Raw genomic sequence first — 57,671 nt, 5'->3', positions numbered from 1 at the left:
CATCCATTCTGGCTTGTTGTTCGACTCTTTGAACGCTTCCATCAACTTCAAACGCTTGGACGCTTTTTTCAGCTTAGTTTCTGAAGTTGTTTGCGGAATTTCTTCACGTAAACGAGCAATTTCAGCTTCAAGATCGATATCTTTTAACAAGTCTTGAACTGCTTCAGCACCCATTTTCGCAGTGAATTCATCACCATGCTCTTCTAGCGCATTGAAGTATTCTTCGTCATTGAGAAGTTGATATTTCTCAAATGGCGTCATACCTGGGTCAGTCACCACATAAGATTCGAAATACAATACGCGCTCGATATCACGTAAAGTCATATCAAGTAATAAACCAATACGGCTTGGTAATGATTTCAAGAACCAAATGTGTGCAACTGGAGAAGCAAGTTCGATGTGACCCATCCGCTCACGACGAACTTTTGCAGTCGTTACTTCAACGCCACATTTTTCACAAATGACGCCTTTGTATTTCATACGCTTGTATTTACCACACAAGCATTCGTAATCTTTTACTGGACCAAAAATTTTGGCACAGAATAAACCATCACGTTCAGGCTTAAACGTACGATAGTTAATGGTTTCTGGCTTTTTAACTTCACCGTGAGACCATGACTTAATCATTTCTGGTGACGCAAGACCAATACGGATGCGGTCAAACTCTACTGGAGCATGACCGTCAGAATCCGTCTTTTTGCGCATGATATCGAGCAAGTCTTTCAATTTTTTTCTCCGTGTGCTGGGAGGCTGTTTTCACATCCCAACTGGGTCACAAATATTGTTTTTTAACTGAGTTTTAATCCCCCTTAATCCCCCTTTTTCAAAGGGGGAAAAGTCCCTCTTTTATAAAGAGGGATTTAGGGAGATTTAATGGAGATGCTTAGTCACCATTTTTCAGTTCAATGTTGATACCTAAAGAACGGATCTCTTTGGTCAATACGTTAAACGATTCAGGCATACCTGGGTCCATATAATGGTTACCATCTACAATGTTCTTATAGATACGGGTACGACCTTCAACGTCATCCGACTTCACAGTGAGCATTTCTTGAAGCGTATATGCAGCACCGTATGCTTCAAGTGCCCAGACTTCCATCTCACCGAAACGCTGACCACCGAATTGTGCCTTACCACCCAACGGCTGTTGCGTTACAAGTGAGTAAGAACCTGTAGAACGTGCGTGCATCTTGTCATCCACCAAGTGATTGAGTTTGAGCATGTACATATAACCCACAGTCACTGGGCGGTCGAATTTCTCGCCTGTACGACCATCGTACAACACGGTTTGACCAGAACGTGGTAATTCAGCCAGTTCAAGTAATTCTTTAATTTGACCTTCTTCTGCACCATCAAATACAGGAGTTGCCAATGGAACACCTGCACGTAAGTTACCAGCCAATACCAAGATTTCATCATCAGTTAAGCTGTCAAGATCTTCTTGCTCGCCACCAACTTTGTTATAAATCTTGTCTAGGAACTCACGTAATTCAGCAATTTCACGTTGTTGTTTGAGCATTTTATCAATTTGCTCACCCAAACCTTTGGCTGCCATACCCAAGTGTGTTTCAAGAATCTGACCCACGTTCATACGCGATGGTACGCCTAGTGGGTTCAATACGATATCCACTGGTACACCATTAGCATCGTGCGGCATGTCTTCTACAGGTAAGATGTTTGATACTACACCTTTGTTACCATGACGACCCGCCATCTTGTCACCCGGTTGGATGCGACGTTTAACAGCAAGATAAACTTTAACAACTTTCAAGACGCCCGTAGTGAGTTCATCGCCTGTAGAAAGCTTACGTTTCTTCTCTGCGAATTTCTCATCAATTTCAGAGCTCTTCTCTTTCAAGAAAGTTTGAATTTGAGTTAAACGCTCAGCAATTGCTTCATCACTTGGTTGGATTTCAAGTAAATCAACTAACTCTAAACCAGACAACACATCTTCAGAAAGTTTGTCGCCACGCTTAGTTGTACCGCCACCGTTAGATTCTTGACCTTTCAATAAGCGGATAATACGTTCACGCGCTGCTTCTTCAAAGATTTTGTATTCTTCTTTCAAGTCTTTGCGATATGCATCGAGCTGTGCTTTTTCAATCGCTTGCGCACGTTCGTCTTTTTCTAAACCATCACGGGTAAAGACTTGAACGTCAATCACAGTACCTTTAGTGCCTGATGGAACACGCAATGATGAATCTTTCACATCTGCTGCTTTTTCACCGAAAATTGCGCGAAGCAATTTTTCTTCAGGGGTTAACTGCGTTTCACCCTTCGGCGTAACTTTACCTACCAGGATGTCACCTGCAGTCACTTCAGCACCGATATAAACGATACCAGACTCGTCGAGTTTAGACAGCGCAGCTTCGCCCACGTTTGGAATATCCGCCGTGATTTCTTCCGCACCCAATTTGGTATCACGTGCAACACATGACAACTCTTGAATGTGAATCGAAGTTAAACGGTCTTCTTGAAGTACACGCTCAGAAAGTAAGATCGAGTCTTCGTAGTTATAACCATTCCAAGTCATGAACGCGACGCGCATGTTCTGGCCGAGTGCAAGCTCACCGCCATCTGTAGATGGACCATCAGCCAATACGTCACCACGACCCACCTTATCACCCATCTTCACCAAAACTTTTTGGTTAATACAAGTGTTTTGGTTTGAACGTGTGTATTTGATCAGGTTGTAGATATCTACACCTGCTTCACCCGCAATCATTTCTTCTTCGTTCACACGAATGACCACACGCGAAGCATCGACATATTCAATACGACCACCACGATTTGCGATCACACATACACCTGAGTCATGTGCCACATTCGCTTCCATTCCTGTACCCACAAGTGGTTTATCAGCGATAAGCGTCGGAACAGCCTGACGTTGCATGTTCGAACCCATCAATGCACGGTTGGCGTCATCGTGTTCAAGGAACGGAATCAGTGATGCTGCTACAGATACAACCTGTTGTGCAGATACGTCCATATGCGTCACTTTTTCAGGAGGCATACGAACGAATTCACCTTGGTGACGTACAGAAACGAACTCTTCAGAGAGGTTGCCGTCTTTATCTACTGCAGAGTCGGCCTGTGCAATCACAGTACCTACTTCTTCAATTGCAGATAAATACTCAACGTCATCAGTTACACGACCATCAACCACTTTACGGTATGGCGTTTCCAAGAAGCCAAAATTGTTACATTTAGCATAAACAGACAGCGAGTTGATCAAACCAATGTTTGGACCCTCAGGCGTCTCAATTGGACACACACGACCATAATGAGTTTGATGTACGTCACGTACTTCAAAGCCCGCACGCTCACGAGTCAAACCACCTGGACCAAGCGCAGAGACACGACGCTTGTGGGTAATTTCAGACAACGGGTTGTTTTGGTCCATGAACTGAGACAACTGACTTGAACCAAAAAATTCTTTGATTGCAGCAGCCACTGGTTTCGCATTGATTAAATCTTGCGGAGACAGGTTATCAGTTTCAGCCTGAGACAAACGCTCTTTTACAGCACGTTCAACACGTACCAAACCAACACGGAATTGGTTTTCAGTCATCTCGCCCACTGAACGTACGCGACGGTTACCCAAGTGGTCGATATCGTCGACTTCACCTTTACCGTTACGAATTTCGATCAATGTTTTAAGTACATCGGTAATGTCTTCGTTGGACAAAATACCTTCGACTTCACGTGACTTCTGGTCTGTACCCACTTCGTAAGGACGACCCAAACGACGGTTAAACTTCATACGACCAACTGGCGATAAATCATAACGCTCAGAAGAGAAGAACAGGTTATTAAACAGATTTTCAGCTGCTTCTTTCGTTGGTGGCTCACCTGGACGCATTACTTTATAGATTTCGACCAAGGCATCTTCACGACCAACAGTCGTATCTGCACGCAAGGTGTCAGCAACGAATGAACCACGATCAATGTCGTTTGTGAACAGAATGTTGAACTGCTTTACACCACCTTCTGCAAGTTTCACCATGATTTCATGGCTTAACAAGGTGTTTGCAGCAATCACATCGCCATCACGTAAAGTAATGTCTTCAGCAGTGATACGTTCATATAAGTACTCATCTGGTACAGAAAGCTTCGTTAAGCCTGCTGCTTCCATTTGACGTACATGACGCGCATTAATACGTTTACCTTGCTCAACAATCACTTTGCCATCAGCATCAGTAATGTCAAATTGCGCCATTTCGCCACGCAAGCGTTCTGGTACAAGGTCAATTTGGTAGCTACCCATGTCTAAATAGACAGGTACTTTCTCAAAGAACAAGTCTAGGATTTGTTCATTGCTATAGCCCAATGCACGCAATACTACAGTCGCAAGCAATTTACGACGACGGTCAATACGCACATAAACAAGATCTTTGGCATCGAATTCAAAGTCTAACCATGAACCACGGTAAGGAATAATGCGTGCTGAATACAACACTTTACCGCTCGAGTGGGTTTTACCTTTATCGTGGTCAAAGAACACGCCTGGTGAACGGTGCAATTGAGAAACAATTACACGCTCAGTACCGTTAATCACAAAGGTACCGTTATCCGTCATCAATGGCATTTCGCCCATGTAGACTTCTTGCTCACGCACATCTTTGATTGATTTCGTTTCACGATCTTTGATGATCAAACGAATTTTTACGCGCATTGGTGCCGCATAAGTTGAGCCGCGAAGAATACACTCACGTACATCAAACTCAGGCTTACCAAGACTATACTCAACAAATTCTAAAGCAGCATTGCCAGAATAACTTTCTATAGGAAAAACTGAACGAAATGCGGCTTGGAGACCGATATCTTCGCGGCTTTTTGGAGTTTTGCCATCTTGTAGAAATGTACGGTACGAGTCGACTTGAATCGAAAGCAAGTACGGTGCATCCATCACTTGGGGCAATTTACCAAAATTCTTACGGATCCGTTTCTTTTCGGTATATGAGTATGCCATCTGGAGTCCTCGGAAAGTAAACTAAACCCGCCTGCAGAACGAGTTTAGAAGGAATTACGCAGGCCGATATGGCCACCACTCTTTACAAATGCTGCAATTTTTAGTGGTATTAAAACGCTTAACAATATTTTTAAATGTGGAAAAATATTGGTAAGCGTTTGATTTTTTTGATTTATATTGTTTTTGATGGTTTTTCCATCATTCAAACAAAAATCGAGCCGATAATTGTAACGCAAAAAGGCTGATGACCCAAGAGCCATCAGCCAATTTTTGGAGCCGATTATAAAAAATCGACTCCCTTAAGAAATTACTTAAGAGTAACTGTAGCACCAGCTTCTTCAAGTTTCTTCTTAAGCTCTTCACCTTCTTCTTTAGAAACAGCTTCTTTGATCACTGAAGGAGCGCCTTCAACGATGTCTTTAGCTTCTTTAAGACCAAGGCCAGTAGCTTCACGAACTGCTTTAATTACAGCAACTTTGTTCGCACCGAAAGAAGTCAACTCAACGTTGAATTCAGATTGCTCTTCTGCAGCAGCAGCGCCAGCGCCTGGAGCAGCAGCAACAGCAACAGCAGCAGCTGATACATTGAATTTCTCTTCAAAAGCAGAGATAAGTTCAACAAGTTCAAGAACAGTTTTTTCAGCAACTGCGTTTAAGATTTCTTCGTTAGTTAAAGCCATGAGAATAACTCCAAATGGAAATTGAATGGTGTGGAAATAAATTTAAGCTTATGCAGCTTCTGACTCGTTTTTCTCTTTGAGCGCAGTAATAAGGCGACCCAATTTCGAAATAGGAGCTTGAAGAACGTTTGCAAGCATAGTAAGCGCTTTTTCTTGGTTCGGAAGATTCGCAATTACGCTAACTTCAGCACCTTGATAAAGTTTGCCGTCAAATGCAGCAGCTTTAAGCTCAAATGCTTTGTTTGTTTTAGCGAATTCTTCGAACAAGCGTGCAGCTGCACCCATGTCGTCTTCAGAAGTTGAGAAAGCTAAAATTGTTGGGCCAACAAGGTTGTCGTTCAAGATCGTGAATTGCGTATCTTGAAGAGCACGTTTTGCCAAAGTATTACGTACAACACGTGTAGTAACACCTAATTTACGCGCTTCAACACGTAGAGCCGTTAATTGCTCAACGCTTAAACCCTGATAGTCAGCAACAACAGCTGAGAACGCTTTAGAAGCAACTTCGTTTACTTCTGCTACGATCTGTTTTTTGTCTTCGATAAGAAGAGCCATTGTAAAACCTCCTAACGGTGATTTATGTACTTACACGAAGTACACTCCCAATTCGTAAATTCAAAACTGAATTTACACGCGGAGGATGAATAAATCACACCACCGCGTCTACCCAGGCTGGGATATTAAGAAAGCAGCATAAAACCACTTTCGCCTGAGGTCTTTGACGCTGATAAATTCTCATTTACCAATTCAAAGTCCGCCTGAGAACCCCTTCCCCCTATGGGAGAAGGTTGGGATGAAGATATTTCACCTCTCCCTAGTCCTCTCCTAATAAAAGAGGGTGATTTTCAGGACTTTAAAATTCTTTCTAAGTCAGACTTAGTTAGAAACGTTTTGTACATCAATAACAAGACCAGGACCCATAGTAGAGCTCAAAGTGATCTTTTTGATGTATACACCTTTAGAAGTTGCAGGTTTTAACTTTTTCAAGTCAGCAACTAAGGTTTCAACGTTTGAACGAACTGCTTCAGCAGTAAAGCCAACTTGACCAATCGCAGCGTGGATAATACCCGCTTTGTCTACACGGTAACGCGCTTGACCTGCTTTTGCATTTTTAACTGCAGTCGCAACGTCAGGAGTTACAGTACCCACTTTAGGGTTTGGCATTAAGCCACGTGGACCAAGAATCGTACCCAACTTACCTACAACGCGCATTGCATCCGGAGCTGCAATCACAACGTCAAAGTCAAGGTTACCCGCTTGAATGCTTTCAGCTAAGTCGTCGAAACCAACTACGTCTGCGCCTTCAGCTTTAGCAGCTTCTGCAGCAGCACCTTGAGCGAAAACAGCTACACGTACAGTTTTACCGGTACCTGCAGGAAGTGTAGTCGCACCACGAACAACCTGATCAGATTTACGTGGGTCAACACCCAGGTTTACCGCAACATCCAAAGATTCTTTGAATTTAGCAGCAGGAAGGTTGTTTAGAACTTCAACTGCTTCTTCCAAAGAGTAAACTTTGTTTGCTTCTACAGCAGCAGCAATGGCTTTTTGACGTTTAGTTAACTTTGCCATGTCTTATAGCTCCACATCCAAGCCCATAGAACGTGCAGAACCAGCAATGGTACGCACACGTGCTTCTAAATCAGCACCAGTTAAATCTGGTTCTTTAGTAGTCGCAATCTCTTCTAATTGAGCACGAGTCAACTTACCAACTTTGTTTTTGTTAGGCACAGCTGAACCCTTTTGAATGCCTGCAGCTTTCTTAAGAAGAATTGCAGCAGGAGGAGTTTTCATGATGAATGTGAACGACTTGTCGTTGTACACAGTGATCACTACAGGAATTGGCAAACCTGGTTCAACTTTTTGTGTTGCAGCATTGAATTCTTTACAGAATGCCATGATGTTAACACCACGTTGACCTAATGCAGGACCAATCGGTGGAGATGGATTCGCTTTACCAGCTGGAACTTGCAGCTTGATATAGCCGTCAATCTTCTTAGCCATTTCAAATTACCTCTGGGTACAAACGCCGCTAGGCTCCCCAATATTTTAAGTAACGATACCGTTACAACAACAATGCCCGATTCATCATAAATCGGGCGTTTTCCAACCACTCAAACTTAAACTGATTTTTCGACTTGACGAAATTCCAGCTCAACCTGAGTAGGTCGATTAAATACATTAATTGTCAACGTTAAACGTGACTTCTCGTATTGAACTTCTTCCACCACGCCTTTAAAGTCGGTGAATGGACCATCAATCACAAGTAATTCTTCGCCTGGCTCAAACATCGTCTTCGGACGAGGTGCTTCACCAGTATTGCGTACACGTGCAAGAATCGCATCAGCTTCTTTTTGCGTAATTGGGGCAGGCTTTTCTGCTGTACCACCAATAAAACCTAAAACTTTTGGACATTCTTTAACAATGTGCCAAGTTTCATCGTTCATTTCCATTTCAACCAATACATAGCCTGGAAAGAACTTACGCTCTGACTTACGTTTCTTACCATCCTTCATCTCTACCACTTCTTCGGTAGGAACAAGGACTTCACCAAAGCTATCGGCAACAGCGCTACGCTGGATTCGATCATTAAGCGAACGCATCACTTGTTTTTCATAACCTGAGTAGGCATGAATAATGTACCAACGTTTCATAGCTCTTTTACCCGATAATTAACTTGATTGCCCAGCCTAACAAATAGTCAAAACACCACAATACAATTGAAGTGACTACAACAACAATCAATACATGCCATGACGTTGTTACAGTTTCCTGTTTAGTAGGCCAAGTGACTCGACGCAATTCAATACGTGAATCTTTAAGCAAACGAACAAAGCCTTTGCCTTGATGGGTGGCGTATAATAAACCTAAAGCCACAACGATACAAGCCAAAATTACCCCAACACGCACCCAAATATCATTGGCTGGTGTCCAATATGCAGGAAGATGCTGATTCACCATCATCGAAGCGATGAATAAAATCAAAGCGATACCCCATAACACATAGTCTAATGGAGAACTCGATTGAACAACTTCAGCAGAATTATTTCTTTGAGGGATTGGCGCGTCGCTTAATGCGTCACGCGATTTATCATTCGACATTTTTGTACTCGTCGTAGAATTCGCGACTTATTATATGACTAGATTAGCCGACATCAAGCTTTTTTAAAAAAAGTGGCAGGCCAGGAGGGACTCGAACCCCCAACATTCGGTTTTGGAGACCGACGCTCTACCAATTGAACTACTGACCTACAAAACAGAACGAGAGCCAAAGCTCTCGACCTGTTCAACACATTCTATAATTATGCTGTTACTTTAGCAACAACACCTGCACCTACAGTACGACCACCTTCACGGATCGCGAAGCGTAAACCAGCGTCCATTGCGATTGGGTGGATTAATTCTACTGACATTTCAACGTTGTCACCTGGCATTACCATTTCAACGCCTTCTTTCAACTGGATTGCACCAGTTACGTCAGTTGTACGGAAATAGAATTGTGGACGGTAACCGTTAAGGAATGGAGTGTGACGACCACCTTCTTCTTTAGAAAGTACGTATACTTCCGCATCGAATTTAGTGTGTGGCTTGATTGTACCTGGTTTAGCAAGTACTTGACCACGTTGTACGTCTTCACGCTTAGTACCACGTAAAAGAACACCACAGTTCTCGCCCGCACGACCTTCGTCTAGAAGTTTACGGAACATTTCTACGCCAGTTACAGTTGTTTTAACTGTGTCTTTGATACCTACGATTTCAACTTCTTCGCCTACTTTCACGATACCAGTTTCTACACGGCCAGTTACTACTGTACCACGACCAGAAATAGAGAATACGTCTTCGATTGGCATTAAGAATGCTTGGTCAATTGCACGTACTGGCTCTGGGATGTAAGTGTCAAGCGCTTCAACAAGAGCTTCAACTGCAGCTTCACCATATTGACCAGCGTCACCGTTAAGCGCAAGAAGAGCTGAACCACGGATAACTGGAGTGTCATCACCTGGGAAGTCGTAAGTAGAAAGAAGTTCACGAACTTCCATTTCAACTAGTTCAAGAAGTTCTTCGTCGTCTACAAGGTCGCATTTGTTTAAGAATACGATGATGTAAGGTACACCTACCTGACGAGAAAGAAGGATGTGTTCACGAGTTTGTGGCATTGGACCGTCAGTCGCAGCACATACAAGGATCGCGCCGTCCATCTGAGCAGCACCAGTAATCATGTTTTTAACATAATCGGCGTGGCCCGGGCAGTCTACGTGCGCGTAGTGACGAGTTGGAGAGTCGTATTCTACGTGAGAAGTATTAATTGTAATACCACGTGCTTTTTCTTCTGGTGCAGAGTCAATTGCAGCGTAGTCTTTCGCTTCACCACCGAATTTTTTTGCACATACAGTTGCAATCGCAGCTGTTAAAGTTGTTTTACCATGGTCAACGTGACCGATTGTGCCCACGTTAACGTGTGGCTTATTACGTTCAAACTTAGCCTTAGCCATGTTCATCTTCCTCGTTTACGTCGAACACAATGCTGAGTAAAACTCTGCCCCGACATATCGCCTAAAAAACTAGACACCTAATACTTGAAAAGCAGACTAATAAGCCTGCTTTTTGGAAAAATTTGTGCGAATAATCGCTAAACTGTATCTGGAGCTCTTATCGAGATTTGAACTCGAGACCTCTCCCTTACCAAGGGAGTGCTCTACCACTGAGCTATAAGAGCGATAAATCCTTCGATGGAGCGGGAGACGAGGATCGAACTCGCGACATGCAGCTTGGAAGGCTGCCGCTCTACCAACTGAGCTACTCCCGCATCTATGTTGGTAATTACCACTTCTATCGAAGTTAATGGTGGTGGGAGAAGGATTCGAACCTTCGAAGCTTACGCGGCAGAGTTACAGTCTGCTCCCTTTGACCGCTCGGGAATCCCACCATTTTCACACTTACTCAGTGTTCGTTCTTTACTCAACAACACAAACTCTCTAAGATGGTGCCGGCACACGGATTCGAACTGTGGACCTACTGATTACAAGTCAGTTGCTCTACCAACTGAGCTATGCCGGCGTTTCTTAGTGTTTCGTACGTTTCGCATCGGAACGGTGTGCAGTTTAGCAAAACTTGAAATCCGTGCAAGTGTTTTTTTTAAAAAAAACGCTAAAAACTCATAAAATCAACCCATTTGATGATAATTCAACCGCTTTGATCACTGCGCGAGCTTTTATTAGGGTTTCATTCCATTCAGACTCAGGGTTTGAGTCCGCAACTAGACCTGCACCTGCCTGAACATAGACCTTATTGTGACGTATAACACAGGTACGAATCGCAATCGACATATCCATTTCACCATGCCAACCTAAATAGCCGACAGCGCCACCAAAAACACCACGTTTTACAGGCTCAACTTCATCAATAATTTCCATGGCACGAATTTTTGGTGCACCCGAAAGCGTCCCCGCAGGAAAGGTTGCCTGAAAAACATCCAAAGCGTCAACATCGTCACGCACCTCACCTTGCACGTTTGAAACAATATGCATGACATGCGAATAACGCTCGATCACCATTTGATCAGTTACTTGTACTTTACCAATCTTGGCGATACGTCCGACATCATTACGCCCTAAGTCAATCAGCATTAAGTGTTCAGCAATTTCTTTCTCATCCGATAATAAATCTTGCTCAAGTGTCAAATCTTCTTCTTTAGTTTTACCGCGCGGGCGTGTACCCGCTAAAGGACGCACAGTGGCAATACCGTTTTCCAAACGCGATAAAATTTCAGGTGATGAACCAACAATATGAAACGGTTGGTCATCACCCAAAGTTTTGCCTTGCACCAAGAATAAGTACGGCGATGGGTTGAGATGACGTAAAGCACGATAAACCTGCAACGGCTCACCATCGAAATCTGACACCATACGATGTCCAGGCACCACTTGCATGACATCGCCCGCACGAATGTATTCCTTGACGACATCAATGGTCGCCAAGAACTTTTCTTTGCCTGTGAGCGAGTCAAAATGTGGTGGCGTATGTTTTTCTGCTTTTAGACTAATCGGGGTTGCTAAAATTTCTTCTAGTACATCGAGTTGCTGCTGCGCCTGAGCATAAGCATCTGCCTGCATTGCATCGGCATGTACAATTAAGAACAAAGTATCTTTTAAGTTATCAAACACGATAACCGTTTTAGACAACATCATCCAAATATCAGGCAAGCCGACGGGGTCTGCTGTTGGCACATTTTTCAAACGTGGCTCAATATAACGTACTGCATCGTAACCCAAATAGCCCACCAAACCGCCTGTAAAACTTGGCAATTCAGGCAAGTCGGCTTGCGTAGGCACTTTAAACTGGGTCTGAAAATCGCGGATATACTGAAACGGCTGCGCACAAGTTTGTTTTTCGATTGAACCATCGGCATGTTGGATGGTGAGCTCACCCGCATTGCAAGAGAAAACTGTAGATTCACCCAAACCAATAATTGAATAACGCGCCCAGTTTTCACCCCCTTGTACAGACTCAAACAAATAAGCTTGTTGATGCTGCTTCAAACGCGCAAATACCGACAATGGAGTTTCGGTATCAGCCAAACGCTGGCGATATACAGGAATGAGGTTGTAGCCTGCTGCTTTAAGTTGTTCAAATTGAGTCTGAGTGGTCATGTGGAGCTCTCTATATTTCGATGTAGCAATGTTTTCGATAAGACGAAGTGAAGGACGGTTGTAGATTGACTAGCGTCGCCATCGAAATACGGGCATTACAGCCTGACTCATATTGATATCCTTTATAGCAATTAGCATGAAGTTTTAAGCACTTAAATATTTAACAATTCAGTTAAATTATCTACAATTTGTTGCGGCTGACAATTGGCAATCGGTTCACCATGATTATAGCCGTAGCTGACTACAATACAATCAACCCCCGCTCGACGCGCAGCTTCAACATCATTAGAAGAATCACCAATCATCAAGACTTGAGACTTTTCCACTTGATAATGTTCCACACAATGTAGCAATTGACGTGGATGTGGTTTACGCTCCTCAAAGCGATCTCCACCAATCACATCAGCAAAATAGTGTTGCATCTCTAATGCTTCCACAATGGCACGAGCTGGTTGTTCAGGCTTATTGGTCACACAAACTAAGGTTTTTTGTTGTGCTTTTGCCCAATCCAAAAATTCAATAATGCCCGGGAAGGGTTGTGTGTCGATACACGGATCGGCATTATAAATTTCTAAGAAGGTGTTTAGTAGCTGTTGTTGCTGTTCAGGATGAACTTCGCCCATTAAGTGCGATAAAACACTATTACAAAATACCGCAGTTCCCTTACCCACCCACGTTCGGACTTGTTCCAGTGTTACCAAAGGCAGTTGCAGCGCATTTAAACTCATATTCATGGCGCGGTATAAATCTGTCGCAGAATCGACCAAGGTGCCATCTAAATCAAATAAAATGACTTGACGCGTATCTAGCTGAGCAATAGACATTCTTCCCCCCTAAATGAACAAAGGCATGCGATCGCATGCCTTGATTGTAAAGCAAAGGCTACTTATTTAAACAATAGCCAAGCCAAAACTGCCAAAATCACCAAGACAACTAGTGAAATCAAGCCAACAGAGGCATTTTTCTGCTGTTCTTTCTCTAGTTCCACACGAGAAACAGGCTGCTCGACAGGCACAGGTGTTGGCTCTGCTTGAGCTGCATGAATATCTACACCTTCTGGAATAGGCGCTGGTTTCGGCACTGCCACACCTTGCGGCATACCATCTCGGTTTAATTGCATAGAACTGTCACGTTGATTCAACTCAGGCATTCCCTGCTCATTCATTTGCTGTGCAGGTGTTTTTTCTGTTTGCGCTGTGACTTTATCTGCAGTTTCAGCAACATCAGCTGCATGCTCCAATTCAACCGCAGGCGCAAGTACTGAAAATTTTAAGCTAGCAAATTGAACGATATCACCTTCTTTAAGTAAAGTTTCATCGGCAATACGCAAATCATTAACAAAAGAGCCGTTCGAAGAATTTAAATCTTGCACATACAGCGCTTGTTCTTTAAGTAAAAAAGCTGCATGTTTACGTGAAATTTCTGCCGATTGCAGCACCAAATCTGCACTTTGATGGCGCCCCACCAACATATCACGGTCGATACTAATTTCTTGGCCAGTAAATTCACCGCTAATTGCTTGTATTTTCCAAGTCATAAATAACTTCTCTCGTGTGATTTGGCGACATCATAACATGCCCTTAACCACAATCTGCGCAGGATCCGATTAAGGTGTAGCGCGAATTGTGGTCGTGGTGACTGTATTTTTGGTTTTGCTGACTTCCTGCTGTGGCAAAACTACGTTTTGGCGCTGCACCGCAGGCTCAATCGCAACAGGAGTGCTCACCACCGTTTCTGTACGGTTTGCAGGCACTGCTGACGGCAGGGTTTGATAAGTTCCTGCTTGCGGTGCAACTCGAGAGACAGGCAAACGCTGCTGATAGACATCACTAACATTTTCAGGCAGTTTAGCAAAGCTACCATCGGTATCCATCGCCAATTGAAGGCTATACAATTGACTATAACGCTGCTGCGAAATACGGCGAATGTCCTGACTATCTCCCACAATCGTTGGGTGAATAAAAATTAATAAATTACGTTTTTGATTAGATTGACCATCGGAACGGAATAAACGCCCTAAGCCTGGAATAGCCCCCAAACCTGGCACAGCTTGACGACTATAAATCGAGTTATCAGAAATCAAGCCACCCAAGACAATGGTTTGCCCATGTTTAGCCAAAATCGAAGTTTTAATGGCGCGTTTGCTGGTGACTAAATCCTGCGCCTGACCTTTATTGGCTTTGACATCCGACACTTCTTGTTCAACTTCCAAGCGTAGTGTTCCACCCTCACCAATATGTGGCACCACTTTTAAAGTCACCCCGACATCTTTACGTTCAATGGTGGTATAAGGATTTGCCACACCACCATTGGTGGATAATGACCCTGTCACAAAAGGAACGTTCTCACCCACCACAATATAGGCTTCTTCATTATCCATAGTCACGATAGAAGGGGTAGACAATAAATTGGATTTGGTTTTTTCTTTCAAAGCCTGAATCATCGCACCATAGAGTTTACGGGAACCATCGCTTCCTTCACGATAATCCCCCAAAACCAAAGATGTACCTGCACCAATCGCACTGCCTGCACCCGCTGCACCACCAGTCAAATAGCCTGCTGCAACATTTTTTAAACTTGCACCAATATTGTCAAAGTTAATCAGGCCAATGCCGCTGCTTAAATCACCCAATGCCCACTGAACACCCAATTGGTCGGCATCGGTGCCCTCTACTTCTATAATTGCAGCTTCAATCAACACCTGTTGACGACGGGTGTCTAGCTGCTGAATCGCCGATTCAATTTCACGCATTAACTGCGGATCGGCTTTGACCACCAAAGCATTTTGCGAACCATCGGCAATAATACTGACACCATTGCTATTAAAACTCGTGATGTTGTTCTGATTATTACTATTCGAGCTGCCCCCTAAATTAATACTTGGGGTAGAAATGGTCGATGAATTACCTGTGGTGTTATTGTTGCTGCTTAAATTACTAGAACTGCTGTTGCTACTGTTGCTATTAGCATTAGCGCTGCTGCTCACCGCCTGCCCTGAAACCAGACCTTGCAATATTTCTGCTAAATTCTGTGCACTGGCATACTTCAAGCGAAAAACCTTTAAACCACCCAAACGATCTGCAGCAGGCACATCCATCATTTCAATCATTTGGCGAATACGTTTACGTGTTGCGGTATCGCCTTTGATGATAATACGATTGGTACGATTGTCTGCCACAATGCGTACACGCGAACCTTTAATATCTTTCGCAGCCCCTGTCGAACTCATCGACTCGAGCAAGCCAATCACTTCTTCGGCTTGACTGGATTGCAGACTAATCGCCTCAATATCATTTTGCCCCGTACCATCTAGGTTACGGATAATGCTTTCTAACTGATAAATGTTACTGGCACGATCTGACACGATTAAGGCATTGGTGCCCCCTACCGCTGATAAGTGTGCAAATTGTGGCATGAGCGGACGTAAAGCAGGAATCAGGTCATTGGCATTGGTATTTTCCAGCCATATCACCCGCGTTACAACTTGATCACCACGCGCATTTTGACGACTGTCATAAGGAATGCCTGAGCTTTTAACATTGCTGTCAGGTACAAGGCGAATGGTATTTCCTGATGGAATAGCCACCACACCATTCACATTCAACACCCCTAGAAATAAGTCATAGACTTCATTTTTATTCAGGGCTTTGTTGGAAATCACCGTGACATTGCCACGCACACGCGGATCGACTGCAAAGTTCTTGCCGGTAATATCGGCCACTTCATTAATAAATGCAGTTAAGTCCGCATCACGTAAATTAATTTTCCAGGTTTGCGCATGACTTGCAGTACTCACCATTGCAACAAGCGGTGCAGCAGCCAGTAATGCCCAAAATGGACGCTCATGATTCAATAAAGCCATAATCTACTGTGTTTCCTAACCCTAAATATGCCTCTGCATTATTCAACATGCCGATTCATTTAAAAATTTTGTTGTATGGTCATCACCTGATCACCACGTTTTATTTCTAATTTCACCTGACCTTCACGACGCGCTTGTTCTAATAACTGCGCATCGTTTTGCCCTTGCCCGACGTTTTGTCCATTTAAAGACAAAATACGGTCACCTGGCTGTAAACCCAGTTTATTTCTTAAAGCGGCTGGCGTACGTGTGGTCACTTCATAACCATTGCCCGTATTTGCCTCAACACCCATCTCTTTTAAATATTGTTCGCGATCTTCCTGTATACGCTGCACTGCCTGTCCAATGGCGTTATTCGGTTGTACGGACTGGGGGGGTGCCATTGCAGGCTCTTGGTTACCATTTGAAATTAAAGGTGCGATAGGTTGATTTAAACCATTTTCAATACCCTTAAACAATACTTCACGCGTCGCGCCACTGCTATGACGTAAAACCACCCGATCCCAATAAACTTCTGCCAATTGGTACTGACTCGAATCAATCACATCTCCAACACGGTATCGCTCTGCCACGTCATTCACTTTAATAACCGCAGAAGAAAACTGACTCGGTTGCCCAACCACCACACCTTGCAAGGTCATATTTAATTGATCATCGGCAGTGTTGCTACGCCCAAGTTCTTGAAACAATGCAAAGGATGAAGTATTCGGGATTTGTGGTTGCTGTGAACCTAACTCCACCCGATCAATTTGCATGACTTGGGGCGGCGCAACAACCCACCAAAATAAACTCGCCAGCTTCCAACACAGGTACAAAATCAAAAAAGTTAAAAGTACAGGCGCAGCACGATCAAACTGCTTCCAGTGCAAATTTTCCAATCGTTCAGAGAGTGTACGCATTAGAAACCTCCTTTAAATAGAGGTTGGCGAGTACTGATTACATAGGTATCTAAGCCCGCTTTACCCTCATAAGAGGCGATATTCATTAATAAGCGTTGCGTAAGTTGTACATCTAACATCAAGCTTTGATCAAGCGCAATATTCAGCATTTTTTGTTCACGCTGATCGCGAATATCAAATAACAGTTTGCCATTTTCATCAGACAAGCTGCCTTTTAACGCAGGAATATTCATACGGTCTTGGCGCTGAGCAAAACGATACAGCAATTCGCCACCCGCCCACTGCAACTGTCCTTTGCTTTTGGTAAAACCTTGTTGTTTTTTAAAATTCAAATGAATATCTTTGAGTTGAATCGCATTACTTGGCCACTGCCAGTCCACAATACTTTTTAAGGTTTCTGGCGCAACTTGCCCATCTAAAGATTGCACCAAGACGCTACCAAAACGATAGCCAATAATGCCTTCGAGTTTAGTATTGCCACTGTGCACTTCAACATCGGCAGCGACACGTAATAAAACTAAATCTAAAGGACGTGTATTCCAACTTAAAGAGCCACGTAACTGTCCTTTATGCCAATCAGCTTGTCCTTTCCAAATATTACCACTCACATTGTGTAAGGTCTGATTATTTTTATAAAATTTTGAAATCAACCACGCTGCGGGAATTTGTAACAACACAAAAAACAAAAATGCAATGAGGGCGAAAATCCACCACGTGATGTATTTGGGTTTCTTTATCATGCCACCACGACCAACCTTACTAATTTTTCTATGAATGACTTTTTATAACACTCACACATTATGCACACTTTTTCGGCGTCGCCAATTCATACCGATAAAAAAACCAAGCTGTATTGCTTGGTTTTTGAACTCTAAGTCAAGTCAATGACAAATTGATGAAGCTTAGATTAGAAAATCTTCAAGTTTTGCGCCTTTTTCTATTTCAGCGACTAACCAGCGTGGTTTTTTTCCACGACCCGTCCAAGTATCTGTAGGATTGGTTTTGCTACGATAACGTGGCGCTACAGTTTTACGTGGGCTTTTCTTACGCTTGCTTTCGCCAACTTCCAAAATCTGCTCAATGCTTAAACCCAAATTGTCTGCAATCGCTAAAATTTGATCATAGGCATCTTCAATCGCTTGATCTTTTTTTGTTGCAATTAATGCTTCCGCTTCCGCTTGTAAATGCTTTAACTGTTCTACAGACAAATTGCTAATATCAGGCATCATACTTACTCCAAAAACTATGCTTTTTATATTCAGTTATTAAATTAAGCAGATTCATTCTATTTTTATCAAACCCAAGCGTCAATAAAAAACCCACTACTCTACATATAAATAACAGTCGGACATATTATGAACTGATTATTAAGATTTAATCAAGAATATGCTATGCAGTTTTTTCTATTTTATGGATCGCCGCGCGTACATTTTCAGGGATTAAGGTTTTTTGCATATTGACGCAATCCACACATACAATCACTGCCTCTGCCTCTGCCACCACCATTTGCTGTGCTTCACTATAAATTAAATAATGCATACGCATGGCACTATTACGCAACTCTTCTACCCGAACACCAATTTTTAAAATATCAGGATAAACCACGGGACGTATATATTTGCACTGATTTGAGGCAATTACAGTCAAAACATCTTGCTGTAAAATTTTTAAATGGTTCAAATAATACAAACGCGCATTTTCAATATAACGGTAATAAATCACATTATTGACATGCCCAAAAGCATCCATATCTCCCCATGCGACACGCTGCTCAAAAACAATTGGATAATCTGCTAATGTTAACACTACTCACCTTTAAATTTTAATTTCGACAAAATTAGAATTATTTTCAAAGATTAAATTTAACTGTTTTAATAATTCAGGCTGATCTTTTAAGTTAGATTTAACTCTTAAATAACTCATTAATACGTGTTCAGGATATAAATCCAGTAATTGTTCGGCTTCTGAATAACGTGCTGTTGCCGTAAAAATATGCCATTTAGCAAAACTAAATACAGGTAATACAGGATATTTCTGTTCCCACAAATTTATTTGCTGTTCAATTTTTGCATAATCAGGTTGCTGTTTTAACAACTGATGTTGGAACCATAAATAAAACACTTCCTGATTAAACTGTTCACTCAACATATGTACCGCAAGACGTTCATGTTGTGCAGCTAAATCAGGCAGACGCGATAACAACTTCAACCACAACACCTGAGTGGCATAAGGCTGACTGAAAATCTGCTCCCCTAAGTCGCAATAACGCTGTTGCAAGGCCTGTAAATTTTCTGCATCGGTCTGCTCAAATTGTGTTAATAACTGGGTTAGCCACTTTTGTTTGGTGTCTGCATCTAAATGCCCGTATTTGGTCGAACGCAAATAATGCCAAGGATATTGCGTGGCAAACTCACCCCACAAAGCAACTAAACGCTTTTGATAAGCTGTTTTGACTTTAAATAACCACGGCGATAATTCATGCTGATTCAGAAACTCTAAATGTGTCAAAGCTTGTTCAGGTTGCTGCTGCGCTAAATAAATTTCAATACGCTGTATTTCTGCCAATTCAAACGCCATGGCACTACTTTGATTTAATGCAGTCAACGCTTGCGGATATTGCTGTTGAATGGAATACATACGTGCTTCTATCACCCCTTTGAGGAAGCCTGACTGGGCAAATACCTGTCGAATAAATGTATGTTGATCTTCAGCAGCATCTAACAACCAAATGACCCCCAATTGCTCATAAGGATGCAGATTTTTAAAGTTAAATACGGTTTCAACCTTACGCTGCTCACGGCTAAAATAGCGTTTTAACAACAACCATAAAATTTGTAGCGAAACACTGATCGACAAGAAAAAAAACAACAACAACCAAATATTGGTTTGCAATTGCCATTCACGCCAATACACATAAACATAGCCTGAACCATACCCATAACTCAGTACACTCAGCAAAGCTATCAGTAGAATACTGACCACTACATAGGCGAGTAAAATCTGTTTCATTTATACCGCTCCCAATAAAGCACGCGTTTTTAAACTTGGCGTTGGAACGATATTTAAGTTTTTAATTTTTTCTAATTGCTGAACCAATTGCTGTACTTTCTGATCAGGTAATTGTTGTAATAACTGAATAATGTCATTCACTTCTTGTTGATATTGCACATATTGACCTTGCATAAATACTTGTCGAGCCAGCAATAGACGCAATTGTGCCTCTTTTAAAATAATCTGGCGCTGCATCAACTGTGTTGCCGGTTGCTTGGCTGATTCAATACTCAGCCATTTTTGCCAAATATAACGATCATCGACATCTGCAGGGTTCAGCTCAGGTTGTTGAACTTGCTGTTTTATGTGTTGATCTAACTGTTGTAACAACTGACTCACTTGTTGATATTTCGCATCGCGTGTTGTTATAAATTGTTGAATTTGTCTCTGATCTTGCTGAATAACTTGGTGCAAACTTTGTTTCAAAGCTGGCGCTAAAGCATATTCGTTTAACTCACGGTCTAAATTTGCCAGCATTTCGGTTGCATAGTGAAATTGCTGCTGCTGTAAAGAAAATTCCACCAAGTCTAATTGCTGCGCCACCATCTCCATTGGTTGAATAGCATCTACTTGCGGCACAGCGCTGGATACTGCGGGCTGTTCTGCTGCACCTTGTGTATAATTACGTCGCTGTAAAGCCACCAGTTGATCATTTAAATTGGCAATATTTTTTTCTACTAAATGCAAACTTTGACTGAGTTGCTGTTGTTGCGTCGAAACTTGCATCACATCAAAACTTAATTTAACGATCCAAATCAACGCAATCAACATCACGATCACAACCAGTTTTTTCATAGCTTTCCTTGCATGCGCATCATGTGCTGCAATATTAATTCTGTTTTTAAATGGGTCAACTTCAATACTTTATATTTTGTATGATGCTGCATTTGATAATCGAGTAAAATTTTCTCTAAACGATCACCCAATACCCAATAATATCCTCTGTTCAGTAAATCAAATTCCTGCCGAATCAAGCTCAGCCAGTTTAACCAACTGGCTTCACTGCTAATCATCATGATAAATTCTGAAGATTGTATTAAACGTGCGCGTACTGCCTGCATTTTTTCAATAGAACTGGCAGGACACTCCCGTCTATACAACACAAAATTATGGATCTGCATCCCCTGATCAAGCAGCGTTTGCATCATAAATTGCCGACCGCCCTCACCACGCCAAAAAGCAATTTGTGTGCCCACTTTTAAATTTTGCAAACACGGCAAACTCAGCATCCCTTCGGAGGTTTCAACCTGCGGGACTTCGCTATGAACACCATATCCGCGTAAAACTTCTGCAGTTTTCTCACCCACAGCCACCCAACGTATATGTTGCAAATCCTGCAAGGATATTTGGCTTTGGGTTAAATATTTCATCCCAATATCGACTGCAGTAGGACTGACCACCACAATAATATGTGTATGTGGCAACTGAGTGTATAAATTAGCCAGTTGCTCTGACCACGGCTGTGCAGTAAGCTGCAACAAGGGCAAGTCAATGACCTCAATATGCTGTTGTTGCAAAGCCTGAGTTAAGACCTCTGCACGATCTTTAGGTCGGGTATTAATGAATAGCATGGGCTTCTGGCGCAATATGGACTATTGATACAAGGCTTTCAGTAATTCACCCGCACCTTGTGCCAATAAAGCTTTTGCCAATTCTTCACCTAGCATTTCAGCCTGTTCAGGTGCACCATGTTGCACAGCTTTAAGAATGGTTCGCCCATCGACACTACCAACACGACCTTCAATCTGCAATTGACCATTCTGCAAAGTTGCATAGCCTGCAATTGGTACCTGACAACCGCCTTCTAAGTAAGCATTAAAAGCACGTTCGGCACGTACACACACATTGGTTTCAGCATGCATTAACGGCAAAATCAAATCCAGAACCGCCTGATCTTGGCTACGACATTCCAGACCCAAAGCCCCTTGCCCCACTGCAGGTAGGCTCACATCCGGCTGAATAGTATGGCGAATGCGCTCTGCCAAGCCCAAACGCCTTAATCCTGCACTGGCTAAAATAATTGCGTCATACTGACCATCATCTAGCTTAGACAGGCGCGTGCCCACATTGCCACGTAAATCAATAATCTCTAAATCTGGACGTGCTTTTAAAATTTGACATTTGCGGCGCAAGCTTGAGGTTCCGACTTTAGCGCCCTGTGGTAAATCTGCAAAACTGGCATAATGGTTCGATACAAAGGCATCGAACGGGTCTTCACGCTCACAAATGACCGCCAAGCTTAACCCTTCAGGCAATGCCATGGGTACATCTTTCATGGAATGTACGGCTAAATCGGCACGACCATCCATTAAAGCAGCTTCTAATTCTTTGACAAATAAGCCTTTCCCCCCAATTTTTGCCAGTGGGGTATCTAAAATTTTATCGCCCTGTGTGACAAAAGTCACCAACTCAACAGTTAAATCGGCATGCATCGCCTCTAAGCGGGCACGAATGTGTTCAGCCTGCCATAACGCAAGCGGGCTTTGTCGAGTGGCAATTTTCAGGGTTTTCATCATAACAGCTAAGCAAGATAAATAAGTTCATCTAAACTTAACCTGATCCCCTAAAAATGCAAGCCTATTTCTTTACTGATTTATCAATCTGTTGCGTATTCATCTGCGATGAGAATGATCAATTAGAGTTTTTGGATGCGTTCTCGCAATAAAGGTAAATGTCGTCGACTAACAGCCAAACGCTCATCTAGCTCGCGGCAACGCACCTGATACTGTCCTGAATTGACCACTTCTAGCCCCTCCAAAAACTGAATCGAGACCAAAGCATTTCGGTGAATGCGAATAAATTGATCACCAAATTCGCTTTCTAAATCTTTCAGCGTTTCATCAATCAAGACACTGCCATTTTTATGACGCACCGTGACATATTTCTGATCGGCTAAAAAATAATAGATATTTTCTAGAGGCACCAACTCTACACCACGATAGGTTTTCGCAGCAATTTGGTGACGTTTTATTTTTAATTCGTCCATATTTTCTTTTTGTTTTAAATGACTCATCTGCGCTTGCGTGAGTTTTTTTAAATGATCTAAAACCTGTTGCAATTCCTGTTGCATAATAGGTTTTAACAAATAGCCTTCCGCATGGGACTTAAATGCCTCAAGTGCATGTTGATCGTAGGCGGTACAAAACACAATGGCTGGCGTTGGGTCAAGCTCACGCAAATGTTGAGCGCAACTTAAACCATCCATTCCCGGCATTTGAATATCTAATAATATGACATCCGGCTGATGTTCATCTGCCAGTTCAATCGCCTGTTGCCCATGAGCTGCCGTTGCTACTACATGATGCCCCAATTGAGTGACCAAACGTGATAATCGCTCTCTTGCTAGAGGCTCATCATCACAAATTAGGATGTCCATTTCCCCTCCTTATGATTTGAATACTTTATTTTTATCAAGTTAAGAAAAATTTGAACAATCACAATTTTTATTTATAGCGATATTGCAATACCGTTGTGTACATACCTTTCCCTGCATAACTTTGAAAAGTGACACTTCGTCCATAATAAGCCTGTAAACGCTGTTTCACGTTTTGTAGCGCAATACCGTGTCCTTGTCTTAAATTTATTTTATCGCTGACATACGGATTTGTAATGACAATATTGACTTGGTTTTGCAATATTTCGATCAATATACTTATCGTACTCTTTGCTAAAACTTTTTCAACTCCATGAAAAATACTATTTTCTAACAAGGGTTGTAAAGTTAATAAGGGAATTTGTACCTGACTGAGCAGTTGCGGTTGTTCAATTTTCCATTCTACGGTCAGTCGTTCACCTAAACGAATTTGTTCTATATCTAAATATCGCTGACAAAGTTCAATTTCATCTTTCAGGCTTACCAGTTTTAATTCTTGCAAACTGGCACGAAATAAACGTGATAAATTGAGCAGCATTTGCTCGGCTTTATCGGGATCTATGGCAATGAGACTAATCACATTATTTAAACTATTGAATAAAAAATGTGGATGAATACGCGCCTGCATGGCATGTACCCGCGCTTGTAATTCACTGTGCTGTTGCTGAATTGCCTGTTCACGTACATAAATATACCGAAAGCAAAATGCGCCCAATAATACACCATAACTCAAATGCAGTCCGACACCATGTAACAGATCATCTATACCAAATTGTTGTAGATGAAATTTTTGCCCAAAATGCAACAATGTATTTAAACTGAGTGTGGTCAGCAACACGATGCCTTGCAGCAGCAAAAAGCTGACCAAAAAAGATAAACTCAAGCCCATGCGTAAAAAACGTGCTTGAAAAAATTCCACCAAGGCCGCAAAACATAACACCACCCAATTGATGTAAAGCACGTATTGCAGCACCCGAGCAAAACTTAAGCCGTGCCAACCTTGAGCTTCAGCCAATGCCAAGACCATCGCCAAGGCATTACTGCCAATAAATAATTCAATTAGATATTGCCAACGTCCTATTTTCGTAAAAAAATACAGCTCATGTTGTTCTGCCTGCGTATCAGCATAAGTTTGATTGGCTTGTTCTTCGGCAAGTGAATCTGAATTTGTTATACTCTTGTCCAAATCACCGCTTTTTACTTTATTGAGCCGATATGACCACATCTTCTAATTCCTCAAATCCGTCACAAGCCCAAACTTCGGGTATGTGGGGCGGTCGTTTCTCTGAAGCGACTGATGCTTTTGTTGCTGAATTTACAGCATCTGTTCAATTTGACCAACGCTTTTATAAACAAGATATTGCTGGCTCAATTGCGCATGCAACGATGCTTGCCAAAGTAGGCGTACTTACAACTGAAGAGCGTGACGATATTATTCAAGGTTTAAATACCATTCAGGCTGAAATTGAAGCAGGTCAATTTGAATGGCGTATTGATCTTGAAGATGTCCACATGAACATCGAATCACGTCTTACTCAGCGTATTGGCATTACAGGTAAAAAATTACATACAGGTCGTAGCCGTAACGACCAAGTAGCAACCGATATTCGTTTGTATGTCCGTGACGAAATTGATGCCATTTTAGAATTATTAAAAAAATTACAACACGGCATTTTGAGCTTGGCAGCCAAAAACACCCATACCATTATGCCTGGTTTCACCCATTTACAAACCGCACAGCCTGTGACTTTTGGTCATCACCTTATGGCGTGGTTTGAAATGCTGGTACGTGACTCTGAGCGTTTAATTGACTGCCGTAAGCGTGTTAATCGCATGCCTTTAGGCTCTGCTGCTTTAGCAGGGACTACTTACCCAATTGACCGCGCTTTTACCGCAGAATTATTGGGCTTTGAAGCTGTATCTGAAAACTCGTTAGATGCCGTATCTGACCGTGATTTCGGAATTGAGTTTAACGCCGCTGCATCTTTAATTATGATGCACTTGTCGCGCATGTCTGAAGAATTGATTTTGTGGACATCGGCACAGTTTAAATTTGTGAATATTCCCGACCGTTTCTGCACTGGCTCATCTATTATGCCGCAGAAGAAAAACCCAGACGTGCCTGAATTGGTGCGTGGTAAAACAGGTCGTGTTTATGGTGATTTAATGAGTCTATTGACCCTGATGAAAGGTCAACCGCTTGCCTACAACAAAGACAACCAAGAAGACAAAGAACCATTGTTTGATGCAATTGATACTGTACGCGGCTCGCTCATGGCATTTGCCGACATGATTCCTGCCTTAGTACCGAATATTGCAGAAATGCGTGAAGCAGCATTGCGTGGTTTCTCTACCGCAACCGACCTTGCAGATTACTTGGTGAAAAATGGCGTAGCCTTCCGTGATGCGCATGAAATTGTAGGTAAAGCCGTAGCCTTGGGTGTTCAAGAAGGTAAAGACCTGTCTGAACTGAGCTTAGCGCAATTACAACAATTCTCTGACTTGATTCAAGCCGATGTATTTGAAAAAGCCTTAACCCTTGAAGCTTCTGTAAATGCACGTGATCATATTGGTGGTACTGCACCTGCACAAGTCGCTGCAGCAATTGAACGTGCTCAAGCACGTCTTGCCCAACTTTATGCCTAACCGGGAAGTCGCTATGTCTAAACAAGTGTTTTGTCGTAAATATCAAAAGGAAATGGATGCGATGGATTTTGCACCATTTCCAGGTGCAAAAGGTCAAGAACTGTTTGAAACCGTGTCTAAGCAGGCATGGCAAGAATGGCTCAAACACCAAACTACACTCATTAACGAAAAGCGTTTAAATGTGTTTGAGGCCGATGCGAAAAAGTTTCTTGAAGAACAGCGTGAAAAATTCCTGAACAATGATGCTAGCTTAGAAGTCGCTGAAGGTTTAAAACCTCAAAACTAATTCCAAACCAGTATTTGCACTTGCATCATGCGATACTGAGATCACGCACTAATACCAAAGAAGAGTCTTCACGAAGGCTCTTTTTTATGCCTTTTTTTGCATGACCTACTGCCATGCAGCAAAACAACTGAAAGAAGATTCAAAAAATGAAAGCTGTTGCTGATTTTTTAAAGATGAACATTTACATTTTTAAGCCCTAAAAATAGTGGCTTAGGCGATGATTTCAAATAAAATCATAAAAAATAAATCACACGAATAACAATGTAATTCCAAAATACATTTGTACATAAAACGCTACATTCCACTACAATATACCACATGATTCTTGCGTGTGATTTTTCTATACTTATTTTGAGAAGATAAGCAAGGATCTCTCGCTATAATAAATATTCTCGATTTCAATCTCAGATTTCCCCCAAAGTCTGAGATTTTTTTATCCAAAATTCAGGCAGTTTCAAATCTTAAAGATCACCCAAAATCTAGAAGAATAATTTAAGCAAAAAAAAGCCCCATCGTCCGATGAGGCTGAATATTCAAAAAAACTGTACTTAGCGTTCCTGTACTTTTTCTTCAATTTCTTTAACGCTGGTATGACGTACGTCCAAACCTTTCACCATATAAATCACTTGCTCTGAAATATTTCGTGCGTGGTCACCAATACGCTCTAATGAACGTAAAACCCACATCACATTAATCACACGTGAAATATGTCGTGGATCTTCAATCATATAGGTCATCAGGGTACGTGTTGCAGATTGATATTCACGATCAATATCAGCATCGGCAAGTAAAACACGTAGTGCTTGATCGACATCTAAACGCGCAAAAGCATCTAGTGCATCATGAATCATGACACGCACCTGGTTACCAATATGACGTGTTTCCATATAGCCACGTGGTGAACCGCCTTCTTCACATAAGTTTTGAGCAATACGGGCAATTTTTGCAGCTTCATCACCAATACGCTCTAAGTCAGTATTGGCTTTAGACATGGCAATCACCATACGCAAATCAATTGCGGCAGGATGACGGCGCGCCAAAATTAATGTTAAGGCTTCATCAATTTCGGTTTCCATGCGGTTGACAGCATTATCTTGGAACTGAACTTCTACCGCCAAAGCTGCATCGGTATCCAAGAGTGCATGAATCGAGTTGGCAACCTGCTGCTCTACCAAACCACCCATGGTCATAAATTTGGTATTTACATCCTGCAAATCTTCATTGAACTGAGAAGAAATATGGTGACTTAACACAGGATTATTCGTACTCAAGGAATACACTCCACAACAAAAGGATAGACTGACGCAATAATTGAATATTAAAGCATAGCAATGATGACGCTTTTATGACATTTTCTCACCAAACTCTCAAGTCTGATCGTTTCCGTCTTTATACAACATACCTGATACAGATGACAAAATGATTTTATATGGCTTTCTGAATCAACCAAGCATTCATTTCCTGTATATCTTGTTCGGTCAACTGCCCAACTGCTGCTTTTAGCTGTAGCACATGCTTTAAATAATCATATTGCGCATTGAGATAATCCTGTTTGGCAGAAAAGGCGTTACGTTGTGCCAACAGTACATCTACCATGGTCTTTAAACCTTCCTGATATTGCGCTTTGGATGCTCGTGCCACCAAATCTGCAGAATTCATTGCAGCTTGCCGCGCCTGCAATTTGGCTTGATCGGTTTCGACTTGTAAATACGCCTGTTTCACATCGGTATTGGCTTTACGAATCGCAGCATCTAATTCAGCTTCAGACTTTTGTACCAAAACTGCTGCCTTTTGCACATTTTTATTGACCCGCCCACCGCTAAACACATTCCAGTTCATTTCAATCCCGACCTGATCGAACTGACCATCGGGCGACATGATACTTTCAGGGCTTTGCTTGGCATAACCATAACTGCCCACAGCTTCTACCTGCGGATAACGTGCTGCTTGCTCAACTCGACGTGCATCTTCGGCATATTGTCGCTGTAAACGTGCCTGCTGAATGGCCAAATTTTGAGTTTGTGCCAATTGTGACCATGCCTCTAAACTTTCAGGCACAGGTTTTTGAAATTGAAAGTCATCACGCAAAACCGCCAAACTTTCGTGGTACGGTCCAATCAATTGTGCCAACTGCTCTTGTGCCAAAACCAACTGCACATGTGTGGCAATCCGGTTTGCCCGTGCATTTTGATACTGTGCATTGGCTTCACTAACTTCACTTTTCGCAACCAAACCCTCGCGCAGTTTGGCATTCATCATATTGAGCTGTTCGAGTAAGGCATGTTCTTCTTGTAAATATGCTGCAGTTAAAGACTGTTGTCGCAGTACGTTAAAATACGCTTCTGATACACTCAAAATATGTTGCTGTTGTTGTAAACGTAACGTGACTTCACTCAGGCTTAACGAGGTTTTGACTTGTTTTAGAGCTTGCCAAGCATCCCAACGGAATAAAGGCTGACGTGCTGTTAACGCGACTTGACGTGAAGTTGAAGATGAACTGCTTAAAAGCTCTGGCGAGGAACTGGCAATATTGACTCGACTCATTTCCTGACTTTTACGGGTGATATTGCCCGACAGAGTCACAGTTGGCAGTAAATTGCCTTGCGCAAGCCCTAAATTTAATTGATCGGCCTGATATTGTAATTGCTGTGCGCGCCAAGTCGGATCGCTATTTTGAGCACGCTGATAGGCTTGCATTAAATCCAAAGCAAAAGCGCTTGAACTCATCCAACATAAGCATGTCACTAACATCATTTTTTTCATTATTATTCGATCGACCCACTGTGTAAATTCATCAATCCTACTGCAATGTATTTTTACACCGCCCATACTAAAGCGAATTTGCATTTTTTTCGTATGATTTTCATTAATTTGAAAATTTTTCATATTATTTCAATTCATTGCAATACCTAAGCAAAGCCATACACATACTAACAATCGCTGCATAAAGTGGTACTTACTCACAGGCATGTAACCAAACTCTAGCAGAATACTACAATTTACTCCGTGGCTTTGACTTTACAATACAAGCTCTCCCTTCGTCCTTCGATCCAAGTTTCTAAAACTGTGTGCTTCGCAGAGAATATTTGAAATTTAGAATTTTGGTATGAATGACTCATTTTGAATTTTTGGAATCCATTGTGCCTGAAATGAAGGTACTAGATGATGAATGAATACTCATGTTGAATTGCTGTAATGGTTAAATTTCTTCACGCCAGTAAACTTGCCCTGCTGCTTGGGAGTTGTCTGTGTTTGCTCGCTTGCCAAAATTCAGATACACCTCCCGTACCTGAACCACCAAAGGTAGAGACCAGTGCTAGCGAACCTGTAGATTTGACCCAAATGTGTGAAAACATTCAGCACAATATGCAGCAAATTGACAATACTCGCACCACGTTTGCGCTAGAACAAATCAATCAGGATTTAAAAGTCTGCCTACCCTTGCTGCCTTTAAATGAGCAATTAAATTTGCTTAATCTTTCGACCCAAATGTATCAGCGTTTTTTGCATGTGGAACGCAGCGCTGCAGAACAAGCAGCTTTTGATCAACATGCTTTTGATATGGCACAGCATCCGACCATTCAGCAAAGTCATTTTGAAAACTTTGCTTTGCGCGATCAATATTTATTGAAACACAAAGGACAAGCCTATTTAGAGCTATACGATGCTGGTGAAGCACAACAGGTTTATCGCCGTAGCCCGCAATATTTAGCCATTATTTTTGCCCCGTACATGCCCGATGCCGAGCAGATTTTTATTGAAAGAATGGCTAAAGACAATATGCAGCATAGTTTGCGTGATGGTGGGCTCACCCTTGATGCTACCGATTTGGCTGAACGCGCCTTATTTTGGGAAGATTACGTGCAGCGTTATCCTAAAAGTCACTTTATACGCGATGCACGTTACCTAGCCAAAGTGTATGCCATGCTGCTGTTTAAAGGCACAATCAATAATCCTGTTTCACAGGACTATGTCGATGAATCCAGTATCCAACCCGCCGTATTATTTGAAGTTAAAAAACTGGTAAAGTTGCAAAAATCACCCTTAGCAGAACAAGCGCGTAAATTTCTTGCTTTTATACACATGAGCAGTGAACAACGACTCACTGAAATTGCAGTACAGCCCACTGCACGTGAACAGCGTGATTACGGTGATTATGCCTTGGTCCATGCACAGTTGAATCAATATTTAAATTTAAAAAATATCTCAATCGATGCTAAACGTGATTGCTTTAGCGACGCCATTTGCATTACTCGTTAATTGTCCAAAGTCACTCAAGCCTCAAAGCCTTGTCAGGAAGTGCTAGAGAATAAAAGCCACGTGAAGTCTGCTTTTATACCGACAACGTGCTACTATTTATACAGCTTGACGGAGCGCGAGTAATTCCTCGCTGAGATTGTGTCCATTCTTTGTTGCTTGCTCAGTGGCCTGCAACACAGATTTAAACTCAAGTACCGTTGAACCTGATCAGGTTAAAACCTGCGTAGGAATCAAGCCACCTAAAAACCTCGCCAAACGGTTAATGTTGAGCTGTAAAAGTTTCAACCACTCAATTGCAATGTTTTTGGTCGTGCTTGATTCGTTGATTTCATTCTTCAGGATCATTGCAATGAACCAATTAACGAATCTATCCCCTGCTGACATTTCTGCTCAACACGAGCAAGATGCCAAAGATTTAACCCGTATTTTGCCTGCATCAAAAAAAGTCTATATTCAAGGCTCACGCCCAGACATTCAGGTACCAATGCGTGAAATTGAACTGACCGACACCCCAACAGGTTTAGGCGGTGAGCACAATCCACCACTTATGGTGTATGACACTTCAGGTGTATACACCGATCCTAATGTTGAAATTGATCTAAACAAAGGTTTGCCAAACGTTCGCGAAAGATGGATTGAAGAGCGTGAAGACACCGAAAAACTAGAAACCCTCAGCTCTGTATTTGGGCAAGAGCGTTTACGCGATATCCGAACTGCAGAGATTCGTTTTGCCCATATTCAAAAGCCGCGCCGTGCCAAAGCGGGTAAAAACGTCACCCAAATGCACTATGCCAAACAAGGCATCATCACTCCAGAAATGGAATATATCGCGATTCGTGAAAACCAACGCCAACGCGAAGGTGTCGATATGCGTCAGCACCCAGGGCAAAACTTTGGGGCTAAAAACCTCACTGAAATCACGCCTGAATTTGTACGTCAGGAAGTGGCAGAAGGTCGTGCAATTATTCCTGCCAACATTAACCATCCAGAATGTGAACCCATGATTATTGGTCGCAATTTCTTGGTAAAAATCAATGCCAATATTGGTAACTCGGCACTGGGTTCAAGTATTGATGAAGAAGTCGCAAAAATGACTTGGGCGACCCGTTGGGGCGCAGATACCATCATGGACTTATCGACAGGTAAGAACATCCATGAAACCCGTGAATGGATTATCCGTAATTCACCTGTACCAATTGGTACTGTTCCTATTTATCAGGCCTTAGAAAAAGTAAACGGTGTTGCTGAAGACCTGACTTGGGAAATCTTTAAAGACACCCTGATTGAACAAGCTGAACAAGGTGTAGATTACTTCACCATTCACGCAGGTGTGTTATTGCGTTATGTACCACTCACAGCCAATCGCTTAACAGGTATTGTATCGCGTGGCGGTTCAATCATGGCGCAGTGGTGTTTGGCGCATCATGAAGAAAACTTCCTCTACACGCACTTTGATGAAATATGCGAAATCATGAAAGCTTACGATGTATCGTTCAGCTTGGGTGATGGTTTACGTCCGGGGTGTATTCAAGATGCCAACGACGAAGCACAATTCAGCGAACTGCGGACTTTGGGTGAATTGACTCACCGCGCTTGGGAACATGATGTGCAAGTGATGATTGAAGGTCCGGGTCACGTGCCAATGCACATGGTCAAAGAAAATATGGACTTGCAACTTGAAGTCTGTAAAGAAGCACCATTCTATACACTCGGCCCATTAACCACTGATATTGCACCGGGTTATGACCATATTACTTCTGCAATTGGTGCAGCGATGATTGGTTGGTACGGCACAGCAATGCTGTGCTATGTGACACCGAAAGAACATTTGGGCTTACCAAACAAAAAAGACGTCAAAGACGGCATCATCACCTATAAGATTGCAGCCCACGCGGCTGACCTTGCCAAAGGTCATCCAGGTGCACAAGCCCGTGACAATGCCCTATCTAAAGCACGTTTTGAATTCCGCTGGGAAGATCAGTTTAACCTGAGCCTTGACCCAGATACTGCACGCAGCATGCATGATGAAACTATGCCGAAAGAAGCGCATAAATCTGCACACTTCTGTTCGATGTGTGGACCGAAGTTCTGTTCGATGAAAATCACGCAAAACGTGAGAGATTATGCACAAAATCAAAATGCTGCGAACAAAACGGAGCAAGTGGATGCAGAGGTCGAATCAGGTCTCAAAGCCATGAAAACCGCTTATCAGGAACATGGTCAAAAATTGTACCATAAGCTCTAATTTGTTTAAAAAGCGTTTGTATTCAATAAAATCTCAGTTAGGATGAAATTATGCTTTGCTCATCCTGATGAGAATTTATGAAGATTATTCAACAAGCAACTTATGGACAACACGATGCACAGATTCACCAGCGTGAATACCTGTATCGTGGTTTTATTCAGGTTGAAAAAGTCAGCCTGAGTCATCGCTTGTTTAATCAAACCACATATACCCCAGTCCTTCAGCGTGAACTCATTCAACGTCCTGAAGCGGCTGGGGTACTCATTTATGATGCAGCACAACAAAAATTTGCCCTAATTGAACAATTCCGCATTGGTGCAATTGATGATCACGACTCACCTTGGCAACTTGAAGTGATTGCAGGGGTGCTAGATGGTGATGAATCACCTGAAAGCTGTATTCGTCGTGAAGCTTTAGAAGAATCGGGCTGCGAGTTAAAAGAATTACAACATTTATTCAGTTTTTATCCATCTGCAGGGGCATGCGCAGAATTGTTCCACTTATATAGTGCGAACACCACCTTACCACAGGAAGGTGGCGTGTTTGGTATGCCTGATGAAGGAGAAAACATTCAATTACACATTATTGATTATCGGGAAATTCCAAACTTGCTAACCAATGGTCGGCTAAAAAATGCACCTGTCATCATGGCATTGCAATGGTTACAACAACAAATTAAAACCGTAAAGGATGTCTAAGGGGTCAGGCATGACTTTAATCTCAAACAATCAGCAGCAACGCTGGACCATTGTACAAATTTCCGATACGCACCTCATGAATCAGGAAGATTTAGAGTTTGTGCATATGAATCCTGAACGTAGCTTTCATGCGGTGATGCATGATATTCAACAGCAATACCCGCGGCTTGATGCTATTTTCCATACGGGCGATTTAGCACAAATACCCGTTACTGAAACCTATCAGCGTTATTTGCAGTTTATGCAGACTTTAAATACACCGCATTTCCAGATTCCGGGTAATCATGATGATATAGCAATTTTTCCATTTCATTTACAGTCCAATGAAGTTCATGCAATTGAGTTGGGTAATTGGAGTGTCATTTTACTCAATACTGCGGTCAAAGGTCGGATCGATGGTTGGATGGATGCAGCACAATTGCAACAATTAGATCAGCTTTTACAGCAACATGCCCATCAGCAGGTAATTATTGCCTGTCATCACCACCCTTTTGATATGCAGTCCCACTGGATTGATCAGCATAAACTTAAAAATACCGAATCCTTAATTGATGTCTTGGCACGACACAACAACGTCAAATTGTTACTGTGCGGGCATGTTCATCAAGACTCACTCAATGAATGGCAAGGGATTCAGTTTTACTCTACGCCTTCAACCTGTGTGCAATTTAAACCGCATAGCCAGCACTTTGCGCTTGGACCTGAAGCACCAGGTTACCGTGTGTTACATTTGAATGCAGATGGCAGTTATAGCACCCAAGTGCATCGGGTTGAACATTTCGAACAACAAATAAATTTTGAAATTTCAGGTTATTAACTTTCCATTTTATTTTTTTTGCTTTACTTTATGCCTTCAACAAAAAATGCGATAACACATCCAAACATCAAAGACTATCCATAATCAAAAAAAGTCTATATGATGACGTCCCCCGAAGAAAGAATTCTTTCTGAGGGAGTGGATAAAAACACTTGCATATCACCATATTTTTCGCGTATGAATCTTACGCATATGATGAGGAATGTCCTACATGGCGAATGACAACCTAAATCAAGTCTTGGACGAACAAACAGATCTTGTAGAAGAAAAAGCTACAAAACGCGTGCGTAAGGCGAAGCCAAAGGCTTTAGAGGGTGGTTCTACAGCTAGCTTATTTGGTATTGCACCTTATCAGCCGAAAAAGAATGAAGAATACATGTCTGAAGGACAACTCGAACATTTCCGTCAAATTCTCATGGCGTGGAAAGAAGAGTTAATGTCAGAAGTAGATCGTACACTCAACACCATGCAAGACGAAAATACAGCTTTGCCTGATGTGAATGACCGCGCGACACAAGAAGAAGAATTTGCGATTGAATTACGTACTCGTGACCGTGAACGTAAATTGATTCGTAAAATTGAACAATCTATTGAAGCGATTAAAAACGATGATTATGGTTTCTGTGAAACTTGCGGTATCGAAATCGGTTTGCGTCGCTTAGAAGCACGTCCAACGGCAACACTATGTATTGACTGTAAAACTTTTGCAGAGATCAAAGAGAAGCAAAATAACGGTTAATTGTGACTGTTGAAAATTCCTTAGCGGAGCATACGCGTCAGCGAGATCATATTTCGCTGACACGCTACTCAGGTCGGTTCGCACCATCGCCAACTGGCCCTTTGCATTTTGGCTCTCTTATCACTGCCGTTGCCAGTTATTGCGATGCCAAAGCTCAGCACGGCACTTGGTTGGTACGTATTGAAGATACGGACATTCCACGCATCTACCCAGGCAGTGAAAGCCATATCTTGCGCTGTATAGATGCCTTTCAATTTGAACCCGATGCCGAAATTATTTTCCAGAAAGATCGACTTGATCTCTATGCAGCCGTATTACAACAATTGCAGCAACGCGGCTTGGTCTATGCCTGTCAATGCACCCGTAAAATGCTTGGCTCCAATCATATTTATGCAGGGACTTGCCGCAATTTAGGCTTAGATTTTACCAATCAAGCGATTCGGGTCAAAGTCACAGACCAAGAAATTTGCTTTCAAGACCGCTTGCAAGGAAAACAATGTTCCAACCTTGCACAAGACTTGAGCGATTTTGTCCTGAAACGGCGTGATGGCATTATCAATTATCAATTGGCAGTAGTGGTGGATGATTATTTGCAAGGCATTACCCATGTGGTTCGTGGTGCAGATTTACTCGACAACACCGCACGTCAAATCTATTTGGGACAACTGTTAGGCTACCCTCAACTCACATACACGCACCTGCCTTTAGCCATGAATGCGCAAGGGCAAAAACTGTCTAAACAGAACTTGGCACAAGCTTTAGATTTAGCCCAAGCGCCAAAGTTACTACAGGCCGCCTTAAGCGCATTAAATCAGGTTGCTGTCGAATTAGACACGCCTGCACGGATGCTCGCACAAGCCATTCAACAATGGGATCTTTCACGTATTCCTACAGGTACAACTTTACACGGCTATTATTTATAAAACTTAAAATTCAGTTATGCTCAAAGTGAATTGATCAGTTGAGGTTGTGTCATGTTTTTTATTTTTGGTGTGGGACCTAAAACCAAAGTAGTCGAAAAAAAGCAATTTAAATGCCCCGTTTGCCGCACCTGCAGTAACTATGAACTCAGACAGCAACGACAATATTTTTCCTTATTTTTTATTGCCTTGTTCCCTGTGTCTAGACGGCAAAACACCATGGTCAAGTGTTTACATTGTGGCACAGTGATGCCAAGCATGGTTTTGCACCATACTCAGCAAGAAGCGAAATAGAAGAATAAATTCTAGAAATTCGATTCCTCACGGCTTGGGTTAATCTCGTGCGTGCTGGCTTCAATTTTCAGAATCAAACTCACCATCACTGCACACATAATTAACGATGAACCACCATAACTAATAAAAGGCAGGGTCAAACCTTTGGTCGGCAACATGCCCATGTTCATGCCTGCGTTCACCATAATCTGCAATAAGAAAATAATGCTGATGCCATAAGCCAAATACCCTGCACGTAAGTACTGGTTTTTTAGGGCACGATGACCAATTTTAATGCAGGCAATCAGCATCGCAAAAGAGAAGCACAGCACCACCAAAATGCCTAAGAAACCAAATTCTTCACCCAAGACAGCCAACATAAAGTCTGTATGTGCTTCAGGCAAATAGGACATTTTCTGGATACTATGCCCCAAACCTACCCCTACCCATTCACCGCGTCCAAATGCCATTAAAGCATTAGACAACTGATAGCCGACACCCAAAGGATCATTCCATGGGTTTGAGAACGACATTAAACGCTCAAAACGATAAGGTTCGAATACCACTAAAAACACAAAGGCGGCAATAATCGCCCCAAAAGCAATACCAAACTGAATTAATGGTGCACCCGCTAAAAAGAACACCCCCAACATGGTCAAGGCAATCACCACTGTCGCCCCCAAGTCAGGCTCTGCAATCACCAAACCTACCGTGACTGCCATAATCACAGCAAGACGAATCAACCCTTTAATGTTATTACGCACTTCTTCGGCACGGCGTACCACATAGTCAGCGGTAAAAATAGCCATCATCACTTTAGCGACTTCGGACGCTTGCAAGGTAAAGCCTGCGACCCGAATCCAGCGTTTAGAACCATTGACCTCAGTACCCACCAACAAGACTGCAGCTAACAAAGCAATGGTCACAATCCACAGAAAAAAGGTGTTGTTAAACCAGGTATTCAGCGGCACTCGATAGGCAACCACGGCAGCTCCCAATGCCACCACAATTGAAATGCCGTGACGCAATACATAGTGAAAGGCATTTTCATGCATACGCTCGGCATAAGGCATCGAAGCCGACGCCACCATGATTGAGCCAATACACAACAACGCTAGTACGCTAAAAATCAGTACATTGCGTACATTCACTTCCGCTGGCAGTTTGGGTAACCAGCGATCATAGACCTGATTGAGTTTATTGATTGTTGTCTGAGCAAAGCCAGCCATATCTCACACCTTATTGTTGTTATACCAGTGCGTTGACATAAGCAACGAACTTGTGACCACGTTCTGGATAGCCCGAGAACATATCAAAACTTGCACATGCAGGTGACAATAGCACCACATCATGCGCCTGTGTATGTTGTTGGCAGATTTCAACGGCTTGTTGCAAGGTATCTGCAGTTAAGAGTTGGGTTGTTCCTGCAACTGCTGTTTCAATTTTCGTGGCATCCTCACCAATCAACACCGCCAATTTGGCATATTGTTGCAATGATTGACGTAGCGCAGTAAAGTCCTGCCCTTTGCCTTGCCCACCTAAAATAATCGCAACCTTGCCACCTTGTGCCTGAATTGCTGCGCCCAAGCCATCTAAGGCCGCCAAAGTTGCACCAATATTGGTTCCTTTGGAGTCATTATAATAACGCACCCCATGTAATTCTTTGACGAATTCACAACGATGCTCCAAACCTTTAAAGGTTTTCAGCGTTTCCAGCATACTGTGCATAGCTAAACCAATGGCTTCACCCAATGCCAAGCATGCTAATGCATTCGCAATATTGTGTGTACCTTGAATATACATCTCGGTACTTTTTAATAAACGCTCACGCCCACGTGCCAACCACATGCTGCCATCATCATCTTTTAACAAACCATATTGATTTAAGTCAGGCGCATTTAAGCCAAAACTTTGCATAGGAGTTTGATCTGGCACTAACGGACGACTTAAAGCATCATCACGGTTAAACACCACTTTTTTCACACCCTGAAAAATACGATGTTTGGCGGTGTGATAACCCAGCATATCGCCATGACGGTCTAAATGGTCTTCACTCATGTTCAGCACCACCGCCACTTCTGCATTTAAATTCGAGGTGGTTTCTAGCTGAAAACTGGAAAGTTCTAAAATATACAGCTCAGGATCATCTTTAATCAAATCCAACGCAGGACGGCCTAAATTACCACCCACAGCTACCTTTTTACCCGCCTGCTCTGCCATTAAACCAATTAACGTGGTCACGGTACTTTTCGCATTTGAACCAGTAATAGCCACAATAGGTTTGTCGGTTGCACGACGTAATATTTGAATTTCACTCACCACAGGAATACCCTGCGCCATGGCAGCCTGAATTTCAGGTAATTTTGGGTCTAGCCCAGGGCTAATCACAATTTCTTCTGCAGACAGCAATAAATCCTGATCAAACTCCCCAAAACGAGTTTCAACCTCGGCTGGAATTTGATCATGTCCTGGAGGTGTGGGGCGAGAGTCTGTCACAGCAACGCGGTAACCCTGATGATGTAAGAAATTAACGGCTGCAACACCCGAAATACCAAGCCCTGCAACGACTTTTAATCCACCACGTTGTATTAACATTTTTGCCCCATTTTGTGCGGTAATTTTGAAACTGACAAAATGGTAGCACTTTGCTGTTTTGAATGCTTTTTCTGTTTGCAGTTTCTGCAAATTTTTTGTGTCAGTGCGTAAAAAAACCGTCATAATGCTGACGGTTTTTTAAAAAAGAATATCCCTACAGTGAATCAACTCTATTTCCACTTCACCGCTTGAACTTCAACTTTCTTTTCTGCGGGTTGATCTGAATGATCACAACCACAACTACCACCACAGCCTGTCGCTGCTGCAGGTTTTAGCCACTTGGCCAAGCCATGCCAGCCTTTTTCAGCACAGAAATTGGACAGTTTTAGAAAAACTGCGCTAGAGGTTTGAGGAAAGACTTTTTTAAAGACGACCACAGCACTCCACAGCACCAATGCAGCAACAATCAGAATTTCAATCATGTTTGTATTCTCCTGTGAAGCCTAAAATAGCCTTAGCCCAAAAAATAAGATGCTGTTTGATAAGTCAAAAATGACATGAAATAAGCCAAACCAAATAAATACACCGTCATAAAACTTACTGTACGCCATGAACCTGTTTCACGCTTTACGGTGGCCAAAGTCGCCAAACAATGCGGTGCATAAATAAACCACACCAATAACGACAAACCCGTTGCCAATGACCAACCCAGTTCGCCACCGCCACTGATTAATGCAGCCAAGCCTTGAGACATAGCATCTTCATTCACTGCAGATAAGGCATAGACTGTGCCTAAGGCAGCCACGACCACTTCACGCGCTGCCATCGCAGGAATCAAGGCAATCACAATTTGCCAGTTAAACCCAACTGGAGCAAAAATTGGCTGTAACACATGCCCCAGCATCCCTGCAAAACTGTAGTCAATTGCAGGCAGGGTCGCACCTTCAGGCGGTTGCGGGAAGGTACACAAGAACCACAATAAAATCGACAGCGCAAAAATAATGCCACCGACACGCTTCAAGAAAATTTTGGCGCGATCCAGCAAACCAATCCACACACTTTTTAGGTCTGGAAAACGGTAGCTTGGTAGTTCCATCAACAAGACATGCTCAGATTTATCTTTTTGCAAAAATTTAAGCACAAAAGATACGCCTAAGGCACTCAAAATGCCCGCCATATAAAGACTGAATAGCACTAGGCCTTGTAAATTAAACATACCCCAGACGGTTTGATTGGGAATGAATGCAGCGATGAGCAAGGCATATACAGGTAAGCGAGCAGAACAAGTCATTAACGGCGCGACCATAATCGTAGTTAGACGATCACGTGGGTCAGCAATACTACGTGTTGCCATAATACCCGGCACTGCACAGGCAAAACTAGACAGCAATGGAATAAAGGCACGACCACTCAAACCTGCGCTAAACATCAGTTTATCGAGCAAGAATGCGGCACGTGGCAAATAGCCTGATTCCTCCAGAATTAAAATAAACAGGAACAGAATTAAAATTTGCGGCAAGAACACCACTACACCGCCTGCACCTGCAATAATGCCATCCACAATCAAGCTGTTCAGTAAGGGATGGCTAATGTTTTCGCCAATCACTTCACCTAGCCAGCCAAATAAACTTTCGATGCCATCCATAAACGGTGCAGCCCAAGCAAATACGGCCTGGAAGACAATAAACATCATCACCGCAAGGCTGACTAAACCAAATACAGGATGTAAAAAGATTTTATCGAGGAAATCAGAGCGTTTGTCTTCTTCATCTACAAACTGCACCACATCATGCAAAATGGTTTGAATACGCTGATGCTGGCTGCCTGTTAGGCCTGTCAATTCTGTCTGCGGAACAGCAAATTTGCCCTGATCTAAGGCGTGCATTAAATTTTGAATACCTGAATCACGCACCGCAACAGTTTCCACCACAGTCACACCCAAACGCTCAGACAATTTTTGCGTATTAATTTGCATCCCGCGGCGGCGTGCTTCATCCATCATGTTGAGCACCAATAAAATTGGACGTCCCAACTCAATCATTTCAAGCACTAAACCCAAATGCAGTTTTAGGTTGGTCGCATCGACCACACACAAAAATGCATCTTGCTGACCTTCTTCAGCAATTTTGCCCTGAACCACATCTCGGGTAATGGCTTCGTCGGGACTGGTGGCTTCTAAGCTGTAAGTGCCAGGTAAATCTAAAACCCGCACCGCCTGCCCTGAAGGCAAGCTGAACTGCCCAAGCTTGCGCTCTACGGTAACACCCGCATAGTTTGCAACTTTCTGACGCTTCCCTGTCAAATGGTTAAATAAAGAAGTTTTACCGCAGTTTGGATTCCCTACAAGTGCGATACGTAAGGCATCGCTCATGCAGATGCTCCTTGCTCAATTTCTATGCGTTGAGCTTCTACTTTGCGCAAGGCAAAACGGGTAAATCCCACTTGAATTAAGATCGGATCTCCACCAAAAATACCTTTAGTGATCACCTGCACAGGCGTCCCAGGCACAAAGCCTAACGTTTCTAAGCGATTCGCAACCAAATCATTTAGGGATGTTGCACCATCGGCAGTCCGAAGTACCTGACGGATGATGGCTGTTTGTTTTGCTTTGAGTTCTGACAAACGCACCGTGAAATTCCTATACTATTTTGCCCATTATATACGCAAATGAGAACAATTAACAAATAAGGTCAACTTACATTTGAATGTTTTATATCACATCGACAGCCCTGCTGAATTGGATTAGAGTAGAAAATAACGCTGCTTATTATCAAATTTCTCAATTAATTTTGTGATTTTCTCTGTGATGCCTATGCTGAACAAAAAACCTCGTATTCCTGCTGCAATATTAATTCCTGAAACTTTGAGTTTTTTGGAAGGCTATCGCAACGATTTAATTGCACAAAGTGTTAGCCCGCATACTCGCAATGCCTATTTGTCCGATTTAATTCAGTGCAGCAATTATGTCAGCAAAGCTATGCCTGAATGGGATCATGACGATATTTCGGATGTACTCATCGAACTCACCAAACAACAAAAAAGCCCCCGCTCTATTGCGCGCTGCCTATCTGCGCTACGTTCTTTTTATAAATTTTTAAGAGAACACAAACTACGTTCTGACAACCCTGTTGCTGCGCATAAAACTCCAAAATTAGGTCGTGCCTTACCCAAAGATTTATCTGAAGCCGATGTGGAAGCTTTAATTCACGCCCCAGATATCAACACTGCACTAGGATTACGAGATCGTGCCATGCTAGAAGTCTTATATGCTTGCGGTTTACGGGTGACGGAGTTACTGAATTTACGTTTAGAATTGATCAACCTAAAACAAGGCTATTTACGAATTGTAGGTAAAGGTAATAAAGAGCGTTTGGTGCCTATGGGACAAGTTGCTTGTGAGTGGATAGAAAAATATTTAACCGAGTCACGTCCACAACTGTATAAAAGTGCCACCGATTATCTATTTTTAACGGTGCATGGCGGCATCATGAGCCGTCAAAATTTCTGGTATGCCATTAAACGCTATGCCCTGCAAGCAGGGATTCAGGCCGAGTTATCGCCACACACATTAAGACATGCCTTTGCCACACATTTACTCAATCATGGGGCAGATTTACGCGTGGTACAAATGCTACTTGGACACAGCGATTTATCCACCACACAAATTTATACCCACGTCGCACAAATCCGTATGCAGCAATTGCATGCCCAACATCATCCACGGGCTTAAAATAAAAACCACGTAGAAGCATAGACTCTGTTGCCATTTTATAAATAGCAACAGAGTCTAACGATCATGAATATTTTTTGTTATGCTAGCGCTCTATTTTTTGCCAACAAGAAAGGGTTGTTTATGACATTTACCCGCTCGACACTTTTGATTGCCTGCTCACTGGCAAGTGCTTTTGCAATCACCGCATGTTCAAATGCAAACAACGACGATAAAAAACAAACCACGCTCACCGCTAGTGCCCCTGCTACGGGTGAAGCATCAACCCTAATTGAACGCAATGCACAACAGCGATTAAGCACGACCTTGCAACAACATTTTAAAACCGCAGGCATCAACGCCAAAATTACCGACATTAAAGCCACGGAAGTTCCAAATTTATTTTGGGTGAGTCTTGAAGGCATGTCATCGGTCTATGCCACCAGTGACGGCAAATACATTATTCAGGGTGATGTGATCCGTTTAGGTGACAAAGAACTGCATAACGTCAGTGAAAACCTACAAGCAGGTGTGAACAAAAAAATCTTTGCTGAATTAAAGCAAGAAGATTTACTGGTCTTTCCTGCCAAAGGCAAAACCAAACACGTCATTTATGTATTTACAGATGTCAGCTGCCCATATTGCCATCGTCTGCATGAACAAATGGATGAAATGAACGGCAAAGGCATTGAAGTCCGTTATATTGCTTGGCCACGTGGCGAACAGCACATGCCGAACATGGAAGCGATCTGGTGTAGCGAAGACCGTCATGCAGCCTTTAATGCGGTTATGAATGGTGCATCAATTGCGCCTGCCAACTGTAAAAACCCTGTTCGTGCTCAATATCAATTGGGCTTAAATATGGGCGTAAATGGCACACCTGCAATTTATAATGCCGAAGGCATATATTTAGGCGGCTATATGTCTACCGCTGAATTGATCAAGCGTTTAGACAACTAAAAATAGAGTTTCTGTGGATGCTGCATCATTGCAATACACCAAGATGCAGCATCTATAGAGCCATTATAAATAACGATTTCTTATGCGTTATTTTACTTTTTTTTATACGGTAAAGATAAGTGCGATCTGCCCTAGAGTCAGCGCGTTTTTTTAGCTATGATCTAGACTTGCTTAAAGTTATTAAAATATGGAGTGTGACGTGAAACCAGTTCGTCTGGCAATCCTCGGTCTTGGTACTGTGGGTGGTGGTGCCCTTAAACTATTAAAAGAAAATGCTGCTGAGATTAGACGTCGCACCGGTCGTGAAATTGAAATCACTTATGTAGGAACACGCCGTCCGCGTCCTGACCTAAACTTGCCTGAATCGGTCAAGCAAAGCTCAGACCTGATGGACATTGTCCGTCAACCCGATGTAGACGTAGTTGTTGAAGTGATGGGCGGTATTCACCCTGCTTATGACGTGATCATGGAAGCCATGAAACACGGCAAACAGGTCGTGACAGCCAACAAAGCCCTACTTGCAGAACATGGTAATGAGCTGTTTAAAGCGGCTGAAGATAATGCCGTACAAATTGCCTATGAAGCTGCGGTTGCGGGTGGCATTCCAATCATTAAAGTCATCCGTGAAGGTTTGGCTGCCAACAAAATTGAATGGTTGGCAGGCATCATCAACGGTACAGGTAACTTCATTTTAAGCGAAATGCGCGAAAAAGGTCGTGCCTTTGAAGATGTACTGAAAGAAGCACAAGAATTAGGCTATGCCGAAGCCGATCCGACTTTTGACGTCGAAGGTATTGATGCTGCACACAAACTGACCATTTTGGCTTCATGCGCATTTGGTATTCCGCTACAGTTTGACAAGGTCTTTACCGAAGGTATTGGCAAAGTGACCGCACAAGATGTGAAATATGCCGAAGAACTCGGTTTCCGCATCAAACACTTAGGGATTGCCCGTCGTACCGAAAAAGGCATTGAACTGCGTGTTCACCCAACCTTAATTCCTGAAGAAGAATTAATTGCCAATGTTAACGGCGTAAAAAATGCGGTCTTGGTACAAGCCAATGCAGTGGGTCCAACGCTCTATTATGGCGCAGGTGCAGGTGCAGGCCCAACAGCCTCTGCGGTGGTTGCCGATGTCATTGATATTGTCCGTGACATTTCTTATACCGAAGATGGCGCTGGTACAATTCCACAATTGGCATTTGAAGCCTTAACCGACTTGCCAATTTTAAGCCGTGAAGAAATGACTACGGGTTACTACATTCGCATTAATGCCGAAGACCAAACTGGCGTACTAGCCGATGTGACCACGATTTTAAGCCGTGCGGGAATCAGTATTGATGCCATCATGCAGCAATCACGCTTAAAAGACCTTATTCCTATCGTAATTCTGACTGACCCAGTCCTAGAATCGAAAATGGATGAAGCGTTACAACAAATTCAAGCATTGCCAACCATTCATGGCGAAATTGTACGAATTCGTTTAGAATCGCTTGATAATTAATCGGGTGAAGGGGAGTATTTCCCCTTGCCAAGCTCTACACACAATTGGAACATCATCATGTCGAATGCCAATCGTTATACTGGTTTAGTTGACCGTTATCGTGACCGTTTACCAGTGTCTACAACCACACGTGCAATCTCTCTAGGCGAAGGAAACACACCGCTGATTAAGCTTGAGAATATTCCACGCATTATTGGTAAAGATGTTGAAATTTATGTGAAGTATGAAGGCTTAAACCCGACAGGTTCATTTAAAGACCGTGGTATGACCATGGCAGTCACTAAAGCAGTTGAAGAAGGTTCAAAAGCCATTATCTGTGCATCAACAGGTAACACTTCTGCTGCAGCTGCTGCCTATGCTGCCCGTGCAGGTATCAAAGCATTCGTTTTAATTCCTGAAGGCAAAATTGCCATGGGTAAAATGGCACAAGCGATGATGTACGGTGCTATCACCATGCAAATCCGCGGTAACTTTGACGATGGTATGCGTCTAGTCAAAGAAATTGCTGACCATGCACCTGTTACCATTGTGAACTCAATCAACCCTTACCGCTTACAAGGTCAAAAGACCATTGCGTATGAAATTGTAGATGAGTTAGGTCGTGCACCAGATTACCACTGCTTGCCTGTAGGTAACGCAGGAAACATTACTGCACACTGGATGGGTTATACCGAAGCAGTTGCCAACCAACCTGCCGATCAATTCGAGCAAGTGATCTATGACGCAGCAACGGATAAATTCACAGGTCCAAACCCTGAAGGTCGCCCAGTCATGGTGGGTTATCAAGCTTCTGGTGCTGCGCCATTCTTACGAGGTGCGCCTGTAGAACACCCTGAAACTGTTGCAACTGCAATTCGTATTGGTAATCCACAAAGCTGGAACCATGCTAAAGCCGTTGTACGCGATTCAGAAGGTTGGTTTGATGAGCTCACTGATGCTGAAATCTTAGAAGCTCAACGCATGCTTTCAATGTATGAAGGTGTATTTGTTGAGCCTGCATCTGCTGCATCAATTGGTGGTGCAATGCGTGACATCAAAGCAGGTAAAATTAAAGAAGGTTCTGTGATTGTATGTACCGTAACAGGTAACGGTCTGAAAGATCCTGACACTGCCATGAAACAATGTGCAGATGCGGTGATGCTCTCTATTGATGCTACGATGCAACAAGTAAAAGACTCGATTCTTTCAAATATGTAAGTTTTGAATCGTGATCAAAAAAACCTGCATTAGCAGGTTTTTTTGTATTTGGAATCATGCAACTTTAACGGAAGTTGAGTCATACGATTGATAACTCAACGCTCCAAGCTGAATGTGCTCTTAAATACGTTTAGGTAACTGGCTTGCCCAACTCATTAAGCGGGTGGCGTCATTGGTACGTGCTTGTGAAGTAGCTGCACCCAAAAGCACCACCACTGCAGGACGGTTATTTAGAGTGGTATGCATCACCACACAACGCCCTGCTTCATTGATATAGCCTGTTTTAGACAGATTAATATTCCAACCACCATTACGTACCAGTGCATTGGTATTGTTAGATTTTAAAACACGATAACCCAAGTTAAAGTCATAGGTTGGCGTGGTTGAGAATTGGCGGATCAAACCATATTGCGAAGCGGTGCTGACCAAAATACCCAAATCACGCGCAGAAGATACATTACGCGGGTCTAAGCCTGTTGCTTCGGTAAAGCGAGTAGAATGCATACCCAATTCACGCGCTTTAGCATTCATTGCCGCTACAAAGGCATTTTTCCCACCTGGATAAGTACGTGCCAACGCGGCAGCAGCAGGGTTTTCAGATTTCATCAATGCAAACAGTAACGCTTCAGCACGATTTAACTTGTCGCCCACACGCAAGGTTGAACTTGAGTTTTTACCTGCCGCACCTGCAAAATCGATCGATTGCAAAGTGATTTGTTCAGACATATTCAAACGCGCATCAGAGGTCACCACTGCAGTCATTACCTTCGTCACAGAAGCAATCGGTAATGCCACATTGGTATTTTTGCTATACAGCACTTCACCTGTTTGTGCATCCATCACCAAAGCTGCACGTGCATTGACTGACGGTTGGCTACTATAAGCAGACGTATCTAAAATACGGACTGTTTTAGGTGCAGCCGAAGTAGGTGCAACACCATTGCTACTACGTACTGTCGTGGTAATTTTCGTTGAACCTGGCGGTGTAGGTTCAACAAAGCTCTCTAGGCTCGTCTGGGTGCTTGCACTTGTACTTTCTAGATCTCCATTTAAGAGTTGATCGGCTTGCTCTGAAGACCAACTTAAGGTCGCCTGACCGTCGCTCCCAGAGGAAGGATTGATGACAAGTTCAGCAAAACTGACAGAACTTAGGCTGAACATCATAGATGCGACCAGCACATGCATTAACGACTTCTTAGAATTTTTCACGACTGCTTACTCAACTCAGGGAGGTAAGATACATTTGCGTATTACCTCAAATATGCCTTACATTTAAAAATACAATAATGAATCGTTTTTAACACCATAGTGTGCAGAACTTTTCATTCTAGATTAAGAATAGCATTGCTAATTTTGTCGTTTCATTGCAAGCTAATTTTGCTTTATGTAACAAAAAAGATGATTTTTTCAAAGGGAGAGTGTAGGTGATCACAGTTTTAGTAGTCGACGATCATGAATTGGTACGTACTGGGATTTGCCGTATGCTCGAAGACCATGCCGATGTGCAAGTGATTGGACAAGCTGAATCCGGAGAAGAAGCGATTACCTTAGTGCGTCAGCATCACCCCAATGTAGTGTTGTTGGATGTGAACATGCCAGGAATTGGGGGTGTGGAAACCACACGTCGTCTGCTACAAACTGCTCCAGACACCAAAGTTTTGGCGGTGAGCGGTTTGGCAGAAGAACCTTACCCTTCTTTATTGCTGAAAGCAGGTGCAAAAGGCTATATCACCAAAGGCGCACCTGTCAGTGAAATGGTACGTGCCATTAAAAAAGTCATGCAGGGCGGTAAATACTTTAGTGCCGATATTGCCGAACAACTGGCAAGTTCATACTTATCTGACACACAACAATCGCCTTTTGATAGTCTTTCAGAACGTGAAATGCAAGTGGCAATGATGGTGGTGAACTGTATTAGCGCACAAGAAATTGCCGATAAGTTGTTTGTCAGTGTAAAAACCGTAAATACCTATCGTTACCGTATTTTCGAAAAATTAAATATTGATAGTGATGTCAAACTGACCCACCTTGCCATTCGTTATGGACTGATTAAACCCTAAATGTTCAAGAGTTTTCAACGCTGTTGATGCAAAAATAAGACCTTTATAATATGCCAGAATTAAAACAATATTCTGAGTTAAATCAGTATCATCTTGGCATGTGGTATGGTACTTACCGAATGCTGATTGCCTTTTGTTTGCTGCTGATTACCCTACTCACCTTTCAGCAGCTTGGCACACAATATCAGTACCCAGGTTTATATCTGTACACCTTGGTTTGTTATTTTATTTTTAACTGCTTGCAACTGATCAGCTATAAATCCATCCCCTTTAAAATCACGCAACAACTGACCCTATTTTTTGCTGTTGATATTATCGCGCTGAGTAGCCTGACTTTTGCCAGTGATGGACCCAATTTATATTTAAGCCTACTGTTTGTGATCACGATTTTTGCGGCTTCACTCTTGCTGCAAAAGCGTAAAGCCTTAGCAATCACTCTAATCGCGATGATTATGGTGATTTATCAACACTTTGTTGGGAGTTTGCTGGACTTTTCATCACTCAATAATATTAGTCAAAGTGCGCTTTTGGCATTTTTATTTGGGGTGGTTTATGGCAGTGGACGTATTGCTGTACGACGTTTCCAACTTTTGGAGAATCTAAACTTTTCACAGTCTTTGGAATTAAACCGCCTACAAAATATCAACCGTTATATTTTAGAACAAACCGAAATGGGCTATTTGGTTTTAGACGAAAATTGCCATGTCGTCCTTAGCAACCCTGCCGCCTGTCATCTGCTCGGAATTCATCACAAATATGCACACGCGACTTATCCATTGTATAAAATTCAGCCCGATTTATTTGATCTGTTCAAATTTGATCAGTTGCAAGATGGAGAAAAGTTTCAATTCGAATCGCAACTGAGTCATTTTCATGTGCACATTCAGGTCCAAAAACTCAAAGTGCCACATCAAACGCTGACTTTATTGGTGCTGCAGGATGGACGTAAAATTAATCAACAAGTACAGCAACTCAAACTAGCCGCCTTAGGGCAACTCTCTGCCAGTATTGCGCATGAAATTCGCAATCCTTTGGCAGCCATTGTACAAGCCAACAATTTATTTACAGGCAGTGATGCTGCACAGCAACAATTGCTGTCCGACATGATCAGCAAACAAGCGACACGAATTGATAAAATTATTCATGACACGCTGAGCATGGTTAAAAACAAACAAACTACGCCTGTCGCGATTCAGCTCAATCAGTTTTTGCCGCAATTCATTCAGGAAGATTTACCTGATGCAGCGAGTCAAATTCAACTTACACTGACCGAACAACTGAGCATTCTGTTTGATGAATCACAATTACGCCAAGTGCTGATTAACCTGATTCGTAATGCTATTCGACACAATGCTGCACAGCAGCCCATTGAGATTACGGTCTATCCGGAAGCAACTTATATTTATATAGATGTGCGGGATTTTGGTGCAGGTGTCGCCAGTCAAGATCTCCTCTATCTATTCCAGCCATTTTTCAGTACCGAAATCAATGGAACTGGTTTAGGATTGTATCTATCGCATAGTTTTTGCGAGGCCAATCAAGCCAAGCTGAGCTATGTAGAACAAGAACAAGGCGCATGTTTCAGGATGAAATGTCTACGCGCCATTGGCCATTGAATAAACACGATTGATATTGGGTCAATCATGTTGCTATGGATTTGATTTAATTTTGTGTGGTTTTGGGGAAAATATGCACGCTGTTCAACCTTTGGTTTTATTGGTAGATGACGAAGAAGACCTTTGTACCCTCATGCAAATGACTTTGGCACGTATGGGTATTCAAACCCATGTCGCGTATCGTTTAGCAAAAGCCAAGCAGTTATTGGCAGAACATCAGTACGATGCTTGCTTAACCGACTTAAACCTGCCCGATGGCAATGGCTTACAACTGGTTGAATGGATTACCGAACAATATCCAAATGTGCCTGTTGCTGTATTGACCGCTTACGGCAATATGGATATTGCGATTGCTGCGTTAAAAGCGGGTGCATTTGACTTTGTCAGTAAGCCTGTCAATCAAATACATTTACAGCAACTCCTTGAAAAAGCACTGAACAAACCGTTCGACACCACCGATCATCACAGCCAAGATCAGCTCGAATATAAAATGTTGATTGGGCAGTCTTTGCCTATCCAGCAATTACGCAGTACCATCAAAAAAATTGCGCGCTCGCAAGCGCCTGTGTTTATTACAGGCGAATCGGGTACGGGAAAGGAAGTTGTAGCCAATTTGGTTCACCGCTTAAGCAACCGCAACGAAGGACCATTTATTGCAATTAACTGCGGCGCGATTCCCACCGAACTCATGGAAAGCGAGTTATTTGGACACAAAAAAGGCAGCTTTACAGGCGCGACTCAAGACAAACAAGGTCTGATTCAATCTGCACATGGCGGCAGCTTATTTTTAGACGAAATTGCCGAACTGCCACTGAGCATGCAAGTCAAACTGCTGCGTGCCGTTCAGGAAAAGCGCATCCGTCCTGTGGGTTCAGACAGCGAAATTGATGTTGATTTTCGGGTGATCAGTGCCAGTCATCAGGACTTAGAAAGTTTAGTTCAGCAAGGACGTTTCCGTCAGGATTTATTCTTCCGAATTCACGTGATGGATTTGGTCTTGCCTGCCCTGCGTGAACGTGGACAAGATATTCTATTATTGGCAGACCACTTCATTCAAAAAGTTGCGCAAGAATGGGGTATTCCTGCCAAACAACTGACGCCACGCGCCCAGCAATTTTTATTAGAGCAATACTATCCGGGCAATGTGCGTGAATTACGCAATATAATTGAACGTGCCATTACCCTGAGTGATGAGGATGTTATTGATCTCAAACACTTACAAACTGCACCCTTACGCCAATTCAGCATAAGCAATACAGCAACAACTGAACCACAGCCTGTAGCAGAAATCTCGCAGCAGATCGTGACAGATGTTTTGTTGACAGGGCGTAAACTGCCTGAAGAAGGCTTAGAGGCCTATTTGGAAAAAGTGGAAAAAGACATTTTACTGAACGCACTGCACCTGACCCACTGGAATCGTACCTTGGCGGCAAAAAAATTGGGCATGTCTTTCCGTTCTTTGCGTTATCGTCTGAAAAAATTTGGATTAGATACTGAAGATGAGTAAACGCTAAACAATGAAGACTGTCTAAAAATGCGTTTTTACTCCGACTGGGCTTAACGACGGCTCAACAGTAAATCTGCCACATGCTCAAGATAAGCCTCTTCTTTCATTTCAGGACTTTGAATATATTGCTGATTCGGATGAATCCCGACCCCTTCAATCATCTGTTCACGTGGTGTGTAATAATGCGAAACTGTCATTTGTAAGGCAGCACCATCGCTGAGTGGAAACAGCTTTTGCACCACCCCTTTGCCATAACTTTTTTCGCCCATTACCCACGCTCGTGAATGGTCTTTTAAAGCAGCCGTAAAGACTTCAGCAGCAGATGCAGAGCGATGATTAATCAACACACCGACTTTTAAATTTTGAAATTCAAAACTTGGTAATGCCTGAAATTGTTGATCGCCTTCAGAACGACTTTTGGTCGATACAATCACACCCTGATTTAAAAATAAATCGGCAGATTCCACCGCAGCAGACAGTAAGCCGCCTGGGTTATTGCGCAGGTCAATCAAGACAGCTTTTAAGCGTGGCGTGCTATGTTCTTCAATTAAGCGTTTGATTTCATTGGCGGTATCTTGCTGAAACACACGTACTTTTAACAGCAAGACCTGATTAGAAAGCATCTGTGCCTGAAGATCAGTTTCTACTTTTTTGTTGCGAACCAGCATAATTTCAGGCTGATTAACCGCACGTTGTACACTTACAGTCGATCCCACCGAACCTGTGAGTAGGTTATTGACCTGATCTGGACTCAGCTTTTTCAGTTCTTGGTTATCAATTTTAAAGAGGCTGTCGCCATTTTTCAGCCCTTGTTTAGCCGAGTCGGCATTGGTACTTAAATTTTGAATCACCCAGTGTTGCTGGGCAACATCATAGCGCAAACTAAAATCAACCGAGGCCAAATCGCCTTCGGTATATTGTAAAAGCTGTTTATATTCTTCGGCAGTTAAATAGCGTGAATAACGATCTAAACCGCTCACCAAGCCACGAATGGCTTGCTGAAACAAGGCATCATCACTTTTTTCAGTCACATAGTTGTCTTTGACAATGCCATAGATTTGCACAAATTCCTGTATTGACTCTACAGGCACATCGACATAGTCCTGTTGTAGTGTAGGGCCATCCAACTCCAAATCTGGCGCAGCCCAAACACTCAAATGACTGGCACACAACACGCTTGCCAACACAACCGCATAAATTTTGTGAGCCGTCATTCCATCACCTACCTGTATCGAGGGTTATGCCTGTAGGCAAATTAAGTTACGACCTTGCATATCTGCAGGCACTGGCAATTGCATCAAATTTAATAAAGTTGGTGCAACATCTGCCAACACACCACCTTCTGCAATACTCGCCTGTGTTGGGCCGACATAAATGAATGGTACCAATTCAGTAGTGTGCTGAGTATGTACCTGACCACTGTCATAGTCTTGCATTTGCTCGACGTTACCATGGTCCGCGGTAATAATCATGTGACCTTGTTTTGCCATCACCGCTTCATAGACACGACCCAAGCAAGTATCTACTGCTTCAACCGCTTTGACGGCTGCATCAAAGACACCAGTATGACCCACCATATCGCCATTGGCATAGTTCACCACCAACAAGTCATATTCACCTGAGTTAATGGCTGCAACCAGTTCATCGGTTACTTCATAAGCGCTCATTTCAGGTTTTAAGTCATAGGTTGCCACGTTTGGCGATGGGATCAGGATACGTTTTTCACCTGGAAATTCATCTTCACGGCCGCCACTAAAGAAGAATGTCACGTGTGCATATTTTTCAGTTTCGGCAATACGCAATTGCGTTTTGCCCAAGTCTGATAAATATTCACCAATCGAGTTTTTCAAGTCTTCTGGCATATATGCCACTGGCGCAGCAATGCTGGCTTGATAACGGGTCAGCATCACAAATTTAGACAATTGCGGCACAACTTTACGTTCAAAACCAGCAAAGTCTTGTTCCACAAAAGCTTTGGTCAGTTCACGCGCACGGTCAGCACGGAAGTTCATAAACACCACGCTGTCGCCATCTTGTATTTTGGCAATTTCACCAATACGAGTGGCTTTAACGAACTCATCGCTTTCATCTGCTGCATAAGCCGCTGCCAAACCTTCAACTGCAGTTGCCGCAGTACGTACGGCCTCACCTTCGGTAAGTAAACGATACGCTTGTTCTACACGATCCCAACGGTTGTCACGATCCATCGCATAGTAACGACCAATCAGACTGGCAATGCGTCCCTGATTTGGATATTGTGCAAATAATGCGTCCAGTTTTTCCAAAGAAGGCTGCGCGCTTTTGGGTGGCGTATCACGGCCATCTAAAAAGGCATGTAGATAAACTTTTGCACCTCGTTTTAATGCCAATTCTGCCATCGCCACGATATGATCTTCATGCGAATGCACACCGCCTTCAGACAATAAACCTAGCAGATGCACTGCACCGTTAGCTGCTTTGGCTTTTTCTACCGCATCGATCAACACTTCATGTTCAAAGAAAGCGCCAGTACGAATGTCTTTGGTAATACGGGTAAAGTCTTGGTACAGAACACGTCCTGCACCCAAGTTCATGTGACCGACTTCAGAGTTACCCATTTGACCATCTGGCAAGCCCACATCTTCACCTGAACCAGAGATCAAACCATGCGGATGCTTTTCCTGCATAGCAGTCAAATTTGGTCGTTTCGCTGCTAAAAACGCGTTGTCTTCGACCGCTTCGCGATGACCCACACCATCCATAATCACCAATACGTGAGGGATTTTGCCAGCAGTTGCATCCGCCATAATCAATACTCTTTTTCGTCTACAAATTAATCATGCTATCTTAACGAATTTTGCGTCAAGACTCTATGTTCAGAAGATGGTTTCCGTCACTGATTCAGATAGGTTTACCCAATCTAACAGAAAAGCAGCAGCATCGGTGCGCACTTAACGCGCACGATGCAGTAAATAACCGCCGATGACAAACATTAGAATAATAGGGATAAACACGAACCACGCAGGTGATGGTGCATAGACCAAGCTCGCATAGCCCAAGAAATCTTGCAAATAAAAGAAGGTTAAGCCCACAAATAAGGCAATTACCAGCCGAAAACCCATGGATTGCTGGCGCAACGGCCCAAAAATAAAGGAGCAAGCAATCACCACCAAAGCAATGAGAGCAAAGGGCGCACCAAGTTTTTGCCAGAACGCGAGTTGGTAGGTTTTTGGCACTTGACTGTATTCATGCATATAACTCATGAAACTCACCAATTGACTTGGGGATAAATCTTCAGGATCAATAGTGACCATGTGCACATACTTAGGTTGCAATGCTAAAGCTAGTGCTTGCTGGCTATTTTTGGCTAAAGTAGCGTTACCCGCCTGCAAAATATCCATTTGTTCAGTTTGATTGAGCAACCAACTGCCATCTTTAACAAACTGTCCCTGATCTGCAGACAATGTGCCACGCAAGCGATAATGATCATCAAAATCGACCACTTGCACGTTTTTAAGCTGACCTTGGGCATTGGCATAGTCAATATAAATAAAACGATTACCTTCACGTGACCAATAGCCACGGACTTCGCCCAATTCCGCTACGCTGCGGTGACTTTTAACACTCTTGGCCTGTTCGTTGGTATACGGTATCACCCACTCACTGAGTACAAACGACAGAACGACCAGCACCAAAGCGGAACGAATGACCCATCCCACAATACGCCACAGACTGATTCCTGCAGAACGCATCACGATCAATTCACTGTTAGAGGCTAACGTACCCAAACCCAATACGGCACCAATCAGGGCTGAAATAGGCAAAATTTCATAGAGATAATTAGGCGCACCCCACAATACATACAGCAATGCCTGCCATGCACTATAGTTTTCATTGAGCGAGCCCAGTTCGCCCAAATAGCTAAATAACACCTGCAAACCCGATAAAATTGCGGTAGCACCAAACATCGCCAGTGCAGTGGTCTTGGTAACGTGTTTTGCAACTATACGACGTGCCAACATCTTAAGACCTCACTCGCTGAATTTGCTGCTTAATTTTAGGTGCCAATTTTTGTTTACGTGAGAACAAGGCTGCGGCAATGGTATAAGCCAACAACACCAACGGATAAGCAAGCATACCCATTTCTTGTTTGCTAACACGAGTTTTAACCGCCATGAGCGCCACAATCAAACTGGCAAAAATTAACAACGCAGGAAACAGTTTTAAATAACGTCCCTGACGCGGGCTAACTTCTGACAATGCCACGGCTAAAAATAACGCCACCACAATCGCAAAAGGCACAAAAATACGCCATCCCAGTTCACTTGCAACCACAGGGTCTGCACGGTTTTTCCACAGTTGCGAGGTGGTTAAGGCTTCTACTTCAGCACTTTCAAATTTGGCTTCTTTGTCATTTTCTAAACGTAAACGATAACTTTGGAATTCTGCCTGTGAATACTTGGCTGTGCCTGGAAAGATTTCATAACGACGCCCTCCAACCAAATCCACCACATTGGCAGGATCATTTTCCAATTCTACCCGTGTCGCTTCTTTTGCCAAAATCATCACATCGGGACGACCTGCTTTTTCTGCACGTTGATAAAAGAAAATATCTTTCAGGTTTTTACGGTCTTCGGATAGATCACCTGCGTAAATGGTATATGGCCCTGAAGAAATAAATTCTTTGGGTCGCACCAAGTCAAAACCTGTGCGTACCGCTTGACTGGTGGTCAGTGCTTCAAACTGACGCAGTCCCCACGGTGATGCCCACAGCATTAAAAAACCTTGGACGATCAAAAATCCTAGCGTCATTGGCACCAATAAACGTGCCAGTTGATGCCGACTCACGCCACTGCTGTTGAGCACTGCCATTTCATGATCGACATATAAACGACCAAATACCAGCATCAAACCAATAAAGAAACCCAAAGGTAAGATCAGCGTTAAAAATTCAGGCAAGCGATAGCCAATGATGCTGAATAAAATACTCGCATCCAAACGCCCTTGTGCCGCTACGCCAAAATACTTGATCAAGCGACCACCCATCATGATCAAAGTCAGTAAGGCAATCACAACCAAGGATGTCGACACAACTTGCTTGACCAAATAACGCCGAATAATCAAATTATTTCTTCCAAAATGTGAGGGAATCCAATTCGCGTTAGTTTACCTGAATGTTGAAAATATAAAACCTATCGCCTTGTTATACATTGAAACTCGACGCATAAAAATGTTTCAATGGTTGTATAGTTTGCACATCTAGATAGGCATAAAATCCAGTGATTAAATTTAGCTTAAGTCCATCATTCCAAGAACACAACGCGAGTGAATCTTTGTCAATTTTAGTGGCTGCAGAACATGTGCTACAAGCAACTGCCGCTTATCAAATCAAAGATTTAGACAGCATTATTCACGCAACACAATTTAAAGCAGGCTTCAATGAAAGTTTAAGTTTGCTGGCTAGCGTTGCCGAATGTGCCAATAGCAACTTGATCGGTTTGGGCAAAACTGAAGAATTACCAGCCGCAAAGCTGGCAAAAATTGCACAAAGCATTATCAAATCTTCACAAAAAAAATTTAAACAGATCAGCATTGACTTGTCTGCTCTGCCTAGCGAGTTACATTATGTATTTGCACTCAGCTTGACCCAAGCAGCCTATGCTTTTGATGAATATAAAAGCAAAAAGAATGAATTTCAGCTTGAACAGATCCACTTAATTGCCAAGGAAAGCTCACTGACTGCCGATCAGTTGCAGTTAATTGAAGCCATGCAATCGGGTCAAAACATGGCACGCGACTTGGGCAACCGTCCGGGCAATATTTGTTTCCCTGAATATTTGGCAGAACAAGCTCAAGCACTTGCGGCAGAATACCCAGATCTGCTCAAAGTCACCATTTTAGATGAAGCAGAAATGGCCGAATTGGGCATGGGTGCATTCCTTGCAGTCAGTCAGGGTTCAGACCGTCCTGGGCGCATCATTAGCCTTGAATACCAAGCGCAGCGTGATGAAGCCCCTGTGGTCTTAGTCGGTAAAGGGATTACTTTTGATACAGGCGGTATTTCACTCAAACCTGGCTTAGGCATGGATGAAATGAAATTTGATATGTGTGGTTCTGCCTCAGTCTTAGGCACCATGCGCGCACTGTGCGAAGCACGTTTGCCAATTCATGTGGTCGGCACCATTGCTGCGGCTGAAAATATGCCTTCTGGCAAAGCAACACGTCCGGGCGATA

General features: G+C 42.8%; 53 protein-coding genes, 5 tRNA genes and 1 riboswitch (2 of these 59 only partly in view). Of the genes, 17 read left to right on the top strand and 41 right to left on the bottom strand.

Annotated features, from left to right (window positions below; translation table 11 throughout):
* The 28 genes from rpoC to K1T76_RS01150 form a co-directional block, all read right to left on the bottom strand.
* Positions 1 to 726: the start of a DNA-directed RNA polymerase subunit beta' gene (rpoC, locus tag K1T76_RS01285; protein ID WP_230243910.1), read on the bottom strand. The gene continues 3,474 nt to the left of window position 1, outside the view; 726 of the gene's 4,200 nt are visible here — the first part of the coding sequence; the start codon lies at positions 724 to 726; its stop codon lies off the left edge, out of view.
* A 157-nt stretch (positions 727 to 883) separates the two neighbouring features.
* Entirely contained in the window at positions 884 to 4,972 is a 4,089-nt protein-coding gene (gene rpoB, locus K1T76_RS01280) for a DNA-directed RNA polymerase subunit beta (RefSeq protein ID WP_019836121.1), read from the bottom strand.
* 307 nt (positions 4,973 to 5,279) lie between these two features.
* Entirely contained in the window at positions 5,280 to 5,651 is a 372-nt protein-coding gene (gene rplL / locus K1T76_RS01275; RefSeq protein ID WP_004975779.1) for a 50S ribosomal protein L7/L12, read from the bottom strand.
* A 48-nt stretch (positions 5,652 to 5,699) separates the two neighbouring features.
* Positions 5,700 to 6,206: a 50S ribosomal protein L10 gene (rplJ, locus tag K1T76_RS01270; protein WP_019836123.1), complete on the bottom strand. Its 507-nt coding sequence runs from the start codon at positions 6,204 to 6,206 to the stop codon at positions 5,700 to 5,702.
* A gap of 321 nt (positions 6,207 to 6,527) precedes the next feature.
* Entirely contained in the window at positions 6,528 to 7,223 is a 696-nt protein-coding gene (gene rplA, locus K1T76_RS01265) for a 50S ribosomal protein L1 (protein WP_230243908.1), read from the bottom strand.
* 3 nt (positions 7,224 to 7,226) lie between these two features.
* Complete coding sequence (gene rplK, locus K1T76_RS01260) at positions 7,227 to 7,655, bottom strand: 50S ribosomal protein L11 (RefSeq protein ID WP_004975771.1); 429 nt, start codon at positions 7,653 to 7,655, stop codon at positions 7,227 to 7,229.
* 116 nt (positions 7,656 to 7,771) lie between these two features.
* Positions 7,772 to 8,305, bottom strand: coding sequence for a transcription termination/antitermination protein NusG (gene nusG / locus K1T76_RS01255; protein WP_004975770.1), 534 nt, complete (start codon positions 8,303 to 8,305; stop codon positions 7,772 to 7,774).
* Between the two features lie 7 nt (positions 8,306 to 8,312).
* Complete coding sequence (gene secE, locus K1T76_RS01250) at positions 8,313 to 8,753, bottom strand: preprotein translocase subunit SecE (protein WP_070155481.1); 441 nt, start codon at positions 8,751 to 8,753, stop codon at positions 8,313 to 8,315.
* A gap of 73 nt (positions 8,754 to 8,826) precedes the next feature.
* Positions 8,827 to 8,902: transfer RNA gene (locus K1T76_RS01245), tRNA-Trp, on the bottom strand.
* Positions 8,903 to 8,953: 51 nt separating this feature from the next.
* Positions 8,954 to 10,144 carry an elongation factor Tu gene (gene tuf, locus K1T76_RS01240; protein ID WP_230243906.1) on the bottom strand — a complete coding sequence of 397 codons (1,191 nt, stop codon included), beginning with the start codon at positions 10,142 to 10,144 and terminating at the stop codon, positions 8,954 to 8,956.
* Positions 10,145 to 10,293: 149 nt separating this feature from the next.
* Positions 10,294 to 10,368: transfer RNA gene (locus tag K1T76_RS01235), tRNA-Thr, on the bottom strand.
* Positions 10,369 to 10,382: 14 nt separating this feature from the next.
* Positions 10,383 to 10,458: transfer RNA gene (locus K1T76_RS01230), tRNA-Gly, on the bottom strand.
* Positions 10,459 to 10,494: 36 nt separating this feature from the next.
* Positions 10,495 to 10,578 (bottom strand) — tRNA-Tyr (locus K1T76_RS01225).
* A gap of 55 nt (positions 10,579 to 10,633) precedes the next feature.
* A tRNA-Thr gene (locus K1T76_RS01220) sits at positions 10,634 to 10,709 on the bottom strand.
* 98 nt (positions 10,710 to 10,807) lie between these two features.
* Positions 10,808 to 12,301 (bottom strand): anthranilate synthase component I, encoded by a 1,494-nt coding sequence (gene trpE / locus K1T76_RS01215; protein WP_230243904.1) that lies wholly within the window; start codon positions 12,299 to 12,301, stop codon positions 10,808 to 10,810.
* A 152-nt stretch (positions 12,302 to 12,453) separates the two neighbouring features.
* On the bottom strand, positions 12,454 to 13,125 hold the full coding sequence (locus tag K1T76_RS01210) for a phosphoglycolate phosphatase (RefSeq protein ID WP_230243902.1): 672 nt from the start codon (positions 13,123 to 13,125) through the stop codon (positions 12,454 to 12,456).
* Positions 13,126 to 13,187: 62 nt separating this feature from the next.
* Entirely contained in the window at positions 13,188 to 13,838 is a 651-nt protein-coding gene (locus K1T76_RS01205) for an FHA domain-containing protein (protein WP_230243895.1), read from the bottom strand.
* A gap of 69 nt (positions 13,839 to 13,907) precedes the next feature.
* The gene (gene gspD / locus K1T76_RS01200; RefSeq protein WP_230243893.1) at positions 13,908 to 16,163 is read right to left on the bottom strand and encodes a type II secretion system secretin GspD; all 2,256 of its coding nucleotides are present in this window, start codon (positions 16,161 to 16,163) and stop codon (positions 13,908 to 13,910) included.
* 59 nt (positions 16,164 to 16,222) lie between these two features.
* Positions 16,223 to 17,062 carry a type II secretion system protein N gene (locus K1T76_RS01195; protein ID WP_019838110.1) on the bottom strand — a complete coding sequence of 280 codons (840 nt, stop codon included), beginning with the start codon at positions 17,060 to 17,062 and terminating at the stop codon, positions 16,223 to 16,225.
* Positions 17,062 to 17,802 carry a type II secretion system protein N gene (gene gspN / locus K1T76_RS01190; protein WP_019838111.1) on the bottom strand — a complete coding sequence of 247 codons (741 nt, stop codon included), beginning with the start codon at positions 17,800 to 17,802 and terminating at the stop codon, positions 17,062 to 17,064. The genes K1T76_RS01195 and gspN overlap by 1 nt, the downstream gene beginning before the upstream one ends.
* A gap of 162 nt (positions 17,803 to 17,964) precedes the next feature.
* Entirely contained in the window at positions 17,965 to 18,291 is a 327-nt protein-coding gene (locus K1T76_RS01185) for an H-NS histone family protein (RefSeq protein ID WP_019838112.1), read from the bottom strand.
* A gap of 160 nt (positions 18,292 to 18,451) precedes the next feature.
* Complete coding sequence (locus K1T76_RS01180) at positions 18,452 to 18,868, bottom strand: acyl-CoA thioesterase (protein ID WP_019838113.1); 417 nt, start codon at positions 18,866 to 18,868, stop codon at positions 18,452 to 18,454.
* A 9-nt stretch (positions 18,869 to 18,877) separates the two neighbouring features.
* Positions 18,878 to 20,071: a hypothetical protein gene (locus K1T76_RS01175; RefSeq protein ID WP_019838114.1), complete on the bottom strand. Its 1,194-nt coding sequence runs from the start codon at positions 20,069 to 20,071 to the stop codon at positions 18,878 to 18,880.
* Complete coding sequence (locus K1T76_RS01170) at positions 20,072 to 20,908, bottom strand: hypothetical protein (RefSeq protein ID WP_230243892.1); 837 nt, start codon at positions 20,906 to 20,908, stop codon at positions 20,072 to 20,074. It lies immediately after the preceding gene.
* Complete coding sequence (locus K1T76_RS01165) at positions 20,905 to 21,684, bottom strand: uroporphyrinogen-III synthase (RefSeq protein WP_230243890.1); 780 nt, start codon at positions 21,682 to 21,684, stop codon at positions 20,905 to 20,907. Before K1T76_RS01165 ends, K1T76_RS01170 begins: the two co-directional genes overlap by 4 nt.
* A gap of 21 nt (positions 21,685 to 21,705) precedes the next feature.
* A complete protein-coding gene (gene hemC, locus K1T76_RS01160; RefSeq protein WP_230243889.1) occupies positions 21,706 to 22,626 on the bottom strand; it encodes a hydroxymethylbilane synthase in 921 nt (306 codons plus the stop codon).
* A gap of 122 nt (positions 22,627 to 22,748) precedes the next feature.
* Positions 22,749 to 23,489 carry a LytR/AlgR family response regulator transcription factor gene (locus tag K1T76_RS01155; RefSeq protein ID WP_230243887.1) on the bottom strand — a complete coding sequence of 247 codons (741 nt, stop codon included), beginning with the start codon at positions 23,487 to 23,489 and terminating at the stop codon, positions 22,749 to 22,751.
* A 67-nt stretch (positions 23,490 to 23,556) separates the two neighbouring features.
* Positions 23,557 to 24,711, bottom strand: coding sequence for a sensor histidine kinase (locus tag K1T76_RS01150; RefSeq protein WP_019838118.1), 1,155 nt, complete (start codon positions 24,709 to 24,711; stop codon positions 23,557 to 23,559).
* Between K1T76_RS01150 and argH the strand changes: the two genes are divergently transcribed.
* Positions 24,702 to 26,132 carry an argininosuccinate lyase gene (argH, locus tag K1T76_RS01145; RefSeq protein ID WP_171257432.1) on the top strand — a complete coding sequence of 477 codons (1,431 nt, stop codon included), beginning with the start codon at positions 24,702 to 24,704 and terminating at the stop codon, positions 26,130 to 26,132. The two genes, K1T76_RS01150 and argH, sit on opposite strands and share 10 nt — an antisense overlap.
* Before the next feature lie 13 nt (positions 26,133 to 26,145).
* Complete coding sequence (locus K1T76_RS01140; protein WP_026438236.1) at positions 26,146 to 26,418, top strand: oxidative damage protection protein; 273 nt, start codon at positions 26,146 to 26,148, stop codon at positions 26,416 to 26,418.
* Between the two features lie 548 nt (positions 26,419 to 26,966).
* Here the strand turns inward: K1T76_RS01140 and phoU are convergent.
* Positions 26,967 to 27,689, bottom strand: a complete 723-nt coding sequence (gene phoU / locus K1T76_RS01135) for a phosphate signaling complex protein PhoU (RefSeq protein ID WP_019838121.1) — start codon at positions 27,687 to 27,689, stop codon at positions 26,967 to 26,969.
* 154 nt (positions 27,690 to 27,843) lie between these two features.
* Positions 27,844 to 29,181 carry a TolC family outer membrane protein gene (locus K1T76_RS01130; RefSeq protein WP_026438237.1) on the bottom strand — a complete coding sequence of 446 codons (1,338 nt, stop codon included), beginning with the start codon at positions 29,179 to 29,181 and terminating at the stop codon, positions 27,844 to 27,846.
* 432 nt (positions 29,182 to 29,613) lie between these two features.
* Here K1T76_RS01130 and K1T76_RS01125 point away from each other — a divergent pair, with 432 nt between their 5' ends.
* Complete coding sequence (locus K1T76_RS01125; RefSeq protein ID WP_019838123.1) at positions 29,614 to 30,678, top strand: hypothetical protein; 1,065 nt, start codon at positions 29,614 to 29,616, stop codon at positions 30,676 to 30,678.
* A 99-nt stretch (positions 30,679 to 30,777) separates the two neighbouring features.
* A riboswitch (TPP riboswitch) is annotated at positions 30,778 to 30,925 on the top strand.
* Here the strand turns inward: K1T76_RS01125 and K1T76_RS01120 are convergent.
* The gene (locus K1T76_RS01120; protein WP_019838124.1) at positions 30,886 to 31,023 is read right to left on the bottom strand and encodes a hypothetical protein; all 138 of its coding nucleotides are present in this window, start codon (positions 31,021 to 31,023) and stop codon (positions 30,886 to 30,888) included. (Overlaps the previous riboswitch by 40 nt.)
* A 4-nt stretch (positions 31,024 to 31,027) precedes the next feature.
* Here K1T76_RS01120 and thiC point away from each other — a divergent pair, with 4 nt between their 5' ends.
* From thiC to K1T76_RS01090, 6 genes are all read left to right on the top strand, one after another.
* Positions 31,028 to 32,923 (top strand): phosphomethylpyrimidine synthase ThiC, encoded by a 1,896-nt coding sequence (thiC, locus tag K1T76_RS01115; RefSeq protein WP_230243886.1) that lies wholly within the window; start codon positions 31,028 to 31,030, stop codon positions 32,921 to 32,923.
* A gap of 77 nt (positions 32,924 to 33,000) precedes the next feature.
* On the top strand, positions 33,001 to 33,621 hold the full coding sequence (locus K1T76_RS01110; RefSeq protein ID WP_019838126.1) for an NUDIX domain-containing protein: 621 nt from the start codon (positions 33,001 to 33,003) through the stop codon (positions 33,619 to 33,621).
* A gap of 10 nt (positions 33,622 to 33,631) precedes the next feature.
* The gene (gene cpdA, locus K1T76_RS01105) at positions 33,632 to 34,438 is read left to right on the top strand and encodes a 3',5'-cyclic-AMP phosphodiesterase (RefSeq protein WP_019838127.1); all 807 of its coding nucleotides are present in this window, start codon (positions 33,632 to 33,634) and stop codon (positions 34,436 to 34,438) included.
* Positions 34,439 to 34,649: 211 nt separating this feature from the next.
* On the top strand, positions 34,650 to 35,177 hold the full coding sequence (gene dksA, locus K1T76_RS01100; protein ID WP_019838128.1) for an RNA polymerase-binding protein DksA: 528 nt from the start codon (positions 34,650 to 34,652) through the stop codon (positions 35,175 to 35,177).
* Positions 35,178 to 35,179: 2 nt separating this feature from the next.
* On the top strand, positions 35,180 to 36,100 hold the full coding sequence (gene gluQRS, locus K1T76_RS01095; RefSeq protein ID WP_230243885.1) for a tRNA glutamyl-Q(34) synthetase GluQRS: 921 nt from the start codon (positions 35,180 to 35,182) through the stop codon (positions 36,098 to 36,100).
* A gap of 51 nt (positions 36,101 to 36,151) precedes the next feature.
* The gene (locus tag K1T76_RS01090) at positions 36,152 to 36,391 is read left to right on the top strand and encodes a zinc-ribbon domain-containing protein (RefSeq protein WP_230243883.1); all 240 of its coding nucleotides are present in this window, start codon (positions 36,152 to 36,154) and stop codon (positions 36,389 to 36,391) included.
* An 11-nt stretch (positions 36,392 to 36,402) separates the two neighbouring features.
* Here the strand turns inward: K1T76_RS01090 and ftsW are convergent, their stop codons facing one another.
* The 5 genes from ftsW to K1T76_RS01065 form a co-directional block, all read right to left on the bottom strand.
* Entirely contained in the window at positions 36,403 to 37,599 is a 1,197-nt protein-coding gene (ftsW, locus tag K1T76_RS01085; RefSeq protein ID WP_230243881.1) for a putative lipid II flippase FtsW, read from the bottom strand.
* A 19-nt stretch (positions 37,600 to 37,618) separates the two neighbouring features.
* Complete coding sequence (murD, locus tag K1T76_RS01080; RefSeq protein WP_230243879.1) at positions 37,619 to 38,965, bottom strand: UDP-N-acetylmuramoyl-L-alanine--D-glutamate ligase; 1,347 nt, start codon at positions 38,963 to 38,965, stop codon at positions 37,619 to 37,621.
* Between the two features lie 170 nt (positions 38,966 to 39,135).
* On the bottom strand, positions 39,136 to 39,387 hold the full coding sequence (locus K1T76_RS01075) for a DUF6587 family protein (RefSeq protein ID WP_230243877.1): 252 nt from the start codon (positions 39,385 to 39,387) through the stop codon (positions 39,136 to 39,138).
* A gap of 32 nt (positions 39,388 to 39,419) precedes the next feature.
* Positions 39,420 to 41,276, bottom strand: a complete 1,857-nt coding sequence (gene feoB / locus K1T76_RS01070; protein WP_230243875.1) for a ferrous iron transporter B — start codon at positions 41,274 to 41,276, stop codon at positions 39,420 to 39,422.
* Positions 41,273 to 41,533, bottom strand: coding sequence for a FeoA family protein (locus tag K1T76_RS01065; protein ID WP_019838134.1), 261 nt, complete (start codon positions 41,531 to 41,533; stop codon positions 41,273 to 41,275). Before K1T76_RS01065 ends, feoB begins: the two co-directional genes overlap by 4 nt.
* Before the next feature lie 184 nt (positions 41,534 to 41,717).
* On the opposite strand from K1T76_RS01065, the gene xerD reads away from it, so the two are divergent.
* The 4 genes from xerD (at position 41,718) to thrC (ending at position 46,275) form a co-directional block, all read left to right on the top strand.
* Entirely contained in the window at positions 41,718 to 42,635 is a 918-nt protein-coding gene (xerD, locus tag K1T76_RS01060; protein WP_230245602.1) for a site-specific tyrosine recombinase XerD, read from the top strand.
* Positions 42,636 to 42,758: 123 nt separating this feature from the next.
* Positions 42,759 to 43,574 carry a DsbC family protein gene (locus K1T76_RS01055; protein WP_070154722.1) on the top strand — a complete coding sequence of 272 codons (816 nt, stop codon included), beginning with the start codon at positions 42,759 to 42,761 and terminating at the stop codon, positions 43,572 to 43,574.
* A gap of 199 nt (positions 43,575 to 43,773) precedes the next feature.
* On the top strand, positions 43,774 to 45,078 hold the full coding sequence (locus K1T76_RS01050; RefSeq protein ID WP_070154724.1) for a homoserine dehydrogenase: 1,305 nt from the start codon (positions 43,774 to 43,776) through the stop codon (positions 45,076 to 45,078).
* 57 nt (positions 45,079 to 45,135) lie between these two features.
* Positions 45,136 to 46,275 carry a threonine synthase gene (gene thrC, locus K1T76_RS01045; protein WP_230243873.1) on the top strand — a complete coding sequence of 380 codons (1,140 nt, stop codon included), beginning with the start codon at positions 45,136 to 45,138 and terminating at the stop codon, positions 46,273 to 46,275.
* A 120-nt stretch (positions 46,276 to 46,395) separates the two neighbouring features.
* On the opposite strand, the gene K1T76_RS01040 is transcribed toward thrC, so the two are convergent.
* Positions 46,396 to 47,484 carry a serine hydrolase gene (locus K1T76_RS01040; protein WP_230243872.1) on the bottom strand — a complete coding sequence of 363 codons (1,089 nt, stop codon included), beginning with the start codon at positions 47,482 to 47,484 and terminating at the stop codon, positions 46,396 to 46,398.
* Positions 47,485 to 47,699: 215 nt separating this feature from the next.
* Between K1T76_RS01040 and gacA the strand changes: the two genes are divergently transcribed.
* The 3 genes from gacA (at position 47,700) to K1T76_RS01025 (ending at position 51,458) form a co-directional block, all read left to right on the top strand.
* Positions 47,700 to 48,335: a response regulator transcription factor GacA gene (gene gacA, locus K1T76_RS01035; protein ID WP_004975702.1), complete on the top strand. Its 636-nt coding sequence runs from the start codon at positions 47,700 to 47,702 to the stop codon at positions 48,333 to 48,335.
* 50 nt (positions 48,336 to 48,385) lie between these two features.
* Positions 48,386 to 49,951, top strand: a complete 1,566-nt coding sequence (locus tag K1T76_RS01030) for a sensor histidine kinase (protein WP_230243870.1) — start codon at positions 48,386 to 48,388, stop codon at positions 49,949 to 49,951.
* A gap of 73 nt (positions 49,952 to 50,024) precedes the next feature.
* Positions 50,025 to 51,458 (top strand): sigma-54-dependent transcriptional regulator, encoded by a 1,434-nt coding sequence (locus K1T76_RS01025; protein WP_230243868.1) that lies wholly within the window; start codon positions 50,025 to 50,027, stop codon positions 51,456 to 51,458.
* Between the two features lie 50 nt (positions 51,459 to 51,508).
* On the opposite strand, the gene K1T76_RS01020 is transcribed toward K1T76_RS01025, so the two are convergent.
* The 4 genes from K1T76_RS01020 to lptF form a co-directional block, all read right to left on the bottom strand.
* Positions 51,509 to 52,672 (bottom strand): S41 family peptidase, encoded by a 1,164-nt coding sequence (locus K1T76_RS01020; RefSeq protein WP_070154733.1) that lies wholly within the window; start codon positions 52,670 to 52,672, stop codon positions 51,509 to 51,511.
* Between the two features lie 24 nt (positions 52,673 to 52,696).
* Complete coding sequence (gene gpmI / locus K1T76_RS01015) at positions 52,697 to 54,244, bottom strand: 2,3-bisphosphoglycerate-independent phosphoglycerate mutase (RefSeq protein WP_230243866.1); 1,548 nt, start codon at positions 54,242 to 54,244, stop codon at positions 52,697 to 52,699.
* A gap of 144 nt (positions 54,245 to 54,388) precedes the next feature.
* Positions 54,389 to 55,459 carry an LPS export ABC transporter permease LptG gene (gene lptG / locus K1T76_RS01010; RefSeq protein WP_019838144.1) on the bottom strand — a complete coding sequence of 357 codons (1,071 nt, stop codon included), beginning with the start codon at positions 55,457 to 55,459 and terminating at the stop codon, positions 54,389 to 54,391.
* 1 nt (position 55,460) lies between these two features.
* Positions 55,461 to 56,561 (bottom strand): LPS export ABC transporter permease LptF, encoded by a 1,101-nt coding sequence (gene lptF, locus K1T76_RS01005; protein ID WP_230243864.1) that lies wholly within the window; start codon positions 56,559 to 56,561, stop codon positions 55,461 to 55,463.
* A 158-nt stretch (positions 56,562 to 56,719) separates the two neighbouring features.
* Between lptF and K1T76_RS01000 the strand changes: the two genes are divergently transcribed.
* Positions 56,720 to 57,671: the 5' portion of a leucyl aminopeptidase gene (locus K1T76_RS01000; RefSeq protein ID WP_230245601.1), read on the top strand. 497 nt of this gene lie beyond the right edge of the window; only the first 952 of its 1,449 coding nucleotides appear in the window; it begins with the start codon at positions 56,720 to 56,722; its stop codon lies beyond the right edge, outside the window.

Source organism: Acinetobacter sp. PW68 (genome assembly GCF_020982655.1).
In the GTDB taxonomy this organism is placed as follows: Bacteria; Pseudomonadota; Gammaproteobacteria; order Pseudomonadales; family Moraxellaceae; genus Acinetobacter; species Acinetobacter towneri_A.
This window is presented reverse-complemented; position numbering and strand designations above follow the sequence as displayed.

Coding starts and splice junctions, on each gene's coding strand:
- rpoB (WP_019836121.1), bottom strand. CDS start 4,972: ATGGCATACTCATATACCGAAAAGAAACGGATCCGTAAGAATTTTGGT.
- rplL (WP_004975779.1), bottom strand. CDS start 5,651: ATGGCTTTAACTAACGAAGAAATCTTAAACGCAGTTGCTGAAAAAACT.
- rplJ (WP_019836123.1), bottom strand. CDS start 6,206: ATGGCTCTTCTTATCGAAGACAAAAAACAGATCGTAGCAGAAGTAAAC.
- rplA (WP_230243908.1), bottom strand. CDS start 7,223: ATGGCAAAGTTAACTAAACGTCAAAAAGCCATTGCTGCTGCTGTAGAA.
- rplK (WP_004975771.1), bottom strand. CDS start 7,655: ATGGCTAAGAAGATTGACGGCTATATCAAGCTGCAAGTTCCAGCTGGT.
- nusG (WP_004975770.1), bottom strand. CDS start 8,305: ATGAAACGTTGGTACATTATTCATGCCTACTCAGGTTATGAAAAACAA.
- secE (WP_070155481.1), bottom strand. CDS start 8,753: ATGTCGAATGATAAATCGCGTGACGCATTAAGCGACGCGCCAATCCCT.
- tuf (WP_230243906.1), bottom strand. CDS start 10,144: ATGGCTAAGGCTAAGTTTGAACGTAATAAGCCACACGTTAACGTGGGC.
- trpE (WP_230243904.1), bottom strand. CDS start 12,301: ATGACCACTCAGACTCAATTTGAACAACTTAAAGCAGCAGGCTACAAC.
- K1T76_RS01210 (WP_230243902.1), bottom strand. CDS start 13,125: ATGTCTATTGCTCAGCTAGATACGCGTCAAGTCATTTTATTTGATTTA.
- K1T76_RS01205 (WP_230243895.1), bottom strand. CDS start 13,838: ATGACTTGGAAAATACAAGCAATTAGCGGTGAATTTACTGGCCAAGAA.
- gspD (WP_230243893.1), bottom strand. CDS start 16,163: ATGGCTTTATTGAATCATGAGCGTCCATTTTGGGCATTACTGGCTGCT.
- K1T76_RS01195 (WP_019838110.1), bottom strand. CDS start 17,062: ATGCGTACACTCTCTGAACGATTGGAAAATTTGCACTGGAAGCAGTTT.
- gspN (WP_019838111.1), bottom strand. CDS start 17,802: ATGATAAAGAAACCCAAATACATCACGTGGTGGATTTTCGCCCTCATT.
- K1T76_RS01185 (WP_019838112.1), bottom strand. CDS start 18,291: ATGATGCCTGATATTAGCAATTTGTCTGTAGAACAGTTAAAGCATTTA.
- K1T76_RS01175 (WP_019838114.1), bottom strand. CDS start 20,071: ATGAAACAGATTTTACTCGCCTATGTAGTGGTCAGTATTCTACTGATA.
- K1T76_RS01170 (WP_230243892.1), bottom strand. CDS start 20,908: ATGAAAAAACTGGTTGTGATCGTGATGTTGATTGCGTTGATTTGGATC.
- K1T76_RS01165 (WP_230243890.1), bottom strand. CDS start 21,684: ATGCTATTCATTAATACCCGACCTAAAGATCGTGCAGAGGTCTTAACT.
- hemC (WP_230243889.1), bottom strand. CDS start 22,626: ATGAAAACCCTGAAAATTGCCACTCGACAAAGCCCGCTTGCGTTATGG.
- K1T76_RS01155 (WP_230243887.1), bottom strand. CDS start 23,489: ATGGACATCCTAATTTGTGATGATGAGCCTCTAGCAAGAGAGCGATTA.
- argH (WP_171257432.1), top strand. CDS start 24,702: ATGACCACATCTTCTAATTCCTCAAATCCGTCACAAGCCCAAACTTCG.
- K1T76_RS01150 (WP_019838118.1), bottom strand. CDS start 24,711: ATGTGGTCATATCGGCTCAATAAAGTAAAAAGCGGTGATTTGGACAAG.
- K1T76_RS01140 (WP_026438236.1), top strand. CDS start 26,146: ATGTCTAAACAAGTGTTTTGTCGTAAATATCAAAAGGAAATGGATGCG.
- K1T76_RS01130 (WP_026438237.1), bottom strand. CDS start 29,181: ATGAAAAAAATGATGTTAGTGACATGCTTATGTTGGATGAGTTCAAGC.
- K1T76_RS01125 (WP_019838123.1), top strand. CDS start 29,614: ATGGTTAAATTTCTTCACGCCAGTAAACTTGCCCTGCTGCTTGGGAGT.
- K1T76_RS01120 (WP_019838124.1), bottom strand. CDS start 31,023: ATGATCCTGAAGAATGAAATCAACGAATCAAGCACGACCAAAAACATT.
- thiC (WP_230243886.1), top strand. CDS start 31,028: ATGAACCAATTAACGAATCTATCCCCTGCTGACATTTCTGCTCAACAC.
- K1T76_RS01110 (WP_019838126.1), top strand. CDS start 33,001: ATGAAGATTATTCAACAAGCAACTTATGGACAACACGATGCACAGATT.
- cpdA (WP_019838127.1), top strand. CDS start 33,632: ATGACTTTAATCTCAAACAATCAGCAGCAACGCTGGACCATTGTACAA.
- dksA (WP_019838128.1), top strand. CDS start 34,650: ATGGCGAATGACAACCTAAATCAAGTCTTGGACGAACAAACAGATCTT.
- K1T76_RS01090 (WP_230243883.1), top strand. CDS start 36,152: ATGTTTTTTATTTTTGGTGTGGGACCTAAAACCAAAGTAGTCGAAAAA.
- ftsW (WP_230243881.1), bottom strand. CDS start 37,599: ATGGCTGGCTTTGCTCAGACAACAATCAATAAACTCAATCAGGTCTAT.
- murD (WP_230243879.1), bottom strand. CDS start 38,965: ATGTTAATACAACGTGGTGGATTAAAAGTCGTTGCAGGGCTTGGTATT.
- K1T76_RS01075 (WP_230243877.1), bottom strand. CDS start 39,387: ATGATTGAAATTCTGATTGTTGCTGCATTGGTGCTGTGGAGTGCTGTG.
- feoB (WP_230243875.1), bottom strand. CDS start 41,276: ATGAGCGATGCCTTACGTATCGCACTTGTAGGGAATCCAAACTGCGGT.
- xerD (WP_230245602.1), top strand. CDS start 41,718: ATGCTGAACAAAAAACCTCGTATTCCTGCTGCAATATTAATTCCTGAA.
- K1T76_RS01055 (WP_070154722.1), top strand. CDS start 42,759: ATGACATTTACCCGCTCGACACTTTTGATTGCCTGCTCACTGGCAAGT.
- thrC (WP_230243873.1), top strand. CDS start 45,136: ATGTCGAATGCCAATCGTTATACTGGTTTAGTTGACCGTTATCGTGAC.
- K1T76_RS01030 (WP_230243870.1), top strand. CDS start 48,386: ATGCCAGAATTAAAACAATATTCTGAGTTAAATCAGTATCATCTTGGC.
- K1T76_RS01025 (WP_230243868.1), top strand. CDS start 50,025: ATGCACGCTGTTCAACCTTTGGTTTTATTGGTAGATGACGAAGAAGAC.
- K1T76_RS01020 (WP_070154733.1), bottom strand. CDS start 52,672: ATGACGGCTCACAAAATTTATGCGGTTGTGTTGGCAAGCGTGTTGTGT.
- gpmI (WP_230243866.1), bottom strand. CDS start 54,244: ATGGCGGATGCAACTGCTGGCAAAATCCCTCACGTATTGGTGATTATG.
- lptG (WP_019838144.1), bottom strand. CDS start 55,459: ATGTTGGCACGTCGTATAGTTGCAAAACACGTTACCAAGACCACTGCA.